The 44,784-nt window shown below is 32.1% G+C and carries 38 protein-coding genes; 17 read left to right on the forward strand and 21 right to left on the reverse strand.

Features of this window, described 5'->3' with window-relative positions; all coding sequences use genetic code 11:
• Positions 1-535 precede the first annotated feature (535 nt).
• Positions 536-1,216 carry a DUF4294 domain-containing protein gene (locus GKZ86_RS24250; protein WP_154785606.1) on the reverse strand — a complete coding sequence of 227 codons (681 nt, stop codon included), beginning with the start codon at positions 1,214-1,216 and terminating at the stop codon, positions 536-538.
• Positions 1,217-1,297: 81 nt separating this feature from the next.
• Here GKZ86_RS24250 and GKZ86_RS24255 point away from each other — a divergent pair, with 81 nt between their 5' ends.
• The 7 genes from GKZ86_RS24255 to GKZ86_RS24285 all read left to right on the forward strand — a co-directional run bounded on the left by GKZ86_RS24255 (position 1,298) and on the right by GKZ86_RS24285 (position 10,768).
• A complete protein-coding gene (locus GKZ86_RS24255; RefSeq protein WP_154785607.1) occupies positions 1,298-2,386 on the forward strand; it encodes a M42 family metallopeptidase in 1,089 nt (362 codons plus the stop codon).
• A 67-nt stretch (positions 2,387-2,453) separates the two neighbouring features.
• Positions 2,454-3,134: a response regulator transcription factor gene (locus GKZ86_RS24260; protein ID WP_154785608.1), complete on the forward strand. Its 681-nt coding sequence runs from the start codon at positions 2,454-2,456 to the stop codon at positions 3,132-3,134.
• Positions 3,131-4,492, forward strand: coding sequence for a HAMP domain-containing sensor histidine kinase (locus tag GKZ86_RS24265; protein WP_154785609.1), 1,362 nt, complete (start codon positions 3,131-3,133; stop codon positions 4,490-4,492). The genes GKZ86_RS24260 and GKZ86_RS24265 overlap by 4 nt, the downstream gene beginning before the upstream one ends.
• A gap of 84 nt (positions 4,493-4,576) precedes the next feature.
• A complete protein-coding gene (locus GKZ86_RS24270) occupies positions 4,577-5,824 on the forward strand; it encodes a TolC family protein (RefSeq protein ID WP_154785610.1) in 1,248 nt (415 codons plus the stop codon).
• Between the two features lie 12 nt (positions 5,825-5,836).
• Entirely contained in the window at positions 5,837-6,922 is a 1,086-nt protein-coding gene (locus tag GKZ86_RS24275) for an efflux RND transporter periplasmic adaptor subunit (RefSeq protein ID WP_154785611.1), read from the forward strand.
• Between the two features lie 3 nt (positions 6,923-6,925).
• Positions 6,926-10,024 (forward strand): efflux RND transporter permease subunit, encoded by a 3,099-nt coding sequence (locus tag GKZ86_RS24280; RefSeq protein WP_154785612.1) that lies wholly within the window; start codon positions 6,926-6,928, stop codon positions 10,022-10,024.
• A 141-nt stretch (positions 10,025-10,165) separates the two neighbouring features.
• On the forward strand, positions 10,166-10,768 hold the full coding sequence (locus tag GKZ86_RS24285; RefSeq protein ID WP_154785613.1) for a DUF2238 domain-containing protein: 603 nt from the start codon (positions 10,166-10,168) through the stop codon (positions 10,766-10,768).
• Between the two features lie 104 nt (positions 10,769-10,872).
• On the opposite strand, the gene GKZ86_RS24290 is transcribed toward GKZ86_RS24285, so the two are convergent.
• From GKZ86_RS24290 to GKZ86_RS24325, 8 genes are all read right to left on the reverse strand, one after another.
• Positions 10,873-11,253, reverse strand: a complete 381-nt coding sequence (locus tag GKZ86_RS24290; protein WP_154785614.1) for an ankyrin repeat domain-containing protein — start codon at positions 11,251-11,253, stop codon at positions 10,873-10,875.
• A gap of 522 nt (positions 11,254-11,775) precedes the next feature.
• Positions 11,776-12,912 carry a glycoside hydrolase family 26 protein gene (locus GKZ86_RS24295; protein ID WP_154785615.1) on the reverse strand — a complete coding sequence of 379 codons (1,137 nt, stop codon included), beginning with the start codon at positions 12,910-12,912 and terminating at the stop codon, positions 11,776-11,778.
• A gap of 32 nt (positions 12,913-12,944) precedes the next feature.
• Positions 12,945-13,898 (reverse strand): phosphoribosylaminoimidazolesuccinocarboxamide synthase, encoded by a 954-nt coding sequence (locus GKZ86_RS24300; RefSeq protein WP_154785616.1) that lies wholly within the window; start codon positions 13,896-13,898, stop codon positions 12,945-12,947.
• 149 nt (positions 13,899-14,047) lie between these two features.
• Entirely contained in the window at positions 14,048-16,396 is a 2,349-nt protein-coding gene (locus GKZ86_RS24305; protein WP_154785617.1) for a prolyl oligopeptidase family serine peptidase, read from the reverse strand.
• Positions 16,397-16,550: 154 nt separating this feature from the next.
• A complete protein-coding gene (locus GKZ86_RS24310) occupies positions 16,551-17,384 on the reverse strand; it encodes a Cof-type HAD-IIB family hydrolase (RefSeq protein WP_154785618.1) in 834 nt (277 codons plus the stop codon).
• Positions 17,385-17,523: 139 nt separating this feature from the next.
• Positions 17,524-17,886 (reverse strand): DUF1801 domain-containing protein, encoded by a 363-nt coding sequence (locus tag GKZ86_RS24315; protein WP_154785619.1) that lies wholly within the window; start codon positions 17,884-17,886, stop codon positions 17,524-17,526.
• On the reverse strand, positions 17,870-18,361 hold the full coding sequence (locus GKZ86_RS24320; protein ID WP_154785620.1) for a hypothetical protein: 492 nt from the start codon (positions 18,359-18,361) through the stop codon (positions 17,870-17,872). The genes GKZ86_RS24315 and GKZ86_RS24320 overlap by 17 nt, the downstream gene beginning before the upstream one ends.
• A 137-nt stretch (positions 18,362-18,498) precedes the next feature.
• Positions 18,499-19,449: a PhoH family protein gene (locus GKZ86_RS24325; protein ID WP_154785621.1), complete on the reverse strand. Its 951-nt coding sequence runs from the start codon at positions 19,447-19,449 to the stop codon at positions 18,499-18,501.
• A gap of 180 nt (positions 19,450-19,629) precedes the next feature.
• On the opposite strand from GKZ86_RS24325, the gene GKZ86_RS24330 reads away from it, so the two are divergent.
• The 7 genes from GKZ86_RS24330 to GKZ86_RS24360 all read left to right on the forward strand — a co-directional run bounded on the left by GKZ86_RS24330 (position 19,630) and on the right by GKZ86_RS24360 (position 26,361).
• Positions 19,630-20,457, forward strand: coding sequence for an S-adenosyl-l-methionine hydroxide adenosyltransferase family protein (locus tag GKZ86_RS24330; protein WP_154785622.1), 828 nt, complete (start codon positions 19,630-19,632; stop codon positions 20,455-20,457).
• A 199-nt stretch (positions 20,458-20,656) separates the two neighbouring features.
• Positions 20,657-20,953 (forward strand): putative quinol monooxygenase, encoded by a 297-nt coding sequence (locus GKZ86_RS24335; RefSeq protein ID WP_154785623.1) that lies wholly within the window; start codon positions 20,657-20,659, stop codon positions 20,951-20,953.
• A 135-nt stretch (positions 20,954-21,088) separates the two neighbouring features.
• Positions 21,089-21,652: a hypothetical protein gene (locus GKZ86_RS24340; protein ID WP_154785624.1), complete on the forward strand. Its 564-nt coding sequence runs from the start codon at positions 21,089-21,091 to the stop codon at positions 21,650-21,652.
• 73 nt (positions 21,653-21,725) lie between these two features.
• Complete coding sequence (gldF, locus tag GKZ86_RS24345; protein WP_154785625.1) at positions 21,726-22,451, forward strand: gliding motility-associated ABC transporter permease subunit GldF; 726 nt, start codon at positions 21,726-21,728, stop codon at positions 22,449-22,451.
• Positions 22,451-24,136, forward strand: coding sequence for a gliding motility-associated ABC transporter substrate-binding protein GldG (gldG, locus tag GKZ86_RS24350; protein WP_154785626.1), 1,686 nt, complete (start codon positions 22,451-22,453; stop codon positions 24,134-24,136). The genes gldF and gldG overlap by 1 nt, the downstream gene beginning before the upstream one ends.
• Positions 24,137-24,243: 107 nt before the next feature.
• On the forward strand, positions 24,244-25,362 hold the full coding sequence (dnaN, locus tag GKZ86_RS24355; RefSeq protein WP_154785627.1) for a DNA polymerase III subunit beta: 1,119 nt from the start codon (positions 24,244-24,246) through the stop codon (positions 25,360-25,362).
• Between the two features lie 369 nt (positions 25,363-25,731).
• On the forward strand, positions 25,732-26,361 hold the full coding sequence (locus GKZ86_RS24360; protein ID WP_154785628.1) for a DsbA family protein: 630 nt from the start codon (positions 25,732-25,734) through the stop codon (positions 26,359-26,361).
• A 197-nt stretch (positions 26,362-26,558) separates the two neighbouring features.
• Here the strand turns inward: GKZ86_RS24360 and GKZ86_RS24365 are convergent, their stop codons facing one another.
• Together GKZ86_RS24365 and GKZ86_RS24370 are read right to left on the reverse strand one after the other, a co-directional pair.
• Positions 26,559-28,331 (reverse strand): DNA mismatch repair protein, encoded by a 1,773-nt coding sequence (locus GKZ86_RS24365; protein WP_154785629.1) that lies wholly within the window; start codon positions 28,329-28,331, stop codon positions 26,559-26,561.
• 69 nt (positions 28,332-28,400) lie between these two features.
• Positions 28,401-29,234: a universal stress protein gene (locus GKZ86_RS24370; protein WP_154785630.1), complete on the reverse strand. Its 834-nt coding sequence runs from the start codon at positions 29,232-29,234 to the stop codon at positions 28,401-28,403.
• A gap of 184 nt (positions 29,235-29,418) precedes the next feature.
• Here GKZ86_RS24370 and mnmE point away from each other — a divergent pair, with 184 nt between their 5' ends.
• Both mnmE and GKZ86_RS24380 read left to right on the forward strand, forming a co-directional pair.
• A complete protein-coding gene (gene mnmE, locus GKZ86_RS24375) occupies positions 29,419-30,819 on the forward strand; it encodes a tRNA uridine-5-carboxymethylaminomethyl(34) synthesis GTPase MnmE (protein ID WP_154785631.1) in 1,401 nt (466 codons plus the stop codon).
• A 111-nt stretch (positions 30,820-30,930) separates the two neighbouring features.
• Entirely contained in the window at positions 30,931-31,341 is a 411-nt protein-coding gene (locus GKZ86_RS24380; RefSeq protein ID WP_154785632.1) for a helix-turn-helix transcriptional regulator, read from the forward strand.
• Positions 31,342-31,708: 367 nt separating this feature from the next.
• On the opposite strand, the gene GKZ86_RS24385 is transcribed toward GKZ86_RS24380, so the two are convergent.
• The 8 genes from GKZ86_RS24385 to GKZ86_RS25650 all read right to left on the reverse strand — a co-directional run bounded on the left by GKZ86_RS24385 (position 31,709) and on the right by GKZ86_RS25650 (position 42,891).
• Entirely contained in the window at positions 31,709-31,900 is a 192-nt protein-coding gene (locus GKZ86_RS24385; protein WP_055093485.1) for a cold-shock protein, read from the reverse strand.
• Between the two features lie 230 nt (positions 31,901-32,130).
• Complete coding sequence (locus GKZ86_RS24390; RefSeq protein ID WP_154785633.1) at positions 32,131-33,624, reverse strand: NAD(P)/FAD-dependent oxidoreductase; 1,494 nt, start codon at positions 33,622-33,624, stop codon at positions 32,131-32,133.
• A 6-nt stretch (positions 33,625-33,630) separates the two neighbouring features.
• The gene (locus tag GKZ86_RS24395; RefSeq protein WP_154785634.1) at positions 33,631-35,016 is read right to left on the reverse strand and encodes a radical SAM/SPASM domain-containing protein; all 1,386 of its coding nucleotides are present in this window, start codon (positions 35,014-35,016) and stop codon (positions 33,631-33,633) included.
• On the reverse strand, positions 35,013-37,310 hold the full coding sequence (locus GKZ86_RS24400; protein WP_154785635.1) for a hypothetical protein: 2,298 nt from the start codon (positions 37,308-37,310) through the stop codon (positions 35,013-35,015). The genes GKZ86_RS24395 and GKZ86_RS24400 overlap by 4 nt, the downstream gene beginning before the upstream one ends.
• Positions 37,311-37,355: 45 nt before the next feature.
• On the reverse strand, positions 37,356-38,855 hold the full coding sequence (locus GKZ86_RS24405) for a ferritin-like protein (protein WP_154785636.1): 1,500 nt from the start codon (positions 38,853-38,855) through the stop codon (positions 37,356-37,358).
• Positions 38,856-39,174: 319 nt separating this feature from the next.
• Positions 39,175-40,218, reverse strand: a complete 1,044-nt coding sequence (locus tag GKZ86_RS24410) for a hypothetical protein (RefSeq protein ID WP_154785637.1) — start codon at positions 40,216-40,218, stop codon at positions 39,175-39,177.
• An 18-nt stretch (positions 40,219-40,236) separates the two neighbouring features.
• Positions 40,237-41,769, reverse strand: coding sequence for a sulfatase-like hydrolase/transferase (locus GKZ86_RS24415; protein WP_154785638.1), 1,533 nt, complete (start codon positions 41,767-41,769; stop codon positions 40,237-40,239).
• Positions 41,770-42,669: 900 nt separating this feature from the next.
• Positions 42,670-42,891 (reverse strand): transposase, encoded by a 222-nt coding sequence (locus GKZ86_RS25650; RefSeq protein ID WP_317173654.1) that lies wholly within the window; start codon positions 42,889-42,891, stop codon positions 42,670-42,672.
• 232 nt (positions 42,892-43,123) lie between these two features.
• Here GKZ86_RS25650 and GKZ86_RS24425 point away from each other — a divergent pair, with 232 nt between their 5' ends.
• Entirely contained in the window at positions 43,124-43,339 is a 216-nt protein-coding gene (locus tag GKZ86_RS24425; protein WP_154785639.1) for a helix-turn-helix transcriptional regulator, read from the forward strand.
• Between the two features lie 66 nt (positions 43,340-43,405).
• Here GKZ86_RS24425 and GKZ86_RS24430 read toward each other — a convergent pair whose 3' ends face one another.
• Both GKZ86_RS24430 and GKZ86_RS24435 read right to left on the reverse strand, forming a co-directional pair.
• The gene (locus GKZ86_RS24430; protein ID WP_154785640.1) at positions 43,406-43,801 is read right to left on the reverse strand and encodes a hypothetical protein; all 396 of its coding nucleotides are present in this window, start codon (positions 43,799-43,801) and stop codon (positions 43,406-43,408) included.
• A 2-nt stretch (positions 43,802-43,803) separates the two neighbouring features.
• Positions 43,804-44,784: RHS repeat domain-containing protein (locus GKZ86_RS24435; protein ID WP_195936696.1), on the reverse strand; the 981-nt coding region annotated here is incomplete at its 5' end.

A 44,784-nucleotide genomic window follows, 5' to 3' on the forward strand; every position in this document is an offset into this window, starting at 1 on the left:
AATTTATTTTCATTTTGATTTATTTGCCTGTCAGTATTTAAAAGAACGTCTGTCGCTGTTGCGGGTGCAAAAGTAGCACCTTTATTTACATTTACAACACTTTTTATTATATAATTTCAATGTTTTTCTTAACTCGCTGGAAGTGTGTTTTTTATAACACAAAGTTTTTTTGGCGGTTTCTGCTTTTACTGTGTTCTTACTATCTTTTGCCGGTTTTTGGCGGTTTTGCCACTAAGGCACAAAGACACGAATTTTTGTTTTTGGGATGTTTTCTTCTCCTTTATACCTGATCTTCTTTTGGAAAACCTCTGCCCTAGCCCCGATAGCAGTGGAAATCCTTTTGCTTTTTTTTCAAAAGCAAAAGATTGCAGCGGATAGCGGGAAATAGCTCCTCATTAATTCTAATTACAAAAAAGCTTCTACTAAAGGAATACTATATAGTTTTACTCTTATATATAGGTAACAAAAACAAACCCGACAAGTTTTAAACCTGTCGGGTTGGAGAATGAAATTGTACTCTTATATATAAGGAGTGTTATTTTTTGTTTATCGTTTTGGCTTTATCTTCCCAATGATTCATCAAATCATTATAATCTACGGGCTTTGCTGGTCTTTGATTTAATAATCTGCCTGATTCGAATGCGCGAACGAGAATGGTTTCTATCAAATAGTCTTCATTCACTTCATACGGTTTGTATTCTGTTTTTAGACTTATGTCGAATAAATTAGCGGTTGTATTAGATACAAAGGCTTTTAAACCACTTTTTAGGGTTCTAATTAATTCATATGTTGTAATTCCGGTTTGACGATGAACTAGTTTTACAAGAATCTGACCTTGTTTGCGGGAGAGTTTCTTTAATCTGTCCTCAAATTCATTATTAAGGTAGTCTTCGACAATTTTAAAATACTTCTTTTTTTCACGATTGGTTTTCAATCGTGCCATTCCTTGATTTAAAGCTGTTAATCTATCTGACGCTAATTTTGCGTATGGATACACTTTATAAACTCGATTTTGAAGAATCAGAAATTGCTTTTGTGCTTCGGGGTCAAGTTTTTCTTTCGATATGATAATTTCGGGTAATTCGATTGTATCATTTAAGATCGAATCCTGTTCGGTAAGGATATAGCCCATTTGTTGGTTTTCTTTAGGGGTAACCTGAGCGTGACTTGTAAAAGAAATCAATATAAAGAATAAAATAATGTAGGTAAATCTCATGGAGTCATAATTTAAATGTAAAATTATATATTTATATACAACTCTAATACCAAATTTATAAATTAGCACAAAAATATTTTTATGAGCACGAAATCTATCTTAAAAGATACTTCTATCGCTTTCTTAGAAAGCTACCTTAATAACGCCTCGCCTACTGGCTACGAAAGTGAAGGGCAAAAACTTTGGATGAATTACTTAACTCCTTATGTAGATACTTTTATTACCGATACTTATGGAACTGCTGTTGGAATTATTAATCCGGACGCACCTTTTAAAGTAGTTATAGAAGGTCATGCCGATGAAATTTCATGGTATGTAAACTATATTACCGATGATGGTTTATTGTATGTGATAAGAAATGGTGGTTCTGATCATCAGATTGCTCCATCGAAAAGGGTTAATATCCATACAAAAAAAGGTATTGTAAAAGGTGTTTTTGGATGGCCTGCAATTCATACTCGTTTGCGTGATAAGGAAGAAATTCCAAAATTAAGCAATATCTTTATTGATTTAGGATGCGAAACTAAAGAACAAGTTTTAGAAATGGGTGTTCATGTTGGTTGTGTAATTACATATCCTGACGAATTTATGATTCTGAACGAAAATAAATTTGTTTGCCGCGCTATCGATAACAGAATGGGTGGATTTATGATTGCTGAAGTTGCTCGTTTATTACATGAAAATAAAAAAACGCTTCCTTTTGGGTTGTACATCGTAAATTCTGTTCAGGAAGAAATTGGTTTGCGTGGTGCTGAAATGATTGCTCAAACGATTAAACCAAATGTTGCAATCGTAACTGACGTTTGTCACGACACAACTACGCCTATGATTGACAAAAAAGTTGAGGGCGATCTTAAAATGGGTAAAGGCCCTGTTATTGCTTATGCGCCGGCGGTTCAGAATAAACTACGTGATTTAATTGTTGATACTGCAGAAGAAAACCAAATTCCGTTTCAGCGTCATGCTACTTCACGCGCAACGGGAACAGATACTGATGCTTTTGCTTACAGCAATGGTGGCGTAGCGTCTGCATTAATCTCTTTACCTTTACGCTATATGCATACAACTGTAGAAATGGTGCATAGAGAAGATGTTGAAAATGTGATTCAGTTGATTTATGAATCATTATTAAAAATTGAAAACAATGAAACTTTCTCTTATTTTAAATAAGAAAAAATATAAAACGTTGAATCGGTTATTGAAGTGTCAATAACCGATTTGACAAATAAAATATAATATGAAAATTTTACTGCTCGAAGATGATTTTACTTTATCTAAAGAAGTCTCTGCATTCTTTACTTCGAAAGAATTCGAGTGTATTCCTTATTATGATGGCTCTTTATTATTGAAAAAATATTTTCCTTACGAATATGATTTAATAATTCTTGATATTAATGTTCCTGGAATAAATGGAATTGACGTTTGCAAAGGTATTCGGGAAGTTGATAAAAAAACACCAATTATTATGCTTACGGCTTTCAGTGAAATTGAAGATAAATTAGCTTCTTTTGACAATGGTGCTGATGATTATTTGGTTAAGCCTTTTCATTTTGAGGAATTGTTTGCTCGAATTTCATCACTTTTAAGACGAAAAGATATTCCGCAGCAAGTCGAGAAAAAAATAGTAATTGATGATTTGGAAATTTTTGAAGAGGAAATGAAAGTATATCGTTCTGGCGAAGAAATCAAACTTACTCCCAAAGAGTTTAAATTAATTTTGATTTTGGCCCATGCCAAAGGCAAAGTATTATCAAAACAATTTATTGCTGAAAAACTTTGGGATTACCATATTGAAACTAACCAGAATACTATTGAAGTTTACATTAATTTTTTGAGAAAGAAAATAGATAAGGATCATGAAACAAAACTTATTCGGACCAAAATTGGCTACGGATATTATTTAAGCGATCAGGAATGACATTAAAAAACAGGATATCACTTTTAGTAAGTTTATTGTTTACAATCCTTTTTGGATTGGCTTCTACATTGATATTCATTTTATATTCAAATTTCAGAAAAGAAGAATTTCGTGATCGGTTAGAAATAAAAGCACTTTCTAATATTAAGCTTTTAGTAAATGTTAAGCAAGTTGATAATCAGCTTTTGAAAATTATAGATCAAAACTCGATTAATAAATTGTATGACGAAAAAACTTTAGTATTCGATTCTCATTACAGACTTATATATAGTAGTATTGATGATGCAAAAATAAATTGGTCGATTGATGATTTAAAATATCTGAAAAAGAACAAAACTTTTTTTAAGCAACAGGGCGATTATGAGGTTTATGGCGTTTTTTATGATACCAAAGACAGGGACTTTTATGCTCTAATATCTGCTACTGATGATTATGGTAAACGTAAATTACTTTTTTTACGCTATACCTTAATTATATCTTATATCTTTTTTACTTGCGTTTGCTGGGTAGTAACTTCAATAACGGTCAAAAAGTTAATGAGTCCTTTAAGTTCTTTTCATCAAAAAATAAAAAAAATTAACGAAAATAATCTTGATACTCGTGTAGAATCAAAAAGCAATAATAATGAAATTGATTTAATTGCAAATGAATTTAATTTCATGATGGACCGGATTGAGATTTCTTATCAGAAGCAAAAAGAATTTACCGCACATGCCTCACACGAGCTTAGAACTCCTCTATCGAGAATCACATCACAAATAGAAAATACTATTGCAGATCCTACAACATCTATAAAAGGCAAAACCTTTTTGAATACTATTTTAACAGATGTGAACCAGTTGACTGAATTAATTAATTCATTATTGATTTTATCCAAAATAGATAACAAAAAACATGAAAATACGGAAGTTCAGCGTATGGATGAAATTTTATTTTCGGCCATTGAGAACTTAAATAAAAGTTTTCCTGACTTTGTTATTCTTTTTGAAATGGAAGAAAGCGATAATTTAGATACTGCTTTAGAAATTAAGGGAAATAAAAACTTATTAGAAATTGCCTTGAGCAATGTTCTAAAAAATGCTTGTGTCTACTCTGATAATAAACAAGCCATTGTAAAAATTAGTACTGATAATAATACTCTTCTTATTTCTATTTTGAATACGGGAAATACATTAACCGAAAGTGAACAGAAAAATCTTTTCCAGCCTTTTATGCGTGGTGAAAATTCAAAGGGAACATCTGGTTTTGGACTTGGTTTACGTATTGTTCAGCGTATCCTTAATCTACACAATTCATCTATAACTTACAGTGTACCAAATATTAACACGAATTTATTTCAATTAATTTTTCATTTATAATTTATTTTAAGGTATTTTTAAGGTAGATTTTAAGGTGTCTTAAAGTCTACTGATAGCATATTTGTATAAAATAAAATAGGTACAATGAAAAAACTATATGCATTATTACTATTTGTATTATTCAATCAGGTAGTATTGGCTCAAAAAACAGTTACCCTCCAAGACTGTGAAAGCCAATTTCTTAAAAACAATCTTTTTTTATTGGCATCTCAATATAATATAGATGCTTCAAAAGCACTGACTATGCAGGCTCGCATTTGGGATAACCCATCGATTACGGCTGAACTAAATGCTTATAATCCTGAAAAAAATCAATATTTTGATATTGGAAAGCAAGGTCAGAAAGCATTTGGGATTGAGCAATTAATTTATTTGGGCGGAAAAAAACGCAACGAAATAAAGCTGGCTCAAACTAATGAAAAATTAGCGGAGCTTCAATTCAATGATTTATTGAGGACATTAAAATTGCAGTTGCGAAAAAGTTTTTATACGGTTTATTATAACACAAAAAGTCTTGAAACTACAGATGAACAGCTTTCTCATATTGAAGACTTAATCAACTCCTATTCTATTCAGGCACAAAAAGGAAATGTTCCATTGAAAGATGTTGTGCGTTTACAATCATTATATCTAAACTTCAAAAATGAACGTATGGAAGTTGTAAATGACAATATTGAAGAACAAGCGAACTTAAAGCTGTTATTGAATGCTCCTGAAAATGTTATTCCGGAAGTTTCTAAAGAAGAATTTGATAAATACACCAAAGAAATTCCGTTTGATCTTAAAAGTTTTGAAAGTGATGCTATTGCCAATCGCCCTGATTATCTAGCCAAGCAAAAAGATATTGAAGCAAATGAACTGAACGTAAAGTGGCAAAAATCACTCTCGATTCCGGACATTACCGTTGGAGCTTCTTACGATCAACATGGTGGGGCTTTTGATAAACAGACAAACTTAACACTTGGAATTCCTCTACCTCTTTGGAATTCTAATAAAGGAAATATCAAATATGCTAAGACAATTTTAGAACAATCAAAAATTGAAAAGCAAAATTTTGATCTTCAATTACAAACAGAAATTACATCTTCATGGAATAAATGGAATGAATCCCGCAAAAACTATGTAGTTATAAAACCAACTGTTAATTCTGATTTTGAGGCTGTTTACAACGGAATGTTGACCAACTTTCAAAAACGAAACGTGAGTTTATTAGAATTTACTGATTTTATGGAAAGTTATAATCAGGCAGCTGTTCAGGTAAATGAATTAAAAAAGAAAGTAGTCCTTTCTGGTGAAGAATTAAATAGTACAATCAACAAAGACTTATTTTAAAACCTAATGAAGATGAAATATAAACTAATTATAGGAATTGCTCTCGTGAGTTTATCAATCGCAAGCTGCAAAAAAGAAGTAGATAATCCTGAGACTAATACCTCTTTTGTTTTAAGCGATACAATGCTCAAAACGACTTCTACAGCTATAGCAGAAACACAACCTGTAAAAAACGAATTAAGTTTTTACGGAAAAATTACTGCTGACAATAATAAGATGATTGATGTTTACCCGCTTGTTGGAGGAAATGTAGTTAAAGTAAATGTAGAACTTGGAGATTATGTGAAAAAGGGACAAGTTTTAGCCACAATAAAAAGTACCGATATTGCAGATTTTGAAAAACAATCCATTGATGCTAAAAATGATTTATTGGTTGCAAAAAACCAATTAAAAGTTGCTCAGGAATTATTTGATGGAAAATTGAACTCTGAAAGTGATGTACTTCAGGCTAAATCAGAAGTAAATAAGGCTCAATCACAATTAGGTAAAATTCAGGAAACTTATAAAATCTATAATATTAAAGCGGGTTCTATTTATGAAGTAACAGCCCCAATTAGTGGTTTTATTATTCAAAAGAGTATTAATCAGGATATGCTTTTAAGAAGTGATCGTTCTGAAAATATTTTTGACATTGCCGAAATCAGTGAAGTTTGGGCATTGGCTAATATTAATGAAATTGATATTAATAAAGTAAAATTAGGTATTGATGCTGATGTAACAACGCTTAGTTATCCTGATAAAGTTTTTAAAGGAAAAGTTGATAAAATATTTAATGTAATTGATCCTGAAACTAAAGCGATGCAGGCTCGTATTAAATTGAAAAACACAGATTATTTGTTGAAACCTGATATGAATGCGAATATAAAATTGTCTTTCAGCGAAGGTAAGTCTATGATAGCCGTACCTAGTAAAGCAATTGTTTTTGACAAAAGTAAAAACTTTGTAATGGTATTTAAAGATCGTAACAATATTGAAACCAGACAAGTTGAAGTATACAGACAAGTTGGTGATGTTACTTATATCTCTAGTGGCTTAAAAGAAAATGAAAAAGTGATAACGAACAATCAGTTATTTATTTATCGCGCTTTAAACGAATAAAACATGAACAAATTCATACGAAATATTATTGCTTTTTCGCTTAAGAATAAAGCATTTACCTTTTTTTGGGTAGGATTATTGGCTGTAGCCGGATTTATTTCCTTCAAAAATATGCCTATTGACGCTTTTCCGGATGTAACGAATACACAGATTATTATCATTACGCAATGGAACGGAAAAAGCGCCGAAGAAGTAGAACGTTTTGTTACTTCTCCTATAGAAATCTCTATGAACTCTGTTCAAAAAAAGACCAGTGTTCGCAGTATTACAATGTTTGGTTTGTCTGTTATCAAAATTATTTTTGATGATGGTGTCGATGATACTTTTGCGCGTTTACAAGTAAATAATTTACTGAAAAATGTTTCACTTCCAGATGAAGTAGAACCGGATGTTCAGCCACCTTATGGCCCAACCGGTGAAATTTTCAGATACATTGTAAAAAGCGACAGCAGAGACAGTAGAGAATTATTAACCTATCAAAACTGGGTTATTGACAAGCAATTGCGTTCTGTTCCTGGTGTTGCAGATTTAAATGTTTTTGGAGGTCAGACTAAAACTTATGAAGTTGGGGTTGATCCTATTAAATTAGCAAAATACAACATTACTCCTTTGCAGGTTTACAATGCAGTAAATGCAGGAAACTTAAATGTAGGTGGTGATATTATCGAAAAGAATGGACAAGCTTTTGTCGTGCGCGGTGTCGGACTATTAAAGTCTATTTCGGATATTGAAAATATTATAGTTGATGATGCGAGTGGGAATCCTATTTTGGTAAAAAACCTGGCTTCTGTTTACGAAAGTTCAATGCCCAGAGTTGGACAAACTGGTTTAGGCAAAAATGATGATGCTGTTGAAGGTATTGTGGTTATGCGTAAAGGTGAAAATCCTCAGGAAACATTGGCTTTGATTAAAGATAAAATAAAAGATCTAAATGAAAATGTTCTTCCTAAAGACATTAAAATAGAAACTTTTTACGATCGTGATAATTTGATGAATTTCACGACAGAAACGGTAATGCACAATTTATTTGAAGGTATTATTCTGGTTACCTGTGTTGTATTTCTTTTTATGGCCGATTGGAGGACTACCTTCACGGTTTCAATTGTTATTCCGTTGTCGTTATTGTTTGCCTTTTTGTGCCTAAAAATGATGGGGATGAGTGCTAACTTGCTGAGTTTAGGTGCAGTCGATTTCGGAATCATTATTGATGGTGCGGTGGTTATGGTCGAAGGATTATTTGTGGTTTTAGATCACCGCGCACATCAATTAGGAATGACGGCTTATAACAAAATTGCAAAAGGTAGCTTGATTAAAAAAACCGGAGCTGAAATGGGTAAAGCCATTTTCTTCTCTAAATTAATCATCATTACAGCATTATTGCCAATTTTCTCTTTCCAGAAAGTAGAAGGAAAAATGTTCTCTCCCCTAGCCTATACTTTAGGTTTTGCCTTAATGGGAGCATTACTTTTTACGTTGACATTGGTTCCTGTTTTATCTCACATCCTTTTAAATAAAAATGTAAAAGAAAAAAACAATCCATTTGTTAATTTCTGGGATCGAATCGTTAGTAAAAGTTTCGCATGGACTTTTAAGCATAAAGTAAAAACGCTTATTGCTTCTATAGCAATTTTAGCAACTGTGTTTTTCTCGGCTACATTTTTAGGAACAGAATTTTTACCACAATTAAACGAAGGTGCTTTGTGGGTAACTGCAGAATTACCAATGAGTACTTCGTTACCCGAAAGCGTTAAAACTGCAGCAATGATTCGAAAAGATTTGGAAAGTTTTCCTGAGGTAAAAAATGTTTTATCACAAACCGGAAGAAGTAATGACGGAACAGACCCTAATGGTTTTGGTTTCATACAGCTTCAGGTTGATTTAAAACCAAAATCAGACTGGACAAGAAAAATCACAATGGATGATCTGATAAATGAAATGGATGAAAAATTAAAAGTTCATCAGGGAATTACCTATAATTATTCGCAACCTGTTATTGATAACGTTGCCGAGTCTGTAGCTGGTTTCAAAGCATCGAATGCAGTAAAAATATATGGTGATGATCTTGATAAACTTGATGAATTGTCTAATGAAGTTTTAAATCAAATTAAAGATATTCCTGGCATAAAAGATGTTGGGATTCTTAGAAACGTTGGTCAACCGGAAATTAGTGTCATTCTTGATCGCGATAAAATGGCAGCTTACGGAGTTACTTTAAGTGATGCACAAGCGGTTTTAGAATTAGCTTTTGGAGGAAAAACAGCTACTGAGAAATATGAGGATGAGAAAAAATTTGATGTCAGAGTTCGTTTTTCAAAAGAGTATCGTAAAGATGAAAATGATATTAGTGAACTTAAAGTTCCAACGATTAGCGGAATAAAAATTCCTTTGAAAGAAATATGTGAATTAAAAACGATTACCGGACCAGCTTTTATTTACAGGGATAATACGAAACGTTTTATTGGAGTTAAATTCTCTGTTCGTGATCGAGATTTAGGAAGTACAATTGCTGAAGCACAAGCTAAAGTTGCTAAAATGAAACTTCCAAATGGTTATACTGTAGGCTGGACAGGTGAATTTGAAAATCAAGTTCGTGCCAGCGCTCGTTTAGCTCAGGTGGTTCCTATCAGTTTAATCGGGATTTTTGTATTGCTGTTTATTCTTTTCGGAAACATAAAAGATTCATTACTTGTTTTAGCTAACGTTCCTTTTGCTATTATTGGTGGAATTATTGCCTTACATATTACAGGAATGAATTTTGGGATCTCGGCTGGAGTTGGTTTTATTGCTTTACTTGGAATCTGTATTCAAAATGGTGTGATTTTAATTTCTGAATTTCATCATAATATAAAATCGAAGTTAAGTCTTGAAGATTCGATTTTCATTGGGGTAAAAGCCAGAACGAGAGCAGTTGTCATGACAGCATTAATGGCGTCGATAGGTTTAATGCCTGCGGCTATTTCAACCGGAATTGGTTCTGAATCACAAAAACCATTAGCTATTGTTATTATCGGAGGTTTAATTACTGCGACCATATTAACCCTATTGGTTTTCCCAATTATATTTTGGGTTTTCAATCGCAAGAAAAATGCTCCTATTGAATAAAAATTTAAAAAGAAATTAATTTTTGGTTGAATTAATTTGGTTTTCTTAGAGAGAAAAAGCACCATTAAAAAATGGTGCTTTTTTGATTCTGTTACCTTTTACTTTAATATATTGCACAAGTCCTAATCTATTAAAAAAATAATGAAATACATCTACTTTTTACTAACGTTGTTTTTTATAAGTTTAATAACTTCTATTATAAATCCAAAAGAAGCTTTTACTTGTTTTCTTGAGATAATTCCAGCAATTATTGGCGTTTTAATTTTAGCATTCACTTTCAATAAATTTAGATTTACAAATTTCACTTATACCTTGATATTAGTGCATTGTATAATTCTATTTATTGGCGGTCATTATACTTATGCCGAAGTTCCGCTTTTTGATTATTTTAAAGAAGTATTTCATCAAAGCAGAAATAATTATGATAAAGTTGGTCATTTTGCCCAAGGTTTAGTTCCGGCAATGATTATACGAGAATTATTTATTCGTAAAAACGTAATCAGCAATAAGAGTTTCTTTAATTTTATTATTGTGAGTATTTGTTTGGCTATTAGTGCGACTTACGAATTTATAGAATGGTTTGTTTCCTTGGCAACCGGAGATGGTGGCGATGCTTTTTTAGGAACACAAGGTTATGTTTGGGACACGCAATCAGATATGTTATTTGCAACAATTGGAGCTATTGTTGGTTTAATTCTATTTTCAAGAATTCAGAATAATCAAATTCAAAAAATAGATTTATAAAATAACTTCCTAGTTTTACTGAAAACAAAGCTTAAAACAAAAAAAACGGCCTTCTGCTCAAAGAGGGCCGTTTTGTTTACTAAACTCAAACTTTTTTTAAACTGTTATTTTGCTGCTTTCAAAAGAGCAATAGCTTCAGTTGCATTTGATAATTCTGCATATTTTAAAGCTGTATATCCTTGTTCATTTTTATCAGATACACGAGCTCCGCCAGCTAATAATACTTTAATGATTTCTACTTTGTTGTAACGTGCAGCGATCATTAAAGGAGACATGTCATCTGATTTTTCATTTACGTCAGCTCCGTATTCAATAAATTTTTTCACTACTTCAATATCTCCTTTAATAACAGCAACTGTCAATGGAGTTCCACCATATACTGATACTTCAACTTGATCTTTAACAGATGTTTTGAAATTTGAAGCCATTGAAACATTTGAAAATGCTACTAAAGCTAATCCTAAATAAATAACTGAATTTTTCATAATGATTTTGTTTTAATTTGATTGATAATTATTTGATTGATAATGGGTTGTTGTTAAACTTATGCAAATGTATATTAAATTTAGTATATTGTTATACAAGGTACTTTGTTTTAACTAATTGTTAACGTTTATTTAATGATTTTGAAATACATCGAATGTTAATTTCTTAATTCTTTATAATAGACGCAACAAAGGTAGAAATGTTACACTAATACGAATATTTCTTAAAATTAAATTCAGAATTTTTTAAAAAAATTAAAATAGAAACTTTACCTTTTTAACTTCACAATAATATAATGTATAAAAAAGGCAGAATTTATTCATTAAAACTAAATGAATAGAAGCAGAAAGATAAATTTTTGATGTAAATAAAATATTTTAACAAAAGTGTAAAAAATAAGAAAATACCTAAAATTACGTACTTATGTTTTAACAAGTAAAATCAAAAAAGGGATAAAATCAAGATCTATTTATCCCTAAAGCTTTGTTTACATCTTCTACCGCATTACAAAATCAAAAAAACTATAATTTGAATTTCGATTTATAAATATTCTTCAGATCGTTTTCGAATAAAGTATACGGATCATTATAGAATTTAATAAAATCAGGTGCACTAACTTGGTCAGAGAAAGGAGCATAAAAATGTGTAGCACTTGTAATATCGTTTCTCCAGACTAATACATAAGATAATTGTAGCTTTTCTGTTTGTAAAGTTTTTAACAGCGTTTCTGTCCACCAAGTAGGATTTGGAATTGATTCTAAACCAGTTTCTGTAAAAGCGGCTAACTTTTTCTTTTTTATTCCGAGATCTGAAATTATTTTAAGTTTCTCAATAGCAGCTTCTAAATTATATTTTCCATCTCTTCCAAAATCACCATAATCATCCATTCCAAACATATCTACATAATTATCACCCGGATAACGCTCTAAGTATTCTGATTCTGAATTAAATTTGTTATCTGGCGAAAAGGCATAAATAAAATTATGAACCCCCAGAGTATCTCTTAAATAAGAAACTGTAAATTGCCAAACAGCTATAAAATCTTCACGAGAAGTATATGGTTTTCCCCACCAAAACCAATCACCATCAAATTCATGAAAAGGCCTGAAAATCATAGGAACCAAATTACCATCTTTTGCTTTTGCTGAATGGGCAAAGTCAGCAATTGTTTTTAAAATTTCTTTGTATTGTTCGTTATGTGAACCACCTTCTTTAAGTAAAGACATTGCTGCTACAGAAGTTGAATCTTTTTTGTAAAAAGTATTTCCGGAAACTGGATTTATAAAGTGCCATGAAACCGTAGTGATTCCTCCTCTTTCATAAGTAGCGATAACATTATTTTTGAGGATTTCTTTTGTCTTTTCAATTTCATCTTTTGAATGTCCAGATAAACCACTAAAATCAATTCCAACAACGGCTGGATGCGAACCTGTAACAGATTTTACATCTGAACGATTGGGTTCATTTGACCATCCATGCCCATATTCTAATGCATGCTGATGACCAAAAAGAATATGTCTTTTTGAAATTATTTTTAAATTCTGATATAAAGCTTTCGTTTCTGTTGTCGCATTTTTATCAATTTGTGCAAAAAGAAAATGCCCTGCTATTAAAAATATAAATAGCAAGGCAATTTTTTTATTAGTTATAAAGTTCATGGTTTAAATAGTTGGTTTAAACCATGAAATTACTATTTAGATCCAAGGTAATCTAATACGTTTTTATCAATACGTTGATCAATATTAGCAATATCAGCTTTTACGAATTTTTCTCCTAAGATATTCTCGTATAATTCAATATATCTCTCAGAAACTGATTCGATATAAGCGTCTGTCATTTCCGGAATTTGTTGTCCTTCCAGACCTTGAAAACCATTTTCGATCAACCAACGACGTACAAACTCTTTTGATAATTGTTTTTGCTCCTCTCCTTTTTCTTGTCTTTCCTGATATCCATCAGCATAAAAATAACGAGAAGAATCAGGTGTATGAATTTCATCAATTAAAACAATAACACCCTCTTTTGTTTTTCCGAATTCGTATTTTGTATCCACTAAAATTAATCCTCGAGAAGCAGCAATTTCAGTTCCTCTTTGAAATAAATCACGTGTAAATTTTTCTAAAACAATATAATCTTCTTCAGAAACAATTCCTTTAGAAAGAATGTCTTCACGAGAAATATCTTCATCATGAGAACCGTTGTCTGCCTTTGTTGTTGGCGTAATAATTGGTTCAGGAAATTTATCGTTTTCTTTTAAACCTTCTGCCATTGTTACTCCGCAAATTTGTCTTCTTCCTGCAGCATATTCACGCGCAGCGTGTCCTGAAACATATCCGCGAATAACCATTTCTACTTTAAAAGGCTCACATAAATGTCCTACAGCAACGTTTGGATCCGGCGTAGCAATTAACCAATTTGGAACTATATCTTCTGTTAATTCCATAAATTTTGTAGCAATCTGATTCAAAATTTGTCCTTTGTATGGAATTCCTTTTGGTAAAACCACATCAAAAGCCGAAAGTCTGTCGGTTGCTACCATTACCAAAAGTTCGTCGTTAATATTATAAACTTCTCTAACTTTTCCACGGTAAACTGATTTCTGATTCGGGAAATTAAAATTTGTAGTTGTAATTGTATTGCTCATTATCCTTAGTTGTGTGTTTTTTTATGAATGCAAATTTAAAACTAATTAAAAGAGCAAGCAAATGTTTATTGTTGATAGTTTGTGGTTGATAGTTTGGGTTCAATGTAATTAATCTAAAAACTACTAACCATAAACCATCAACTAAAAACCTATTTTTTCAAAAGTGTCGAATTAAATAAATTCAGGATTCTGCTGTATTCGTCAATCCATGAATACGTTTCTTTAAATCCGTGTGATTCAACAGGGAAAGTAGCAAGACTCCAGTTCTTTTTTTGTAATTCTATAAAACGTTGAGATAAACGCACCACATCTTTATATTCAACATTATCATCAACCATTCCGTGCAGCATTATCAAATTTCCTTTTAAGCCTTCTGCAAAATAAATTGGAGAACTTTTTTTGTAAGCTTCCGGATCTGTTTCAGGAAAATTTAAAATATTGCCTGTATATTCATGATTATAATGTGCCCAATCTGTAACAGAACGCAAACCAGCTCCCGAAGCAAATTCACCCGGAGTTGTTAACATTCCCATCAACGTAATAAAGCCACCGTATGAACCGCCGTAAATACCTACTCTATTGGCGTCAATTCCGTATTTTTCTACTAAATATTTTTTACCGTCAATTTGATCAGATAAATCTTTTCCTCCCATAAAACGGTAAATTCCGGTTCTAAAATCTCTACCATAACCATCACTTCCTCTATAATCAATGTCTAAAATCGTATAACCCAAATCAGTCAATAAATTATGGAACATATATTCTCTGTAGTAATTACTCCAGTAATTATGTGCATTTTGTAAATAACCTGCACCGTGAACAAATATAATAGCAGCTTTATTTGATGTTTCTGTTTTAGGAGTATATATACGAGCATTTACAGGAGTTCCGTCTTGTGCTTTAAATGTAATAACTTCAGGTTCTCTCCATTGATATTTTTTAAAAGCCTCTGTTGTAGAAAAAGATATTTGCTGCAATACTGTATTCTTTTTATTATCAGCTATATAAAAATCCCAAGGTTTGTTTTTATATGAATAACGTACTAAAAGTGATTTTTCATCTGGAGATAATACAACTTCATGTGCGCCATCTTTCGTTAAAATTGGTTCTAAACCTCCGCCAGTTGCGACAAGTTTATACAAATTTCTATTTCCCGGATGTGTTGTATTTGTTGTTAAGTAAAATACTTTTTTATCTTTTGATAAAACTACGTCACGAACTTCCCAATTTCCGTTTGTGAGTTGCGTTTTCTTATTCGATTTTAAATTATAAGTATATAAATGAGAATATCCTGTAGCTTCTGACTGAAAATAAATGGTTTCATTATCTGCAAGAAAACCAACAATTCCGGGCTCAACAGAATATTGTGAAATTCCCGGGCCGCCAATCCAGGCTTCGTCATGCTGATGTTCAATTTCTTTAAATGATCCATTTTCAAAATTTAAATTCACCAACCATCTGTCTTTATTATCCTGACTCCTGATTTCTACAATACCAAAAGATCCATCTTCATTATAAACAGGTGCCTGAGCTATAATTAACTTATCTTCTTTGGCTTTGTTTTTTAAATTTTCGTACTCTTCGTAATACTTTGGTGTATCCTGAATATGGCTTAATGTCGAAAAATTAACATAGTAAACGGTATCTTTTGCAACAGAATAAATTCCGAATTTGGTTTTTACCAAATTTGCTGTAGACACTTTTTCCTTTGTATCAGGATTTTGATTATAACCATCATCTGTTATAAAAACTTCCATTTTTTCTTTTTTACTGTCAGATGCTTCGATTAAACTAAAAGTTACGAAATTTCCGTTTGGATTTGCTTTTAATCCAAAAAGTCCGTCTTTACCATAAAAATATTCTTTTGCAAAATCAGATTTAACGGCTTTGCTTTTAGCAAGGTTCCATTGTTTTTTTGCTTCTTTATCTTTAATAAATTGAAATAATTCTTTTTGCTGTGTCTTTAAAAAAGAATCCTTTTCAGATATTTTTTCTTTTTTTATTCCTTTGCTAAAGTTTGTAATTTGTAGAACTGTTCCTTCTTTAGCATTGTATTTGAAGATATTTTCATTTTGTTCAAAAAATAATGTCCCTACTACTGAACCCAATTCAAGATTTGAAATTGGCGTATTTTGCTGGTATATTTTTTTAATCAATTTTGTACTAATTGTATAAGAATATAAACCTCCATTATCCAGATAATAAACAATATCTGAAGTTAGTTTTCTTTTAAAATCCTGTTTAGAAAAAGCAGCTTCTTTTGCTTCAACCAAAACTGGTTTTGCTGCTCCTTTTTGCCATGAATACGTATTTGCTCCTAAATCATCGGTTGGATTCCATTCAAAATAAACTTTTTTGCCATCTAAAGACCAGCGTCCGTTTGTTGGTTGATTTCCAATAAAAGATTCGCCTTTCATTATTTCTTCTAATTTCAAGGTTTGGCTATTGCCGCTTATTGAAAAAATTAAAAAGGCAAGAATAAAAATGTTTTTTGTCATGGTTTAGTTTTTTGTAAAAACAAAAATACATCTTAAAACTATAAAAAAAATCTTTTTATCATTTGCTTGCAAAATCTTTCAAACTATTTATTAATAAAAAAATCCCTGAAGAATTATCTTCAAGGATTTATTTATATACGTAAAATAATTATTGTTAGCTCGCAACAAATTCCTTATTCAGGATTTTTGATGAAATATATCTTGCAAGGCCATCTTCGGCATTTGTTTTTATAATTTCCAGATCAGGCAATGTTTCTTTTAATAAAGCCGGAGCATTACCCATAATTAAGCCTTTTCCTGATGCTGACAACATTTGAACATCATTAAAACCATCTCCAAAAGAAACTACTTCTTCTAATGTAAAACCTTCTTTTTCTAGTACTTGTTCGATTGCAACGGCTTTATCTATAGATTTATCCATAAACTCTAAACACGTTGGAAGGCTAAATGCATGATGCAAATGTTCTGAAGAATTTGCTAAAATAGCATCTTTTAGTTTTACTAATTTTTCATGATTATCGCATGAAAAGAATAATTTTATAGAACCAAAATCTTCCAGTGTTTTATAATCAACCAATTCAGGATGATATTTTAATTCCGCTTGAAAAGCATTTAGTTTTTCACTTATTCTATTCGTTTGCCAAACATTTTCTTTAAATAAAACAACCGTAATTTCAGGATCAATTTCAACATTTAATGCTGCTTTTACAACATCACTACTTAAATTGAATGCAAAAAGTTCTTCTTTTTCAGGCGAATGAATTCTTGCTCCGTTTGAACTCACTAAATAAACCGGAACTTCGAGTGTGTCGATAATTGCCATTGCATCAAGATGATGACGACCAGTGGCAACAACTATAAGATAATTTTGATTGTGAAGTTCCTGAAAAATAGATTTGGTATAATCTGATATTCTGTGTTGAGTGTTGAGTAAAGTTCCGTCTAAGTCACTTACAACAACTTTTATATTCTTAAGTTTTGAAGTCATATTAATAATCAAGTATTTATGATATGCAAATTTAAGGTTTTATGACCAGTTAAGCAAAGATTACAAGCCTTGAAAGCCTAAAATGATGCAAGTTTATTATATATTTAACTATTTCTTCAAAAAGTAAATTATTAATAATTTAAACTTTAATAATTCCTGTTTTATATAAATTCAATGCTTTTTGCAAAACCAATTCAATTGTTTCTATAGGTAAATCTTGTTCTGAATCAAACATCATAATTTTCATTCTGGACCGATCTTCCTGAATTAAAAAAGGTTCGTCAAAGTGTTTTCCTTCAACAATTCCGATATAAGGTTTTTTGAGTTTTTTGTGAATCCATAAATAGCAGAACATTTTTCCTTTATAGCAAAAAAACGGCATTCCGTATTTTAGAACATGTGTAATGTCTTTGTCTTGTTTTAGAATAATTTCTTTTAATGCAAGCAATGTACCTTTTTCAGGTTCTTCCTTATTTAGGTAGAAATCATCTACTTGTTTCATTTCTGATTTTTTGAGTTTTAGCAAAAATAATTTTCAAAGTATCAGGACATTTAGAACTTGGTTTTAATTTATAAACTAAAGAATCGTTTTTAATATAAAATCTTTCTTTCTCAAAAATTAAAAAATCAGCATGTCCTTTAGGATTACAATTTGAAATAGTTAGCGAGTCTTTTCTTTTGTCAAATGGATTGCAATCAACAAATGGAAGCATTCTATAACATGTATCACTTTTTGTACTGATCAATTCTATAGAGTCTCCAATTATTTTCCATTTACCTTGCGAAAAACCCTGCCAGGTACAAGCTCCACTAGTACAGTAAAAAGTACTATCTGCCTTTATTTTTATTATCGTTAAACTTGGTACTACATATTCTGTATCATACCAGACACCAACAAACTTACTTATTGGAATTTCTGATTTTTTGCATGAAATCAAACTAATAAATAATAAAAAACTAAAAATTATCACTCTCATTAAATTGCCATTTAAAATTCATCAAACAAAAAAATATTCGTTTTACACATTTCTTAAAAAGAACATGAATAAAACGAATATCATTAAACATCAAAACACATTTTACGATTTACATCTGACATTTTATTAAATAAAACTTAATCGTGATTTTCTATTTGTTTATAAGCATCAATTACCTTTTTCACTAATCTGTGGCGCACGATATCTTTATCATCAAGATAAATAATTCCGATTCCGTCAACGTCTTTCAAAACCAGAATAGCTTCTTTAAGACCAGAAATAGTTCTGCGTGGTAAATCGACCTGTCCAGGATCACCCGTAATCATGAATTTCGCATTTTTTCCCATACGGGTCAAAAACATTTTCATTTGCGAATGCGTCGTGTTTTGTGCTTCATCGAGAATTACAAAAGCATTATCTAGTGTACGCCCACGCATAAATGCCAATGGCGCAATCTGAATAATTCCTTTTAAAATATAATCCTCCAGTTTTTCATTTGGCAACATATCGCGCAAGGCATCATAAAGAGGCTGCATGTACGGATCTAGTTTTTCTTTCATATCGCCGGGTAAAAAACCAAGATTTTCTCCTGCTTCTACCGCCGGTCGCGTAAGTATGATCCTTTTTACTTCTTTTTCTTTAAGTGCTTTTACGGCCATCGCCACACCTGTATACGTTTTTCCGGTTCCCGCTGGCCCAACTGCAAATACCATATCATTTTTTTTGATGGTATCTACCAATAATTGTTGGTTTGGCGTCATGGCTTTAATAATTTTACCGCCAACTCCGTGAACTAATATTTTGTCATGATCGTATGATTTTTTTTCATCCTGACCATCACTCATAATTACACGTTCAATTACATTATCATCAATGTTGTTGTATCTTGTAAAATGAAGCATCAACCTTTGAAATCTCTTTTCGAATTCATCTAAAACTTCTTTTTCGCCAAATGCTTTCAAAGTTGTCCCTCTTGCTACTATTTTAAGCTTTGGGTAGTACTTTTTAATTATTTCAAGATGAGTGTCCTGAGCGCCCCAAAAGTCTTTTGGAGCGATGTCTATTAGCTCGATTATTCTTTCGTTCAAATGAGGTAGTTTTAAATTAAAATAAATTTGTTTTGAAAATCTATTGTTGTCGGGTTGTTTATATCTTTAAATCAAATTGTATTTTCTTTCTTTCAATTTGTATTTAGTATTACTAGATTTGCATATCTCAAATTTAATGAAAATTAGATTTAAAAACTACCAATAGTTATAAACAAAATTATGTCAATAATTACCCTTACTACAGACTACGGCTTAAAAGACCACTTTGTTGGTTCGCTAAAGGGTAAAATTTTATCTGAATATTCAGAGGTTCAAATAATTGACATTTCACACGACATAGATCCGTTTAATACCGCCGAAGCCAGCTATGTTATTGGCGCATCATATTTAAGTTTTCCAAAAGGAACTGTTCACTTAATTGGTGTCGATATCGAACGCAATAAAGAGAACCAACATATTGCCATGCAATGGAATGATCATTACTTTATTTGTGCCGATAATGGTATCTTAAGTATGCTTACGCAGAAAATTGTTCCGCAAAAAATTGTCGAAATTAATGTTCACGATCGTTTCCCGAGTGAATTCAGCGATTTGGATATTTTCATACAAGTTGCCTGCCATATTGCAAAAGGTGGTTTACTGAATGTTATTGGAAAAGAAATTACCGGAATTAAAGAAATAACAGAACTTCAAGCCGTTGTTTCTAATGATGGAAATTCACTAAAAGGATATGTAATTTATATTGATCATTTTGGAAATATCGTAACCAACATTTCTAAACAACAATTTCTTGAAGTGGCAAAAGGCCGTCCGTACGAAATTGTAATGAAACCCAAAAGCATCAAAACCATTTTGCCAAATTATTCAGCAATTGCAACTTCAGAGAAATATCCGATCAAAACTTATGAAGGCGAAAAACTGGCGATTTTTAACGAAGCCGGATTTCTTGAAATTGCAATTTTTAGAAGCAATCCTTCAAAAGTAGGTTCTGCCAATAGTTTGTTGGGATTGAATTATCGTGATGTGATTACGGTTCAGTTTCTTTAACAATTTTAGATTTGAGAGTTCAGATTTGAGATTTAAAAATGCTGTAAATTTGGAATTTAGAATTTCATTATTGGAATTTAATTTTTTTCCTAAAAAGAACAATCTATTTTGGTATTTTTGCGCACCTGTTAGCTTTTAGACATTCAATAATCTAATCCCGAAGCTTCGGGACAACAATCTAAAATTTAAAATTACAAAGATGTTTGTCAGAATAGTAAAAATGAGTTTTCACGAAGAAAAAATTCCTGATTTTCTCAAGAATTTTGAATCAGTGAAAGATAAAATACGAAATGCAGACGGAAATCGTTTTTTAGAATTGTATCAGGATAAAAATGACAAATGCATATTTTTCACCTATAGTTATTGGGAAACTGAAGAAGATCTTGAAAATTACAGACAATCTGAACTTTTTAATACGGTTTGGAGTTTTACAAAACAATTATTCAATGCAAAACCAGAAGCCTGGAGTGTAGATAAAGTTGTGTCTTTGGTTTAAAATTGTTTCAGGTTTCAAGTTATATGCTGAATCTGAAAATTGGAATGAATTAACCACTAAGTTCGCAAAGATTAATTAAAGACTTTAAAAATCGCAAAGTTCACAAAGCTTTACGAACTTGGAACCTGAAAAAAAATGAGATCTGAAATTGTATATGTTGAAACTAAAACTGGAGTAAATCACGATGAAAAAGCGTGGATTGGGAAATGTTTCTTTTCGAAAACAGGACAAACAATCTACTTCAATGGAAACATATATAAAAAAGGAAAAGGAATTTCAAGCAATTATTTTGATCTTGAAACAGGAATTAGTTGTTGGATTTCTGGAGTTAAAAAAAACGGTAATGATAGACATAAGTTTGGAAAAGGTATAATTGATATTGATGTAAGTATTATTGAAGAATATCTGAACATAATTGGCGAAAAAGAATTACAAAAGAATAAATTCAAAATAACAGAGCTAAATAATATTCCGGCGAAAGAAAAAGCAACGGAAATATTAAATGAAAAATATGAGGAAACTTTTAATGATTCAATCAAATTAAAAAAAATAAATAATTTAACGGATAATGAACTTACCGACTTGATTGAATACTATAGAGGAATGGATTTTACAGAAATGTATAAAAAAAATAGAAAGTCATATATTGAGCATTTTGAAGAGCTAAAATCAGAGCTAGAAAAACGAAAGCTAATTTAGTTTATAAGTTTTTCAAAACCTTAAACAAAAAAACAAATCAACGATTAAACAAATAAACGAATAAACGTTAAACATGAAATCAATCATTTTACGAGAAATAAAATCCTTTTTTGGCTCTCCTATTGGCTATTTGGTCATTGCTATATTCTTAATTAGCAACGGGCTTTTTTTATGGGTTTTTGAAGGAGATTACAATATCTTAAATACAGGTTATGCTGATTTGACTCCGTTTTTCACATTAGCGCCCTGGATTTTGATTTTTCTGATTCCGGCTGTAACGATGAGAAGTTTCTCTGACGAAAAAAAACAAGGAACATTAGAATTGCTTTTAACAAAACCATTATCAATTTGGGAAATTGTAAATGGAAAATTTTTAGGATCGTTATTCTTAATCATTTTAGCAATTATTCCAACCTTTATATATGTAAAAGTACTTTCGAATTTAGGTTCTCCAGAAGGAAACATTGATATGGGAAGCACAATTGGTTCTTATTTCGGATTACTGTTTTTAATAGCTTCATATTCTGCTATCGGAATTTTTACTTCTACCCTATCAGAAAATCAAATTGTTGCTTTTATTATAGCCGTTTTTTTATGCTTTATATTTTATTTTGGATTTGAAGGATTGGCTTCATTAATTCCGGGATCTTCAACAATTATTTCAGCATTTGGCATGCAAGACCATTTTAAAAGTATGAGTCGGGGCGTTATTGATACGCGTGATGTTATTTATTTTTTAAGCATTACCGTATTATTTCTGTCTTTTACCATTTATCAATTAAAATCTTTTAAAGCGTAATGAAAGCATCTACTCAACAAAATATCAAAACGTTAGGTATTACCGTTTTCGTTTTAATCGTTTTAAATGTTCTTGGAAGTTTGTTTTTCCACCGATTTGATTTAACCAAAGACAAACGATATACATTATCTGAAACCTCTTTACAAATTGTAAAACAGGTTAAAAATCCGTTGTCGATTAAGATTTATATGCAAGGCGAACTTCCTGCAGATTTTAGACGTTTACAACAGGAAACCAAACAATTATTAGAAGAATTTCAGGCTTATAACAGCAATATTGTTTTCGAATTTGTGAATCCGATGGAAAACGAAGACGAAAGTATGGCCGTTGTAAAATCTCTTTACCAAAAAGGATTAACGCCAATAAACATCACTGTTGACGATAAAGGAAAACAATCGCAGGCAATGGTATTTCCTTGGGCAGTTGCGGTTTACAACAATAAAGAAGTTAATATTCCTTTGTTAAAAAATATCATGGGTGCTTCGACTACTCAAAAAGTAATTGGATCGATTCAGCATTTAGAATATTCAATTGCCGATGCCATCAATAAAATCAGCAAAGACAGGCAAAAGAAAGTTGCAATCATAAAAGGAAATGGCGAATTGCATGAAGTTCACATTGCAAAAATGTTGAAACAAATTAAAGAAAGCTATTATATCGGACCTTTTACGTTAGATTCTGTTGCTAAAAATCCAACAGGAACTTTAGATGCTCTGAAAAAATACGATTTAGCTATTATTTCAAAACCAACTGAAACTTTTTCTGATGAAGAAAAACAGGTTTTAGATCAGTTTATAATGAATGGTGGAAAAACATTATGGTTAATCGATCAGGTTGCTGCAGATATGGATAGTTTATACAATCAATCCGGAGCAACTTTAGCGTATCCTAGAGATTTGAATTTAAACGATATGTTCTTTAAATACGGATTCAGAATTAATCCTGATTTAGTAAAAGACGAACAAGGAAGTCCAATAAAATTAGCCACCGGCGAACAAGGAAGCGCGACGCAATACCAGGATTTTGTTTGGAAATATGCACCACAAGTTTATCCAACAAGCAAACATCCAATCGTGAAAAATTTAGGTGGAATTAAATTTGATTTCGCGAATCCGATTGATACTTTGAAAAACGGAATCAAAAAAACGGTTTTATTACAATCTTCCCAATATTCTAAAAAAATTGGAACTCCGGTTGAAATCAATTTAAATATTGTAACAGAGCAAACTTCTCCTCAGGATTATCTGAATAAAGGAAATATACCGCTTTCTGTATTATTAGAAGGAAGTTTTCATTCTGTTTTTGAGAATCGTGTTTTACCTTTTAAAGAAAATTCGTTTCTGGCAAAAGGAAAACCTACAAAAATGATTGTGATTTCTGACGGAGATCTAGCAAGAAACCAATTAGATAAAAACTTGATGCCGGTTGAATTGGGTTACGATCAGCGCACTGGAAACCTTTATGACAACAAAGATTTTATGATGAACTGTATCAATTATTTGTTGGATGATACCGGACTTATTAACATTAGAAGTAAAGATTTAGAATTACCATTATTAGATAAGGAAAAAGTTTACGAAAATTACAGCCTTACACAATTCATAACTATCGGACTTCCAATTCTAATTTTATTGGTTTTTGGATTGGCTTTTACTTACATCAGAAAAAGAAAATACAGCAAATAGATGTTAATAAAAAAATTGCAAAACTAAGATTGTTTACGATATATTTGTAAAACCTATCTTGGTTGAAGAAAAACTAAAGAAAAGAGCAAAAAAATAAAACAAAAGAGATGAAATTTATAGTATCGAGTTCGTACTTATTAAAACAATTACAAGTTTTAGGTAGTGTAATTAACAGTAACAATACGTTGCCAATTTTAGACAACTTTTTATTTGAACTAAACAATAGTGAGTTGACAGTTTCAGCTTCAGATCTTGAAACTACAATGTCTGCTACATTATCAATCGATTCTAAAAGTAAAGGAAGTGTGGCTGTGCCTGCTAAACTTTTGCTTGAAATTTTGAAAACGTTTCCAGAACAACCTTTAACTTTTACAGTTGAGGAAAATAACACTGTTGAAATTAGCTCTAACTCAGGAAAGTATGCATTAGCATACGCTGCAGGAGAAGAATTTCCAAAATCAGTAAACCTTGAAGATCCTTCTGTAACGCTTGTTCCTGCTGATGTTTTGGCAACTGCTGTAAGCAAAACTATTTTTGCTGCAGGAAACGATGATTTACGTCCGGTAATGTCTGGGGTTTTCTTCCAGTTTTCACCAGAAGGATTAACTTTTGTTGCAACAGATGCTCATAAATTGGTAAAATATGCACGTACAGATGTAAAAGCATCTCAGGTTGCAGATTTTATTATGCCTAAAAAACCTTTAAACATTTTAAAAAGCATTTTAGGAACTTCTGATGCTGAAGTAAAAATTGAATACAACGATTCAAATGCGACTTTCTCATTTGACAATTATATCTTGATGTGTCGTTTAATTGATGGAAAATATCCAAATTACGAAGCGGTAATTCCAAAAGAAAATCCAAACAAATTAATGATCGATCGTTCTTTATTTTTAAGTTCAGTTCGTCGTGTTGCGATTTTCTCAAACAAAACAACGCACCAAATTCGTTTAAAAATTGCTGGAGCTGAATTAAATGTTTCTGCAGAAGATATTGATTACTCAAACAAAGCTGAAGAAAGATTGACTTGTGATTATCAAGGAGATGATCTTCAAATTGGTTTCAACTCTCGTTTTTTAACAGAAATGTTGACTAACTTACAATCAGACATGATTATGTTAGAAATGTCATTACCAAACAGAGCCGGAATCCTAACGCCAGTTGATGGTTTAGAAGAAGGAGAAACTGTTACAATGTTGGTAATGCCGGTAATGTTAAATAGTTAACATCAAAACTTCTTTTTGTTACAGGGATTTTTTTTAGTTCGAAATTAAAGACATATCATTGTAAAAAAAAACATCGCTATTAACCAACCATTTTTTATACCTAAAAACCGCAATTCTGATAAAGAGTTGCGGTTTTTTATTTTTAGTCACTTTTTGTTTCAGCTTTCAGGTTGAAATGCGAATACGGTTTGTGCAGATTTTTACCGCAAAGCACACAAAGGTTTTTTATCTTTTGTTTAGTTTTAAAAAAATAAGTTCGCGAAGCTTTGCGTAAACCTTTGTGCCTTTGCGGTAAAAAAACACAATGCAGGAAACTTGAAACTTGAAACAAATAAAAACCTGAAACAAATTTTCTTTAACTTTGTATTTATGAAAATAGAAATTTGGTCGGACATCATGTGTCCGTTTTGTTATATCGGAAAAAGACAACTGGAAACAGCTCTAGCTGAATTTCCAAATGGTGAATTTGAAATTGAATGGAAAAGCTTTCAGCTTGACCCAACTATTAAACCCCAATCAGGAAAAGACGTTTATACGTTTCTGGCTGAACGAAAAGGTATTTCAGTTGAACAATCAATAGAAATGCATAAAGGTGTCGTAGAACGCGCAAAAAGTGTTGGTTTAGACTATCACTTTGATAAAGCTATTATTTCAAATTCTCTAACATCGCATCGTATCATACAATTGGCAAAAACCAAAAAGTTAGGCGATGAAATGGAAGAAATTTTCTTTAAAGCTTATTTTACAGAAGGAAGAGATCTAAATGATACTGAAACTTTAATCGAATTAGCCGTTAAAGCCGGTTTGGATTTAAATGAAGTAAAAGAAGTTATAGAAAACGAAAGCTTGTTTCTAAAAGACGTAAAATCGGACATTAGCGAAGCACAGGAAATTGGTGTACAAGGAGTTCCGTTTTTTGTTTTTGATAGAAAATATGCTGTCTCCGGAGCGCAGCCTGTTGAGGCTTTTGTGAATACTATTCGAGAAGTTTTGAAATAATAACCACAATCTTGTCATCCTGAGGAACGAAGGATCACACTCGTAATTCGACAAAGATTGGCGACTTTCTGTACGGAGTTTCTAGTGTGATCCTTCGTTCCTCAGGATGACAAACTATATGTTTATGTTGTGCTCTTCGACTTCGCTCAGAGTGACCACGAGATCAAAAATCTAAAATCTACACCTAAAATCTAAAATTATATCACTCCCATTTTCTGCATCAAAAAAGTAGCACTTTTATTTTGGCAGATTCCATTGCGGAGTTTATAATCAAAATGAAGTTCGTTATTTTTAATTTCGACTTCAAAACATTGATTGGTTAGAATATCAGGATAATCATTTGTTGTCAGACATACTTCTATATCATGTGTTGCAATGGCTCCAATTGCTTTTTTTGCAATAATCTTTTTAACAACTTCAATAGTTCCGTTTCGTTTATCATCAGAGTTCGTTCCTCTTAAAATTTCATCTAATAATACAAATGCAGGTTTATCTTCCAAGGCATCCATAATTTGTTTTAAGCGTTTAATTTCAGCAAAAAAGTACGATTCACTATCAGCTAAAGAATCAGACAAATGCATTGAAACTAAAACTGGCAATGGATGAATGTTAGCTCTTGAAGCACAGACAACAGAACCAATTCCGCCTAAAACCATATTTACACCCAAACTTCTTAAAAATGTGCTTTTTCCGGACATATTTGAACCCGTCAAAATCATAAACGATTCGGGATAAAAAGCAGTATTATTCCCTATTCTGGTTGCCGGATTTAATAATGGATGGCTCAAATCTTTAAAACCAATTTTATATTCAGAATTAATTTCAGGAAAAACAAAATCAGGATTATTATATGCCAGATTAGCGAAACTATTCAAAGCTTCAAATTCACCAATAATGTTAATCCAATTTTCGAGTTCTTCAGAATAACTTTCTTTCCATTTTAGCAGTGCTTTTAAAACATGAAGATTAAATAAAAATGTTCCGTTAAATACAATTGCCGTAACAAAATTGCTAATCGTATCCATTCGGGAAAACAATTCTGAAAGCTGTTTTAAATGCGAACTTGCCGATGCATTTTTAAAAACAAGCTGCTTTTGCAGATCAATTAGTTTTTTTGACTGAAAATTTTCAGTTTCTATCTTCTTTACTAATAAACTATATTGTTTAATGATTTTATCAATATTATCCGCTTTGGCTATTTCAGATTGAATTCGCTTTAATGATCTTCCCAATACAATCATATTTGCAATAAAAACATAGGTAAGATATGATAATATTATTGTTTTTGAAGTTATAAAATAAGCCGTTAATAAGCCAAAAAACAATGTTGGCAAAACAATTGACAGTGCAATTAAAACTTTAGGTAATGAATTATTTCTAAATGATTTCCAATAAATTAATGAATCATAAGAATTCTTTGTGTCATTACTGACAGTTGCCAGCGCAAGGAAATCTTGTCTCCAATCAATTTTAGTCTTTAATTCATTTATTGCTTCCTGGTTTTCTAAAATAATTTTATTTGGAAATTGTGTCAATAAATGGTTTGCTAATGTTTTTTTTCCAATAAAAGTAGCGGTTCTATTTAAATTTTGAAACAAAGAATGATCTCCAAAAATATCTAAATCATAAGCATACGGATGATGAAAATCGTTAAATTCAACTCCATTCTCAAACGGAAGTTTTTCTCTTTTAAGAAATGAAATTTCATTTTCATTAATCTTTAAAAGTGCAGTAGTAATTTGTTTTTGAAAAGATAAACGCGAATGAATCCGCATTAAAAAAATAAAACCAACAAAAGATAGAAAAGCAAAAACCACGTAAAGAATTTCATTTGTTTTGATATAATAAAACAGCAAAAACAAACAAAGAAAAACACTTAATAAACGTAGAATACTTATACTGTTGTACCTTTTATTGATTTTATTAAAAAGTTCAGAATAATGCTCGATTTTATGTTGATATGAATCCATTATATTGATTTGATGAAATACAAATATAGGTTTTGAATCATAAAATCAATATTAAAAAAAGACTGAATTTTAGTTCTCGTGCATAACTAAAACAGGCACAGAAACTTGCTTCGCTATTTTTTGAGTAAATCCTGAATCAAAAAGGCTTTCAAAAAAAGATCTTTTATGCGTTATAGTAGTAAGAATGTCTATGTCTTTATACAGAATAAAGTCAAGAATAGTTTCTTTTACATTATCACTGGGAAGTACAGAAAACTCTACATTTTCATTAGCAAATTCTACCTCCCATTCTTTAATAGTAATATCGGCAACATCAGAATTTGAAGTTTTAACATACAGACTTTTTACTTTAGCACCCGTTTTTTGGGCTATTTTTAAAACTTTACGCAGTTCTTTTTTATCTTTTTCGCGATAACGCGTTGTAAATCCTATAACTTTTATTTTTTTGCATTTCGCATCAATAGGAACACATAAAACAGGAACTTCAACTCCTGAAATTACTGAATTAGTATTAGAGCCCAGGAAAAATTTTGTCCAGTCAGAAACGCCCGTTGTTCCCATAATTACAAAATCTATTTTATCTTCCTGAACGGCATTTTTTAAATTATAAATTAAATCTCCATCCATTAAACGATGTTTAATCACAATATCATCTAATTTGCGTTCGGTTGCTATGGCTCTTAGTTTTGGAATTTCATCTTTAAACACTTCAAATTTAGCTAATTCTATTGAACTGTAAATGGATGCATAATTCTCCGGAAAAAATTGACTGTCATAAACCGGAATTTCAAAAGTATGTAACAAAATAAGTTCGGCATTAACAATTTTAGCAAATTCTAAAGCATGTACAAAAGCATTTGTTGCAGCTTCAGAAAAGTCGGTGGGTACTAATATCTTTTTCATTTTGTTTCAGATTATAAAGTTATTCTCTCAAATTTAATCATTCTAAAAATAAAATACTCTGATAATTATCAGTAATTTAACATTTAATTTTTCGGCTTATAAATGAGCATTTATCTTCTAAAATCCTCCTTTTCCAATCAACTTCGGTTTCAAAACTTTATACCTTTTTTTATACCTTTGCACCATGATAAATCAAGATTCTATAGTTGCATTGGCAACACCTTCAGGAGCCGGAGCTATTGCCATAATCCGAATTTCAGGTTCTGAAGCAATTACTATCGGAAATTCGGTTTTTAAATCCATTAAAAACAAAGATTTAACCAAACAAAAAACACATACTTTGCATTTGGGACATATTGTTGACGAATCAAAAACTCTTGATGAAGTTTTAGTTTCTGTTTTTAAAGGGCCAAACTCTTATACAGGTGAAAATACTATTGAGATATCTTGTCACGGATCAACTTATATTCAACAGCAGATTATTCAGTTATTATTGAGAAAAGGATGCCGTATGGCTGATGCAGGAGAATTTACGCTTCGAGCATTTTTAAACGGAAAACTGGATTTATCGCAAGCAGAAGCAGTTGCTGATTTGATTTCGTCTGATAATGAAGCTTCACATCAAATTGCAATGCAACAAATGCGTGGCGGTTTTAGTAATGAAATAGCCAAATTACGCGAAGAACTTTTGAATTTTGCATCTTTGATTGAATTAGAACTTGACTTTGCTGAAGAAGATGTAGAATTTGCTGACAGAACTCAATTTCATGAATTATTAAACAGGATTGAGTTTGTATTAAAACGTTTAATCGATTCTTTTGCCGTTGGAAATGTTATTAAAAACGGAATTCCTGTTGCAATTGTTGGCGAACCAAATGTTGGGAAATCGACTTTATTGAATGCTTTATTAAATGAAGAACGCGCCATAGTTTCTGACATTGCAGGAACAACCAGAGATACGATTGAAGATGAATTGGTTATTGGCGGGATCGGTTTTAGGTTTATTGATACAGCTGGAATTCGTGAAACTAAAGATGTTGTAGAAAGCATTGGAATCAAAAAAACTTTCGAAAAAATAGAACAGGCACAGGTTGTAATATATTTGTTTGATGGTTTAAAGTTTCAGGTTTCAAGTTCTGAGTTTGTTTCTGAAATTGAACAAATCAAGAATAAATATCCGTTAAAACCTTTAGTAATTGTAGTCAATAAAAAAGATATATTATCTGCTGATGAAGTTTCAAACATTACAACTAAGCTTGAAAATTTAAATGCTAAACTTCTATTAATTTCTGCTAAAGAAAAAATTGGTGTTGATGATTTAAAGAATGAATTGCTTTCTTTTGTAAATACTGGTGCTCTTCGTAATAATGAAACAATTGTTACAAATACAAGACATTACGATTCTTTACTAAAAGCTTTGGATGAAATACAAAAAGTAAAATTTGGTCTAGAAACAAATCTTTCAAGCGATTTGATTGCACTGGATATTCGTGAGGCTTTATATCAATTTGGACTTATTACAGGTCAGGTTTCTAATGATGAATTGCTGGGGAATATTTTTGCTAATTTCTGTATCGGAAAATAGCCGGGCAACTTTACTGAGAACAATTCGAAGAGATATTTTTTTATCTTTGAAATTCAGGATTTTTAACCCAAATGGCTTTATCTTTGAGCCTTCAGAAAATTGATATTCATTATGGAACAGAAAATACATCAGGGAAGAAACGTAAAACGCTTCAGAGAAATGCTTGGCATCAAACAAGAAGCATTGGCTTTTGATCTGGGAAATGACTGGAATCAAAAGAAAATTTCTATGCTGGAGCAAAAAGATGTAATTGAAGATGATATACTTGATCAAATCTCACATGCATTAAAAATTCCTGTGGAAGCTTTTCAAAATTTTGATGAAGAACAAGCGGTAAATATTATATCAAATACATTTTCAGATTTTAAAGATGGAGCCTCTGCAATTAATATTCATCCTACTTTTAATCCTGTAAAAGAGGTTTTAAAACTACACGAAGAAAAAATTGCGTTATATGAACGAATGCTGAAAGAGAAAGATGAAATGATGGCAAGGTTTGAAAAATTATTCAAAGACAAATAGTCATTGTATATGACATATAATTCCACAAAGAGACTTTCGAGTCTCTTTTTTTATTTTGAAAGTACGTAGTATAAAATGCTTTTGAAGTATATAGTAAGATACAAATTCATATTGGCCAAAACGATATTGTTCGCGAATCGATCATTTGCCTTAAATCAGAAGTGAAAATTTCAAATAACGCAGATTCCGAGCTCAAACTTCGAATCCTCTCACATCTATATCTTTTTCATTTTTAATTCGTTCTAAAAGGTTCGATTCCTGTTCTTCTAAGAAAACGCTATCGAGAAATTTTGATCTTATTTATTTATTAAGGCATAAAAAAACACCTGCCAAAGGCAGATGTTTTTTTTATATTGTCTCTCGAATGTTAAGCTACAACAACGTTTACTGCATTAGGACCTTTCTTTCCTTCTGCAACATCATAACGTACTTCATCGTTCTCACGAATATTTTCTGTCAAACCTGAAACGTGAACAAAGATTTCACTCCCGCCATTTTTCGGTGTTATAAATCCAAACCCTTTTTCTTCATTAAAGAACTTTACTGTACCTTCTTGCATCTTATTAATTATTTGTTGAGCGCAAATGTAGTTTAATTATTAATACAATACTGAAAAAGAAGTACTTGTGGCTAAAAATAACTTAATATACAATTCAAAAAAGAGAGATTAATATTAATTGCTCTTTAAAATTTTATCACCTTTTCTGTATTGGAAAGTAATTAACTAAGATATTTTAGAATTAACTTCTTCAAAAAAAATGATATTAAATTTACTTATTTACTATCTAATCAAACTTTTACATGTTTTTTATCAACAATGAAAACTTGATTTGATAACAGAAATGCAAGTATTTTTTTTGATTTTTCTATTGTCATAAATTTACTCAAATGCTCTAGAGCATCTGAAACTGCTTTACCATTCATATTTTTAAAAAACGGGAATAACTCTACCTGATCCAGATAAACTAAAGGTCGTTCTAAATTAGGATGAATTAATGCCTGTTTTAATTCTATTAAATCATTATTAATAGCATAAGTCGCTTTGAAAGCAACATTAGGAGACATAATCATTTCCTCATTCCAAAGTTTATGCAAAATAAAATCAACATAAATTGGCTCTGTTTGCTTATTTTCAAATTTTGATTTTTCTTTATTAAATTCCTTTTCTAATCTAAGTGTAAAATCGGTTTTGTTTTTTGAAATATCAAATTGAAAACTGGCTCTTTTCATCCAGAATTCTTTTTTTTCGCAATAAGCCCAGGCATTACGGTAATAATCAGCAGTCCAGTCTGCATGATTTACAACTGACTCTATTAATTTTTCTTCGTAGAAATCTTTTGGATACTGTGAATCCTGATCTTTCAAATAGGTATTAATTGCAATGACAACTTGCAAAGAAAAACGCATTGCTTTTTCTACACCAGTAGAAGATAAAGGATCTAATGTAAAAGCGGCTTCTCCAATTTTTATAAACTGATTATTCCACGGGGTTTGATTAACAAACGAAGTAACTGAACAAGTTTCTACCAAACCAGACTTTATTTTTTCTACAAGTGGAAAAAACAATTTTGTTTTATTGACTAAATCTAAAAGATGTGATTCACTATTTTTTTTTAATGAAATTGTATCTGTAAAAGCCATAATGCGATAGCGGTTTCCGCTGACTGGAGATCCCCATAACCAGCCATCATTAACAGCTTCAATAAATGCTTCATTAAAAACAGAATTACTTTCTATATGAGTCCAGACTGCAATAGCCGACGGCGCTATTGGGACTCTTTCTTTTAAAAGTGTCCCTTTGCGCCCACGTGCATCTAATACTATTTTTGACTTAATTTTAATTTCAAACGTTTCATTTATGATGTCTAATACCCATCCGTTTTCAGAACTTACGGAATGCTTTAATTTTCCGGGCTGTATTAAATATAATCCTTTAGAAACTGTGAATTTTAGTAATTCCTGATCGAGTTTACTTCTGTCTACAATTATCCCGCCTTTATCCTGACCCTGACGATCGTAGATATATGCTGCATCTTCCCAAATAACCCTGGCTGAAATATTTTTTAAGTACATGGAATCTTCAAGTAAATGACCTGCATTTAAATATTCGAAAATATTATAGATTCCGGGAGAAAGTGATTCTCCTATTTGCGATCTGGGAAATTGTTCCTGTTCGAGCATTCCAACGGAATAGCCCATATCCAATAAACGTATCGCTGCACATAATCCTGCAGGGCCTGCACCAAGGATAAATACATCAAAAATTTCGGGCAGCGTTTTCATTGGCAATTAATTATTCCAGTTGGGTTTTAATCTTGATAATCTTTCATTCGCTTGTATGGTATAAAAGAGCCATGATCTTATATAATCACAGGCTGGCCTTCCTTTTTCAATTACTTCATGATGGCATCCACCTCCGCAAAGATAACGAGCCCAGCATTGTGAGCATGGATCTTGTGTGTTTACATGTCTGGAAGCAAGCCAGTTGTTTTGCAGATCAGCTTCTACTCCATTTGTTAAATCCCCCATTTTTCCGATATCTTCGTTTACAAAACGGTGACAGGCAAATAACTCTTCATCTGCAGATACTCCCATATAACCTGCACCGGCACCACATGGATAAGGCCTGTGGGTTCCTTTGGAAATTTCTTTGAGGGCATTTACCATATTCAAAAAAGGATAACGTTTTCCTGCCAGTACATTTTTCTCAAAATTAAGTCCACATGCAATCATATTTTCCAGCATAATGGCTAACTGCTCTTTGTTCATTTCATTTTGTCCGTTGCTGGATCTTAGTAAAGGCGAAAAGCCCACACCATGAAAACCCATACGAATAAATTCATCCAAAACTGCCGGAAGATCGGTGTTTTCTGGAGTTACGGTTACTCTTGCAGACACCTGCATTTTTCTTTGAAGGGATAACAAAGGCTGAATATTTTTTATGATTCTATCGTAACTTCCCTTTCCTCCCTTCATAGGGCGATTAAGATCATGTTCTTTACCAATTCCATCCAGACTAATGGTTACCGAAAAGCCATATTCTTCAAAAAAAACAGCATCACTTTCTGTAACCAGAGTTCCGTTTGTAGTAATGGAATAATTTACCTGTATTTGTTTCTGTTTTGCAATTGTTTCGGCATAAATAGTAGCTTCTCTAATTGCTTGTCTGTTCATTAGGGGTTCTCCTCCTAAAAAAGTAAGTTGGGCTCTGCCTCCTTCCGGACAATCTTTTAGTAACAAATCGATAGCTTTAAAAGCAGTTTCTAAAGACATGTTTTTTGTTGGGCCTCCAAAATCACCCTGATCGGCGTAACAATACGTACATCCCATATTACACTTTTGTGCAATTGCTAATGACAAAGCATGTAATGGTGGACTTTGCAAGGGCTCATCTGTAATATATTCCGGAGCGTCAAGGCCTAAACGAATTAACTCTTTTTGGAGGCCTTTTTCGTCCTTTTTATCCATTAAAAAAGCGATTTTTTGTTCTACTTCCTGAGAAATAGTATAAAGCCGACTCCCATTTGGGATAAAAATCTGAGTTAATTGCCCTCCTCTTACCAAATGTGCTTTTGCAGAACGCGGTTTAGATTGCGGAACAATCATTTGTGCGAACTTTGCTGCAATCATCGCGTCTTTTTTCTCTTCTGCAAACGTTTTTATAGCCGCTATCATTTCTTTTTTGGTGATTTAGGTTTTATCGGTTTGCTTTCGAATGCATCTTTTCCTTCTATAATAAAATTGAGTTCTCCCTGCCAATTCTCAAAAAGATCCTGATAGGAAATTAATCTTGAATTTTTCCAATCGTCCGGAATATAAGAACCTGTTCGTTTTTTTGACATCCATAAGTCGCCGGTACTTAAACCGTTTTCATCTGGAACAATATTGACAAAATCGGGTCTGCTGGCAGCCCAATAATAGCAGGAACATTCACGATAATCATTTTGCCACGGAGCGCACAAACCCTGAGTCAGTTCGCCTGGTTGTAAAATCGTATCTGAAAATGCGGCACTATTGCCATCAAAAATTTTATTAACTACTAATGTTACTTCAATATACTTTCCTTTATTATCTAATTCCTTTAAATCAACGACTACTTCCTCTACTGATTTTTCTTTTGTAAAATGACATTTTACTTCCTGTCCTTGTTTTTGCAAAACATGAACCATAGAGTTCGACCATTCCATAAAGGAAACTCCATTTGGATTTGCATCTGTTTTTAAGGGGACATTATCGCCATCAGGAAAAACAGGACCAAAAGTTTGTACCATTGTAGGTTTTCTTTCTATGGCGACTAATCGGTGTCCTTTTAAGTATTCAAATTCTGGATCAGTTTCAAGTACATAATTATTGTTTTCTATAAGAACGATTCCGTTAAAAGCTCTTCTCCAAAGATTTCTAAAATCAAATTCAAGTCCCGGAAAACAATTTGAAATGGCTGTTCTTGGTAAAACCGCAATAGGGTTTCCTGTTCCTCTATAATGCAATTGCGCTGTTAAATTTGCCGCTTTCAATGGTGAACCGTATGATACAGGCAATGTATCCGGATTATTATCCTTGAACATTGAAGTTGTAGCGGCCTTAATGATCATATTAATTTGTCGATAGGTAAAAGTAAGCGACCTTCCATCGGCGCCACGCATTAATGCAGGCATTTTTCGAAGTGTTTTACTTGACAAATCGCCTATTTCTGTAGGCAATCGCAATACATCGCTAAACCAGGGCGATGCACCGGAACTTAGTCCGTTAAACACTCTTTCATGCAAGATTTGCAAAGCAAGATTATCAACAAGAGAAGTGGCCATAATAGGTTCGAAAAAACGGCCAAAATCATTTGTATTCTGACGTACCATTGTACTGGCAACATTTTGCTTTCCTTCGTAACTATTCCCATTCATAATCGTTGTATTCATCAAACGAATGGTTTCAAAAGCCCTGCGGATAATTTCTTCGGCTTCTTCTATGCTTACTTCTCCTTCAATATCTGTACTTAATATAATTTGTTCTAACTCATCAGACACTACACGAATTGGTAAAGTATCCGGTGCAAAAGATGGAGGTCCTGCACTAATATGTGCTTTGGCTGTTAATGTTTTGTCGTTAGAAACCTTTAGTTTAACCGTTACAAAACCATCACATTCATCATCGACATATCCCCAGCTTACCTGCCAGCTTTCTTGTTTTTCATCGGTATAAGAATAACCGGCGAAAATTTGTGCCGGAACCGTGTATAATATATTAGGAGTACTGCCTTCTTTATAATCACGCCACTTCCCTTTGGTTTTATCGTATATGATTCGGTCTTCTTTATCTATGAAAGTGGGGTCCTTTTCTATATCTTTTTCACCTGTACCAGTTTTTCTATATAAATCTGAACCATACACTTTACCACCCGCAGGCGTATATCGCAATCTTAATTCCGGAAAATCTTTTGTTGGTTTTATATACTGAATTGAACCTAATGGTAATTTTTTACCTGGCAAAAAGTTATTACAATCGGCAAGCAATGGTTTTGATTCATGCGAGGTAATATTCGTAATTTTTGCTGTCATCTTATCATTGACATCTGTGGTTCTTCGGAATATTTTTATGTTAGCCACATCTACATCCCAACTAATGTCTTTCAGACTTAATCCGGCCTGAACAAGTAATGCTTCAGTAAGAGGTACTAATTCGTCTTTGTTTTGGTCTGTTACGGCAAAAACTTCAAGAAACGGAGAAACAGGATGTATTTTTCCTTTTCTGTTGGCCAGGCTCGAAACTTCTTTAAATTTTATATTAACAGGATTATGAGCTTTAATTTCTCCTGTAACAGGATCTACGGATAAAGTTGTTTTGGGTACAATTTCTCTATAGTCAAGTGGTTTTTCTTTTGACAATTCAAGATCATACGCTTCCATTGGTTCATTTGATTCTCCTAATCTGCCAATGGCAATGGGAGGAAGGATTCGTAATTCTATAATTTTCATATTGTAGTATTTTTAAAGTTGGGATTAAGCAGAATTAATTTGAAACTATACCAGATTTTCTTGTGTCAAGTGCACAATAGCCTGCAGCAGCTTTTTATCAGCTTCTTGTAATCCATTCAAATATTGAATATGCGGCTGATTCTTAAAGTCTTTTAACTCTAATATGATATTATTTGATGCTTCGAGAAGATCTCTGTGCAACCTCCATCTATTGTGTTCTCCAAATGGTAAATCAAATGTATAAGGAAGTGTAAACGGAGGCCCGGCCATTTTGCTGCTATTTTTAGCTATAGGAGTTTGAACCAGAATAGTCGCTAAACTTCGTAAATTATACATTTCTCCAAAGGAAGAATTGATAATCATACCACGAGGAGAAGTATTTCCCGAATGATTATAACCATCATCTAATAAAAAACTATGATTTAGAAAATTAAGCAATAATCGATAACGGATATCACATAAATTCGCCCAAAGTATGGCTTGAGGATCTGTAATTTTATCGCTTTCGGCTTCTATTGCTGCAATATTATTATACTCAGATTCTTCGGGTATATCCGTTTTTGGACCTACAAAAGGATTGGTTGCTACATTACGGGAAGGCTCAAAATTTCCATTATTTTCTTTTAATATTTCTTTGTACTCTTTGTAGATATGCAAAAAACGTTCAAAATGTGATGGCGTATCATCCTGTATATCTAAACCTTCACCTTGTTCTGCTATTTCGCTCAAGGCATTATAGGCATCGTCACGAGATAATAATGGTGCAACTAATACATCAGGGCTTTTGGTATAAATATTTTTGCCATCACCTCCTCTGTTACCTCCGGTATATCCACGGCCCCATTCGTCAAACTTGGCCTGATAATTATAAGTTGCAGCTTGAAAAGTTTCATCAGATATAACTTTAGGATCTTTAATTAATTGAAGCAATACGATAAACAAAGCTCCAACTGTATGCGGATCATCTACGCTTATATTTACAGATTTCTTAATTTCGATGGCTAAAGGATCATTGCCTTCCAGCCAATCAGAAGGAGCTTCGGCATATACATACTTCGCAAGCGAGGAAAGAGAAAATCTTTCTAAAGTAAAAGGGAAAGGATAAAATGGGCTATCCCAGGGGTAACTTTCTCTGCCAAAATTTAAAGGTGCTCCGATCACTTTTAATACATTTTGAACCGAGATAAAATGTCCCATTTCTTCTTTGGCGATACCCAAAATTATGTTTTGCCACGTATGAACTTTTTCCTGATACTTTTCCGGAATTTGGCTTCCGCCGATGCTATATGCGGAATAAAGGTATTGTAACATTAATCCCTGCTCTATTTCGGCATCAATCTGAAGCAGCATAGTAATGTAATCTTTACCATTAAATTCAGATGGTACTTCAAAAGGTTTTGCTTTTTCTAATTTATCATAACTGCTTACGACATTATCAGTAGCCATAAACATATTCTTTGAAGTGCTCTCCTTTGGATTATTATTGGCTTTTGCCCATTCTAATATTGGTGAAATAAAATGATCTCTTTTCTGATTGTAATTCATAATATATTATTTAGTTAAATTTCTATTTAATTATATGCTACACTTTACATCATAGTCTTTTCTGTGTTCATAATATTTTTCTTTATAGTAAGGTTTTGGATATGTATTTAGAAGAATACATAAGCATTGCCATGAATCTAAATTACTGGAGATACAAAATCAATTAGAAAAAAATGACACAAAGCGGAAATTATAAGTCACAAGACTGGCTATATACGGAATAAGATATACAACAACATAAAATGCGCAAAGTCCGGATGAACTGCTACACAAAAGTTCGTCTCAATTTGAGGGCAGTTTTATGGGAAAAAAAGTCAAATTACATTACCACCTTTTTTTCAATGCTTACTTTTGCAACGAAAGAAGATACTGTTTTGCTATCAGAATTATTTTCGACTACATAAATTCCTAATATATTATTTCTATATACTGTATTAGCACTTGTAACACTTGAATCCGGAAAATCAATATCAGTCCAATTTGCTTCTCCAAATGATCTGTCAGAATTTCTGTTTACAGAAACAAATGATGCTCCGTTTTTTTCTCCATTTAGAGTAATCCAATCCGACGGCATATTATAGCCATTATCTTTAGAAACTGTAATACCTTCAAAATGAGTAATTATAGATAAAGCAGTTTCGTTCTTGTAACTAAATGATTTTAAATTACTGGTTTCTTTTGTTTTAGAATTGTAATCTACCAAAAAGGCCTGGCTTATTTTTCCTAATTCGGGACTAGTATACCCTCCGGCCATTGTATAACTGTCTCCACCATTATGCCAAATACCATATAAAGTAGTAGTTAATGAATTTGGTACTTTAAACTCGGTACATTCCTTATTGAGAATATTGTATAAAAATGCATATCCGTTTTTATCATTTTCAACATCATAGTTACCAACAGCAAGATCGCCCATTACACTGTGAACAAATACATTATTGGTGTTTCCTCCATTTGGTGATACCTGAACCCATGTTCCTGAACCATCAACAGAACCTTCGTAATAGAATCCGAGATTTCCGCTTGGAGCTTTACCGGCAGAAGCTGAAATTTTATAAGATCCAACAATTTGTACTGTGCCGTTAGGTCCGTTATTGGGGCCATAACAAGAAGTGTTAACAACTGTTGATGCTGGTGTACTCGGGAAATTAACAACATGCCATTTCCCTTTTCCATTTGCTTTAAGCGTTCCTTCGTAAATTAATCCCTGAACAAGATTGTTCTCACTTAATAAACTTCCTGCAATGTATACATTTTCAGAGCCTGCAACTCCTCTTATTCCCTGTATAGTTGTTTGTCCCGCAGGATTATTAAAATCTGTATAACTTACTGTGTTCTTTTCTTGATTTGTATTTTGTGACATAATATGTATGTGTTTTTATTAATTGAACTTTGTGGTACTATAAACATCTTTTGGCGTATTAACCCAGAGTTTTTCTATCTCAAGCTGATGCAATTGCTCTTCTAAATCTCTTCTAATTTCACTATATGCCGGATCGTAAGCTAGATTTGTAATTTCTAATGGATCATTAATTAAATCATATAATTCATATTGCTTGAAATAAGCTGTTGCTGCATCAAAATAATAATCGAATTTCCATTTTTCTGTTCTGATGCAACGAATACGATTAGCAGCTTTTACGATGTTCCAGTTACTATTAGAACCAGCTTTAATATCATCGTAAGTAAATAAGATACTATGCTGAACAGGAGTATTATTCTCCATTATAGGAAGTAAACTTGTACCTGCAAGTCCTGTAGGTGGATTTGATACATTTGCGATATCTATAAAAGTGGGCATAATATCTATCAATGTTGCCAATGCCATTGATTGTTTTATGCTGTGATCTTTAAATAATATTGGATTTGAAATTACAAGTGGTACTCTTAACGCTTCTTCATAAGCTACAAAAGTTTTCTGACGCAGGCCACCGTGGGCCAGTCCCATTTCTCCATGATCTGAAGTTAAAGTAACAATTGCAGAATCTGCTAATTTATTTCCATTCTCATCTTCCTTATATAATTCTTTAATTAGGTATCCAATTTCCTTATCAACATGGCTTAATAAATAACCATAAAAATTAATATAGTTTAGTTTATCCTCTGTAGTAGCTATTTCACCCAGACTTAATGCCATATTGAGTAAAATTTGTTCCTGAGCCATGGGTTTTTTATTTTCAAGCAAATTTTCATTTACAGTAGCCGGAAGTCCAATTTCTCTGCCTGTCCAGCTTTCCGGATAGTACCCTGAAGTACCTGCGGATTTCGGATACGCTAAAACATCATGCGGATTAACAAGTGAAAGAATAAGACAGTAAGGTTTATGATTTCCTGCAGCCCTTTGAGCTTTTACTTCTTTCAAATATTGTATGGCTTCGGCTGTATATTTTGCATCATGATTTGCATACCCGCCACCAAAATTAAGCGGATTAACATCTTCTCCTGCATCTGGAGCAACCCAGCCCATTGCACCGTATAATGAAATATCTGCAGCGGTTAAATCTTCGTAATTTGTTTTAGTGCCGTTAGGAGCGACTCCTTTACTCATGTGCCATTTACCTCTATATTGCACATCATATCCATCTGCCCAAAGTACATTCATGATATTTGGCAGTGCATTGCTAAGTGTTGGTTCTTGCGGTGATAACAGACCTCCTTCAGTTAAGGTTTGGCTAACTCCATGTTTGGCAGGATAAGTTCCTGTAAATAACGTTGCACGACTAGGAGAACACATACAGGTATTACAAAAAGCTCTGTCAAAACTAAATCCATTCTGTTTTAGAAAAGTAAGGGTAGGAAGATTTTTTTCCTCCCATCCTACAGGGAAATGTTGTGTTGCGCGTTGCTCATCGGTAATAATTAAAATCATGTCTGGTTTTTGACCAATTTGATTGAGTTTTTCTTTTAAGTCCATTGCTTATTGATTAAATTATTAAATAAAATGTATGAGGTATCAATATTGCCAGAAATACTGATTTGGGAATAATCTATTTTGTTTGTTAAAAATTATAGCATTGAAAAATTATAAAATCGAATAATTCAATTAACAAGAATAAAATTACACTATTAGAATAATCTCACACAACGTATAAATACCTGTTTTACAAATACATAAGAATAAATTAAGAAATCACTCAGAAATTGTCATATTATTCCAGATTAGAGTTGGTCGTTAATTATCCTCAAAAAAGTAAAGCTATAGGCTATTCTTAATAAAAAAATCAATTGGAGTAGACACTTTTTATAACAAAAAGTTAAGACATTTTTTAGAAACATTACAGAAATAACTATTTCAAAAAAAATCAAATAAGATCAGTAGTCAGCGATTTTACTTTTATAGCAACATCTTGGCAAATGTCTCCGACTTTGCGCCACTTTAAAAAAAGTCTCATCAAAAACGAAAACCCCATAAAGTCTCCGACTTTAAACTAAATTTAATACAGATTATATTTAGTAAACGATTTAGAATCTAAAACATCTACAACAGGATTATCTGCTTTTTCGATCGTTATCAATCCGTTATCATTAACGTAATTGCTGGCGCTGGAATAAATGTAATCCGATGCTTTTGCAACAAGTCCGGCTCTAACAGGATTTAATGTATGTAATCTAATTTTGACCGCATAAATTTATTGGTATAAATTTCTTCAGCGTGATTTCCGTATTACCAAAACTGATATTCTTTGTTTCTCTGATGGCTTTGAGTCGCTAATTTAAAGCGTTCGAGCATCCATTCTCTCCTACTTTCCGGACTGTTCTTTATTTTATCAAGAATAGATTTGGCTATAAACTTTTTAAAATCCCTTATCAAGTCTTATAATTTCTCATCTTCTGACTGTACAATTAAATGAATGTGATTACTCATAATGACATAACCATACAAAATCATTCCTTTGTTTTTTATACAATAATCGAAACACTCAATTACGATATCTCTATAAGTTTGTCGTGTAAAAATATCAATCCAATCTACGACTGTTGGCGTTATAAAATGTGGCAAAGTTTGATCTCGAATTACATATCCTTCTTTCATCATTGTTTTTTTTCTTACAAAAATAACTGTCTTGACTTACAATTATTCTTTTGAAAGTTGTTTGTGAAAATTCGGGAGACTTTCAATTAGATTTTGATTTTTGTAAGAGCATAAAAAAACTCGCATTGATGCGAGTTTTTTTTATTTCTTTTATTTTATTTAGATTGCGGGCGCAAAGTCGGAGACATTTGCGCAGCGTTGACGATGAACTATTCTTCGCAGAGCGGGATTACAGTTGCTCGCCAAGCGACTAAAAGAAATACGCTCTGAAAAGGGTTTATCACAAGAAGAACTTGCATACCGTTCAGAAATAACCTTATCACAGATTGCTAGAATCGAAACCATAAGAATAAACCCTACTGTCAGTACAATATTCAAAATCGCTAGAACTTTAGAAGTTCCACTTAGCGAGCTGTTTAATTTTGAATTACCACCTTTTACAAACGAATAAACTTTTGATTTTATAAAAAAAGCCATTCCGTTATGGAATGGCTTTATGTAATTGTATTTAATCTATTTAGGCATTTTTATCAATAATAAATTTAAAAATATTATAAAAAACATGCCAGCTGTTTTCTTCCAGAAATAATTTGAATTGATTAGAATTCGTGAATAATGTTAATTCTCTATTGGAAATCTTTTCAGAAGGATTTATTTTGATGTTAATAAAATCAACTTTTATTAAATCAGATAAATTATACCAATTCTCATTAAGAATAATAATTCTTTCATTTGTAAGAAGCCAACTGTAAGCTTCAGATTCATTATAATAAATAATACCTATTTCATCAACTCGTAAATGAGTTGAAAATTTTTGTTTTTGCGATGAAGAAGTTTTTTCCCATAAATAAGTTTTATGAAAATTAATTTGGCTTCTTTCAAATTTTCCCTTTATTGCAGAAATACTAAACATAGTTAGAATGTTTTTGAGATTTTTATTGTAGTATCTGTAGTCTTTTCGACTGTATAACCTAGCCTTTTCATAAATTCAGCATTTAGAATCAATCTTTTTTCAACAATATCAATACCTTTTATTACGATTTTTGTTGCACCAGCAGATTTTGCTTCAGCTTCGAAAGCTTTAACTAATTTAACCAAACTAGTTCCCTCTTCTAAACTAGCTAAACTTTGCACTGTTTTCGTAAAAACCCCTCCTGACAAAAAAGTTTTTGCTCTAACATAAAATCCTCCTATCTGAGCTACTTTAAAAGCTCCACCGCCACTAATAAATTCTAGCCCACCTGCACCCCCAAGAGGCTTCATCATCATTATCGTTCCATCATCATTTAATAAATAAGTAAAACCTGTTTCAGGGTCTGTCCATTCTCTATCTCCTTTCATGCGTATCCAAGTTCTTTTCAGAAAAGATTCTTTACTTACATCTGTGGAAACCTTAGTTCCAGCGGGTGGAGTAATTTGCTTCACTCCCTTTTTAGGAGGGTCTTCACTACTTTCGCCATCACTTGTAGTTTCGCCTGTATTACTTGAAAATGTACCATTATTATTATTTGTCCAAGTTGTACCACTAGCAGAACTCATTAATTTATCCATAAATGACTGTGACAGCATTCCATCAGGGTCAATAAAGTACACAGGATTATCCATTGCATAATTATATGGTGACCATCTACGACCTTCTTCAGCTAATGGGTCAATGTTCATCCAACGCCCAATTGCGGGGTCATAATTACGTGCGCTATAATCGTACATGTTAAGCCCCAGTTCGTCTTGGAATTCCATTCCATTAAACTTGAACTTATTATTAGTCGCCACATAATCATTATATCCTTTGTGTTTTAATCCAAAAGGATAATAATTATTTTCTTCGATAATTTCAAGAACTTGGGTTGTTGGGTTCTTTGCAAAACTTACTCGTATGTTGCCTAAATGATCCTT

Origin of the sequence: Flavobacterium sp. LC2016-13 (assembly GCF_009707955.1) — a bacterium.
Lineage (GTDB): Bacteria > Bacteroidota > Bacteroidia > Flavobacteriales > Flavobacteriaceae > Flavobacterium.

Excerpts from the sequence above, each read along its gene's own strand:
- GKZ86_RS24255 (WP_154785607.1), top strand. The coding sequence starts at position 1,298 with ATGAGCACGAAATCTATCTTAAAAGATACTTCTATCGCTTTCTTAGAA.
- GKZ86_RS24405 (WP_154785636.1), bottom strand. The coding sequence starts at position 38,855 with ATGAATTACAATCAGAAAAGAGATCATTTTATTTCACCAATATTAGAA.
- GKZ86_RS24415 (WP_154785638.1), bottom strand. The coding sequence starts at position 41,769 with ATGGACTTAAAAGAAAAACTCAATCAAATTGGTCAAAAACCAGACATG.
- GKZ86_RS24410 (WP_154785637.1), bottom strand. The coding sequence starts at position 40,218 with ATGTCACAAAATACAAATCAAGAAAAGAACACAGTAAGTTATACAGAT.
- GKZ86_RS24290 (WP_154785614.1), bottom strand. The coding sequence starts at position 11,253 with ATGAAAAATTCAGTTATTTATTTAGGATTAGCTTTAGTAGCATTTTCA.
- GKZ86_RS24330 (WP_154785622.1), top strand. The coding sequence starts at position 19,630 with ATGTCAATAATTACCCTTACTACAGACTACGGCTTAAAAGACCACTTT.
- GKZ86_RS24400 (WP_154785635.1), bottom strand. The coding sequence starts at position 37,310 with ATGAAAATTATAGAATTACGAATCCTTCCTCCCATTGCCATTGGCAGA.
- GKZ86_RS24260 (WP_154785608.1), top strand. The coding sequence starts at position 2,454 with ATGAAAATTTTACTGCTCGAAGATGATTTTACTTTATCTAAAGAAGTC.
- GKZ86_RS24365 (WP_154785629.1), bottom strand. The coding sequence starts at position 28,331 with ATGGATTCATATCAACATAAAATCGAGCATTATTCTGAACTTTTTAAT.
- GKZ86_RS24285 (WP_154785613.1), top strand. The coding sequence starts at position 10,166 with ATGAAATACATCTACTTTTTACTAACGTTGTTTTTTATAAGTTTAATA.
- GKZ86_RS24295 (WP_154785615.1), bottom strand. The coding sequence starts at position 12,912 with ATGAACTTTATAACTAATAAAAAAATTGCCTTGCTATTTATATTTTTA.
- GKZ86_RS24265 (WP_154785609.1), top strand. The coding sequence starts at position 3,131 with ATGACATTAAAAAACAGGATATCACTTTTAGTAAGTTTATTGTTTACA.
- GKZ86_RS24250 (WP_154785606.1), bottom strand. The coding sequence starts at position 1,216 with ATGAGATTTACCTACATTATTTTATTCTTTATATTGATTTCTTTTACA.
- GKZ86_RS24380 (WP_154785632.1), top strand. The coding sequence starts at position 30,931 with ATGGAACAGAAAATACATCAGGGAAGAAACGTAAAACGCTTCAGAGAA.
- GKZ86_RS24305 (WP_154785617.1), bottom strand. The coding sequence starts at position 16,396 with ATGACAAAAAACATTTTTATTCTTGCCTTTTTAATTTTTTCAATAAGC.
- GKZ86_RS24395 (WP_154785634.1), bottom strand. The coding sequence starts at position 35,016 with ATGATAGCGGCTATAAAAACGTTTGCAGAAGAGAAAAAAGACGCGATG.
- GKZ86_RS24360 (WP_154785628.1), top strand. The coding sequence starts at position 25,732 with ATGAAAATAGAAATTTGGTCGGACATCATGTGTCCGTTTTGTTATATC.
- GKZ86_RS25650 (WP_317173654.1), bottom strand. The coding sequence starts at position 42,891 with ATGATGAAAGAAGGATATGTAATTCGAGATCAAACTTTGCCACATTTT.
- GKZ86_RS24430 (WP_154785640.1), bottom strand. The coding sequence starts at position 43,801 with ATGTTTAGTATTTCTGCAATAAAGGGAAAATTTGAAAGAAGCCAAATT.
- GKZ86_RS24390 (WP_154785633.1), bottom strand. The coding sequence starts at position 33,624 with ATGAAAACGCTGCCCGAAATTTTTGATGTATTTATCCTTGGTGCAGGC.
- GKZ86_RS24315 (WP_154785619.1), bottom strand. The coding sequence starts at position 17,886 with ATGAAACAAGTAGATGATTTCTACCTAAATAAGGAAGAACCTGAAAAA.
- GKZ86_RS24270 (WP_154785610.1), top strand. The coding sequence starts at position 4,577 with ATGAAAAAACTATATGCATTATTACTATTTGTATTATTCAATCAGGTA.
- GKZ86_RS24370 (WP_154785630.1), bottom strand. The coding sequence starts at position 29,234 with ATGAAAAAGATATTAGTACCCACCGACTTTTCTGAAGCTGCAACAAAT.
- GKZ86_RS24335 (WP_154785623.1), top strand. The coding sequence starts at position 20,657 with ATGTTTGTCAGAATAGTAAAAATGAGTTTTCACGAAGAAAAAATTCCT.
- GKZ86_RS24320 (WP_154785620.1), bottom strand. The coding sequence starts at position 18,361 with ATGAGAGTGATAATTTTTAGTTTTTTATTATTTATTAGTTTGATTTCA.
- GKZ86_RS24275 (WP_154785611.1), top strand. The coding sequence starts at position 5,837 with ATGAAATATAAACTAATTATAGGAATTGCTCTCGTGAGTTTATCAATC.
- gldG (WP_154785626.1), top strand. The coding sequence starts at position 22,451 with ATGAAAGCATCTACTCAACAAAATATCAAAACGTTAGGTATTACCGTT.
- mnmE (WP_154785631.1), top strand. The coding sequence starts at position 29,419 with ATGATAAATCAAGATTCTATAGTTGCATTGGCAACACCTTCAGGAGCC.
- gldF (WP_154785625.1), top strand. The coding sequence starts at position 21,726 with ATGAAATCAATCATTTTACGAGAAATAAAATCCTTTTTTGGCTCTCCT.
- GKZ86_RS24300 (WP_154785616.1), bottom strand. The coding sequence starts at position 13,898 with ATGAGCAATACAATTACAACTACAAATTTTAATTTCCCGAATCAGAAA.
- GKZ86_RS24280 (WP_154785612.1), top strand. The coding sequence starts at position 6,926 with ATGAACAAATTCATACGAAATATTATTGCTTTTTCGCTTAAGAATAAA.
- dnaN (WP_154785627.1), top strand. The coding sequence starts at position 24,244 with ATGAAATTTATAGTATCGAGTTCGTACTTATTAAAACAATTACAAGTT.
- GKZ86_RS24385 (WP_055093485.1), bottom strand. The coding sequence starts at position 31,900 with ATGCAAGAAGGTACAGTAAAGTTCTTTAATGAAGAAAAAGGGTTTGGA.
- GKZ86_RS24340 (WP_154785624.1), top strand. The coding sequence starts at position 21,089 with ATGAGATCTGAAATTGTATATGTTGAAACTAAAACTGGAGTAAATCAC.
- GKZ86_RS24310 (WP_154785618.1), bottom strand. The coding sequence starts at position 17,384 with ATGACTTCAAAACTTAAGAATATAAAAGTTGTTGTAAGTGACTTAGAC.